Source organism: Amycolatopsis sp. NPDC051371 (assembly GCF_040682155.1).
GTDB lineage: Bacteria > Actinomycetota > Actinomycetes > Mycobacteriales > Pseudonocardiaceae > Amycolatopsis.
The window spans coordinates 53,635-108,403 of sequence record NZ_JBFBAG010000041.1; the positions used below are offsets into that span (position 1 = coordinate 53,635).

Annotated in this window: 51 protein-coding genes and 3 pseudogenes; 24 read left to right on the top strand and 30 right to left on the bottom strand. The window is 71.7% G+C overall.

Features of this window, described 5'->3' with window-relative positions; translation table 11 throughout:
- Positions 1 to 435 precede the first annotated feature (435 nt).
- The gene (locus AB0M59_RS38745; protein ID WP_364625496.1) at positions 436 to 1,377 is read left to right on the top strand and encodes an alpha/beta fold hydrolase; all 942 of its coding nucleotides are present in this window, start codon (positions 436 to 438) and stop codon (positions 1,375 to 1,377) included.
- Positions 1,378 to 1,445: 68 nt separating this feature from the next.
- Complete coding sequence (locus tag AB0M59_RS38750) at positions 1,446 to 1,871, top strand: hypothetical protein (RefSeq protein WP_364625499.1); 426 nt, start codon at positions 1,446 to 1,448, stop codon at positions 1,869 to 1,871.
- Here AB0M59_RS38750 and AB0M59_RS38755 read toward each other — a convergent pair.
- Positions 1,868 to 2,266: a hypothetical protein gene (locus tag AB0M59_RS38755; protein WP_364625502.1), complete on the bottom strand. Its 399-nt coding sequence runs from the start codon at positions 2,264 to 2,266 to the stop codon at positions 1,868 to 1,870. The genes AB0M59_RS38750 and AB0M59_RS38755 overlap by 4 nt on opposite strands.
- A gap of 134 nt (positions 2,267 to 2,400) precedes the next feature.
- On the opposite strand from AB0M59_RS38755, the gene AB0M59_RS38760 reads away from it, so the two are divergent.
- Positions 2,401 to 3,216 carry a DUF1206 domain-containing protein gene (locus tag AB0M59_RS38760; protein ID WP_364625632.1) on the top strand — a complete coding sequence of 272 codons (816 nt, stop codon included), beginning with the start codon at positions 2,401 to 2,403 and terminating at the stop codon, positions 3,214 to 3,216.
- On the opposite strand, the gene AB0M59_RS38765 is transcribed toward AB0M59_RS38760, so the two are convergent.
- On the bottom strand, positions 3,213 to 5,063 hold the full coding sequence (locus AB0M59_RS38765) for a translation factor GTPase family protein (RefSeq protein ID WP_364625505.1): 1,851 nt from the start codon (positions 5,061 to 5,063) through the stop codon (positions 3,213 to 3,215). The two genes, AB0M59_RS38760 and AB0M59_RS38765, sit on opposite strands and share 4 nt — an antisense overlap.
- A gap of 247 nt (positions 5,064 to 5,310) precedes the next feature.
- Here AB0M59_RS38765 and AB0M59_RS38770 point away from each other — a divergent pair, with 247 nt between their 5' ends.
- A complete protein-coding gene (locus AB0M59_RS38770; protein ID WP_364625508.1) occupies positions 5,311 to 5,751 on the top strand; it encodes a DoxX family protein in 441 nt (146 codons plus the stop codon).
- Here AB0M59_RS38770 and AB0M59_RS38775 read toward each other — a convergent pair.
- Positions 5,748 to 6,458, bottom strand: coding sequence for a TIGR03089 family protein (locus AB0M59_RS38775; RefSeq protein ID WP_364625511.1), 711 nt, complete (start codon positions 6,456 to 6,458; stop codon positions 5,748 to 5,750). The two genes, AB0M59_RS38770 and AB0M59_RS38775, sit on opposite strands and share 4 nt — an antisense overlap.
- Before the next feature lie 109 nt (positions 6,459 to 6,567).
- On the opposite strand from AB0M59_RS38775, the gene AB0M59_RS38780 reads away from it, so the two are divergent.
- Positions 6,568 to 7,398, top strand: a complete 831-nt coding sequence (locus tag AB0M59_RS38780) for an NAD(P)H-binding protein (RefSeq protein ID WP_364625514.1) — start codon at positions 6,568 to 6,570, stop codon at positions 7,396 to 7,398.
- 24 nt (positions 7,399 to 7,422) lie between these two features.
- Here AB0M59_RS38780 and AB0M59_RS38785 read toward each other — a convergent pair whose 3' ends face one another.
- Positions 7,423 to 8,724: an LCP family protein gene (locus AB0M59_RS38785; RefSeq protein WP_364625517.1), complete on the bottom strand. Its 1,302-nt coding sequence runs from the start codon at positions 8,722 to 8,724 to the stop codon at positions 7,423 to 7,425.
- A 37-nt stretch (positions 8,725 to 8,761) separates the two neighbouring features.
- A complete protein-coding gene (locus tag AB0M59_RS38790; RefSeq protein WP_364625520.1) occupies positions 8,762 to 10,285 on the bottom strand; it encodes an LCP family protein in 1,524 nt (507 codons plus the stop codon).
- Positions 10,286 to 10,424: 139 nt separating this feature from the next.
- On the opposite strand from AB0M59_RS38790, the gene rfbB reads away from it, so the two are divergent.
- Positions 10,425 to 11,414, top strand: a complete 990-nt coding sequence (gene rfbB / locus AB0M59_RS38795; RefSeq protein ID WP_364625523.1) for a dTDP-glucose 4,6-dehydratase — start codon at positions 10,425 to 10,427, stop codon at positions 11,412 to 11,414.
- A 4-nt stretch (positions 11,415 to 11,418) separates the two neighbouring features.
- A complete protein-coding gene (gene rfbD / locus AB0M59_RS38800; RefSeq protein WP_364625526.1) occupies positions 11,419 to 12,324 on the top strand; it encodes a dTDP-4-dehydrorhamnose reductase in 906 nt (301 codons plus the stop codon).
- Here rfbD and AB0M59_RS38805 read toward each other — a convergent pair.
- The 3 genes from AB0M59_RS38805 to AB0M59_RS38815 are packed head-to-tail and all read right to left on the bottom strand — an operon-like array spanning position 12,310 to position 16,864.
- Positions 12,310 to 13,395: a glycosyltransferase family 1 protein gene (locus AB0M59_RS38805; RefSeq protein WP_364625528.1), complete on the bottom strand. Its 1,086-nt coding sequence runs from the start codon at positions 13,393 to 13,395 to the stop codon at positions 12,310 to 12,312. The genes rfbD and AB0M59_RS38805 overlap by 15 nt on opposite strands.
- Positions 13,388 to 15,898, bottom strand: a complete 2,511-nt coding sequence (locus AB0M59_RS38810) for a glycosyltransferase (protein WP_364625531.1) — start codon at positions 15,896 to 15,898, stop codon at positions 13,388 to 13,390. The genes AB0M59_RS38805 and AB0M59_RS38810 overlap by 8 nt, the downstream gene beginning before the upstream one ends.
- Positions 15,899 to 15,928: 30 nt before the next feature.
- Positions 15,929 to 16,864: a glycosyltransferase family 2 protein gene (locus AB0M59_RS38815; protein ID WP_364625533.1), complete on the bottom strand. Its 936-nt coding sequence runs from the start codon at positions 16,862 to 16,864 to the stop codon at positions 15,929 to 15,931.
- A 9-nt stretch (positions 16,865 to 16,873) separates the two neighbouring features.
- On the opposite strand from AB0M59_RS38815, the gene AB0M59_RS38820 reads away from it, so the two are divergent.
- From AB0M59_RS38820 to AB0M59_RS38830, 3 genes are all read left to right on the top strand, one after another.
- Positions 16,874 to 17,950, top strand: coding sequence for a glycosyltransferase family 1 protein (locus AB0M59_RS38820; RefSeq protein ID WP_364625535.1), 1,077 nt, complete (start codon positions 16,874 to 16,876; stop codon positions 17,948 to 17,950).
- Positions 17,951 to 18,003: 53 nt separating this feature from the next.
- Entirely contained in the window at positions 18,004 to 19,152 is a 1,149-nt protein-coding gene (locus AB0M59_RS38825; protein WP_364625537.1) for a glycosyltransferase family 1 protein, read from the top strand.
- A gap of 67 nt (positions 19,153 to 19,219) precedes the next feature.
- Positions 19,220 to 20,077, top strand: a complete 858-nt coding sequence (locus tag AB0M59_RS38830) for a glycosyltransferase family 2 protein (RefSeq protein ID WP_364625540.1) — start codon at positions 19,220 to 19,222, stop codon at positions 20,075 to 20,077.
- Here the strand turns inward: AB0M59_RS38830 and AB0M59_RS38835 are convergent.
- Positions 20,074 to 20,547 carry a hypothetical protein gene (locus AB0M59_RS38835; protein ID WP_364625543.1) on the bottom strand — a complete coding sequence of 158 codons (474 nt, stop codon included), beginning with the start codon at positions 20,545 to 20,547 and terminating at the stop codon, positions 20,074 to 20,076. The two genes, AB0M59_RS38830 and AB0M59_RS38835, sit on opposite strands and share 4 nt — an antisense overlap.
- 141 nt (positions 20,548 to 20,688) lie before the next feature.
- Here AB0M59_RS38835 and AB0M59_RS38840 point away from each other — a divergent pair, with 141 nt between their 5' ends.
- The gene (locus tag AB0M59_RS38840; protein WP_364625546.1) at positions 20,689 to 21,768 is read left to right on the top strand and encodes an NDP-sugar synthase; all 1,080 of its coding nucleotides are present in this window, start codon (positions 20,689 to 20,691) and stop codon (positions 21,766 to 21,768) included.
- Positions 21,769 to 21,770: 2 nt separating this feature from the next.
- A complete protein-coding gene (locus tag AB0M59_RS38845; RefSeq protein ID WP_364625549.1) occupies positions 21,771 to 22,667 on the top strand; it encodes a DNA-3-methyladenine glycosylase 2 family protein in 897 nt (298 codons plus the stop codon).
- 71 nt (positions 22,668 to 22,738) lie between these two features.
- Here AB0M59_RS38845 and AB0M59_RS38850 read toward each other — a convergent pair whose 3' ends face one another.
- The 7 genes from AB0M59_RS38850 to AB0M59_RS38880 are packed head-to-tail and all read right to left on the bottom strand — an operon-like array spanning position 22,739 to position 27,476.
- Entirely contained in the window at positions 22,739 to 23,044 is a 306-nt protein-coding gene (locus AB0M59_RS38850; protein ID WP_364625552.1) for a hypothetical protein, read from the bottom strand.
- 19 nt (positions 23,045 to 23,063) lie between these two features.
- Entirely contained in the window at positions 23,064 to 23,429 is a 366-nt protein-coding gene (locus AB0M59_RS38855) for a GntR family transcriptional regulator (RefSeq protein WP_364625555.1), read from the bottom strand.
- Entirely contained in the window at positions 23,426 to 23,824 is a 399-nt protein-coding gene (locus AB0M59_RS38860; RefSeq protein ID WP_364625558.1) for a hypothetical protein, read from the bottom strand. Before AB0M59_RS38860 ends, AB0M59_RS38855 begins: the two co-directional genes overlap by 4 nt.
- A 26-nt stretch (positions 23,825 to 23,850) precedes the next feature.
- Complete coding sequence (locus AB0M59_RS38865) at positions 23,851 to 24,396, bottom strand: NUDIX hydrolase (RefSeq protein WP_364625561.1); 546 nt, start codon at positions 24,394 to 24,396, stop codon at positions 23,851 to 23,853.
- Positions 24,393 to 25,730: a coenzyme F420-0:L-glutamate ligase gene (locus AB0M59_RS38870; protein WP_364625564.1), complete on the bottom strand. Its 1,338-nt coding sequence runs from the start codon at positions 25,728 to 25,730 to the stop codon at positions 24,393 to 24,395. Before AB0M59_RS38870 ends, AB0M59_RS38865 begins: the two co-directional genes overlap by 4 nt.
- The gene (gene cofD / locus AB0M59_RS38875) at positions 25,723 to 26,712 is read right to left on the bottom strand and encodes a 2-phospho-L-lactate transferase (protein WP_364625566.1); all 990 of its coding nucleotides are present in this window, start codon (positions 26,710 to 26,712) and stop codon (positions 25,723 to 25,725) included. Before cofD ends, AB0M59_RS38870 begins: the two co-directional genes overlap by 8 nt.
- Positions 26,709 to 27,476: a GNAT family N-acetyltransferase gene (locus AB0M59_RS38880; protein ID WP_364625569.1), complete on the bottom strand. Its 768-nt coding sequence runs from the start codon at positions 27,474 to 27,476 to the stop codon at positions 26,709 to 26,711. Before AB0M59_RS38880 ends, cofD begins: the two co-directional genes overlap by 4 nt.
- Before the next feature lie 58 nt (positions 27,477 to 27,534).
- Between AB0M59_RS38880 and AB0M59_RS38885 the strand changes: the two genes are divergently transcribed.
- The 3 genes from AB0M59_RS38885 to dapC all read left to right on the top strand — a co-directional run bounded on the left by AB0M59_RS38885 (position 27,535) and on the right by dapC (position 29,236).
- Complete coding sequence (locus AB0M59_RS38885; protein ID WP_364625571.1) at positions 27,535 to 27,714, top strand: hypothetical protein; 180 nt, start codon at positions 27,535 to 27,537, stop codon at positions 27,712 to 27,714.
- Between the two features lie 113 nt (positions 27,715 to 27,827).
- Positions 27,828 to 28,148 (top strand): ferredoxin, encoded by a 321-nt coding sequence (fdxA, locus tag AB0M59_RS38890; protein WP_003083029.1) that lies wholly within the window; start codon positions 27,828 to 27,830, stop codon positions 28,146 to 28,148.
- The gene (gene dapC / locus AB0M59_RS38895) at positions 28,145 to 29,236 is read left to right on the top strand and encodes a succinyldiaminopimelate transaminase (RefSeq protein ID WP_364625573.1); all 1,092 of its coding nucleotides are present in this window, start codon (positions 28,145 to 28,147) and stop codon (positions 29,234 to 29,236) included. The genes fdxA and dapC overlap by 4 nt, the downstream gene beginning before the upstream one ends.
- Here dapC and AB0M59_RS38900 read toward each other — a convergent pair.
- Positions 29,230 to 29,877: a TetR/AcrR family transcriptional regulator gene (locus AB0M59_RS38900; protein WP_364625576.1), complete on the bottom strand. Its 648-nt coding sequence runs from the start codon at positions 29,875 to 29,877 to the stop codon at positions 29,230 to 29,232. The genes dapC and AB0M59_RS38900 overlap by 7 nt on opposite strands.
- 44 nt (positions 29,878 to 29,921) lie before the next feature.
- Between AB0M59_RS38900 and AB0M59_RS38905 the strand changes: the two genes are divergently transcribed.
- Entirely contained in the window at positions 29,922 to 31,328 is a 1,407-nt protein-coding gene (locus tag AB0M59_RS38905) for an FAD-dependent monooxygenase (protein WP_364625578.1), read from the top strand.
- Here the strand turns inward: AB0M59_RS38905 and AB0M59_RS38910 are convergent, their stop codons facing one another.
- From AB0M59_RS38910 to AB0M59_RS38925, 4 genes are all read right to left on the bottom strand, one after another.
- Entirely contained in the window at positions 31,329 to 31,505 is a 177-nt protein-coding gene (locus tag AB0M59_RS38910) for a hypothetical protein (RefSeq protein ID WP_364625581.1), read from the bottom strand.
- A gap of 134 nt (positions 31,506 to 31,639) precedes the next feature.
- Positions 31,640 to 32,569, bottom strand: a complete 930-nt coding sequence (locus AB0M59_RS38915; protein WP_364625584.1) for a CHAD domain-containing protein — start codon at positions 32,567 to 32,569, stop codon at positions 31,640 to 31,642.
- A 28-nt stretch (positions 32,570 to 32,597) separates the two neighbouring features.
- Positions 32,598 to 33,590 (bottom strand): 2,3,4,5-tetrahydropyridine-2,6-dicarboxylate N-succinyltransferase, encoded by a 993-nt coding sequence (gene dapD / locus AB0M59_RS38920; protein ID WP_364625587.1) that lies wholly within the window; start codon positions 33,588 to 33,590, stop codon positions 32,598 to 32,600.
- Between the two features lie 28 nt (positions 33,591 to 33,618).
- Complete coding sequence (locus AB0M59_RS38925; protein ID WP_364625635.1) at positions 33,619 to 34,026, bottom strand: hypothetical protein; 408 nt, start codon at positions 34,024 to 34,026, stop codon at positions 33,619 to 33,621.
- 44 nt (positions 34,027 to 34,070) lie between these two features.
- Between AB0M59_RS38925 and dapE the strand changes: the two genes are divergently transcribed.
- Complete coding sequence (gene dapE / locus AB0M59_RS38930; RefSeq protein WP_364625590.1) at positions 34,071 to 35,141, top strand: succinyl-diaminopimelate desuccinylase; 1,071 nt, start codon at positions 34,071 to 34,073, stop codon at positions 35,139 to 35,141.
- Positions 35,142 to 35,368: 227 nt separating this feature from the next.
- Positions 35,369 to 36,169, top strand: a complete 801-nt coding sequence (locus AB0M59_RS38935) for a DUF3152 domain-containing protein (protein ID WP_364625593.1) — start codon at positions 35,369 to 35,371, stop codon at positions 36,167 to 36,169.
- Here the strand turns inward: AB0M59_RS38935 and AB0M59_RS38940 are convergent.
- The 6 genes from AB0M59_RS38940 to AB0M59_RS38965 all read right to left on the bottom strand — a co-directional run bounded on the left by AB0M59_RS38940 (position 36,166) and on the right by AB0M59_RS38965 (position 46,559).
- Positions 36,166 to 37,218, bottom strand: a complete 1,053-nt coding sequence (locus AB0M59_RS38940) for a chitinase (RefSeq protein ID WP_364625596.1) — start codon at positions 37,216 to 37,218, stop codon at positions 36,166 to 36,168. The two genes, AB0M59_RS38935 and AB0M59_RS38940, sit on opposite strands and share 4 nt — an antisense overlap.
- A 170-nt stretch (positions 37,219 to 37,388) precedes the next feature.
- Entirely contained in the window at positions 37,389 to 38,993 is a 1,605-nt protein-coding gene (locus AB0M59_RS38945; protein ID WP_364625599.1) for a M28 family peptidase, read from the bottom strand.
- 85 nt (positions 38,994 to 39,078) lie between these two features.
- On the bottom strand, positions 39,079 to 41,343 hold the full coding sequence (locus AB0M59_RS38950) for a M4 family metallopeptidase (RefSeq protein WP_364625602.1): 2,265 nt from the start codon (positions 41,341 to 41,343) through the stop codon (positions 39,079 to 39,081).
- A 313-nt stretch (positions 41,344 to 41,656) separates the two neighbouring features.
- A complete protein-coding gene (locus AB0M59_RS38955) occupies positions 41,657 to 42,922 on the bottom strand; it encodes a helix-turn-helix domain-containing protein (protein WP_364625605.1) in 1,266 nt (421 codons plus the stop codon).
- Between the two features lie 74 nt (positions 42,923 to 42,996).
- Positions 42,997 to 45,021, bottom strand: coding sequence for a M4 family metallopeptidase (locus AB0M59_RS38960; protein WP_364625608.1), 2,025 nt, complete (start codon positions 45,019 to 45,021; stop codon positions 42,997 to 42,999).
- 263 nt (positions 45,022 to 45,284) lie between these two features.
- Entirely contained in the window at positions 45,285 to 46,559 is a 1,275-nt protein-coding gene (locus tag AB0M59_RS38965) for a tetratricopeptide repeat protein (RefSeq protein ID WP_364625611.1), read from the bottom strand.
- Positions 46,560 to 46,679: 120 nt separating this feature from the next.
- Between AB0M59_RS38965 and AB0M59_RS38970 the strand changes: the two are divergent.
- The 4 genes and pseudogenes from AB0M59_RS38970 to AB0M59_RS38985 form a co-directional block, all read left to right on the top strand.
- Positions 46,680 to 46,937, top strand: a pseudogene (locus tag AB0M59_RS38970) (cellulase N-terminal Ig-like domain-containing protein); the annotation flags it as partial.
- 326 nt (positions 46,938 to 47,263) lie between these two features.
- Positions 47,264 to 48,511: pseudogene (locus AB0M59_RS38975) on the top strand (glycoside hydrolase family 9 protein); the annotation flags it as partial.
- A 9-nt stretch (positions 48,512 to 48,520) separates the two neighbouring features.
- A complete protein-coding gene (locus AB0M59_RS38980; RefSeq protein ID WP_364625614.1) occupies positions 48,521 to 49,306 on the top strand; it encodes a TIGR00730 family Rossman fold protein in 786 nt (261 codons plus the stop codon).
- Positions 49,306 to 49,890 (top strand): TIGR00730 family Rossman fold protein, encoded by a 585-nt coding sequence (locus AB0M59_RS38985; protein WP_364625617.1) that lies wholly within the window; start codon positions 49,306 to 49,308, stop codon positions 49,888 to 49,890. The genes AB0M59_RS38980 and AB0M59_RS38985 overlap by 1 nt, the downstream gene beginning before the upstream one ends.
- A gap of 4 nt (positions 49,891 to 49,894) precedes the next feature.
- Here the strand turns inward: AB0M59_RS38985 and AB0M59_RS38990 are convergent, their stop codons facing one another.
- Positions 49,895 to 50,740, bottom strand: a complete 846-nt coding sequence (locus tag AB0M59_RS38990) for a LysR family transcriptional regulator (RefSeq protein ID WP_364625619.1) — start codon at positions 50,738 to 50,740, stop codon at positions 49,895 to 49,897.
- Between the two features lie 69 nt (positions 50,741 to 50,809).
- On the opposite strand from AB0M59_RS38990, the gene AB0M59_RS38995 reads away from it, so the two are divergent.
- Positions 50,810 to 51,526, top strand: coding sequence for an SDR family oxidoreductase (locus AB0M59_RS38995; protein WP_364625622.1), 717 nt, complete (start codon positions 50,810 to 50,812; stop codon positions 51,524 to 51,526).
- Between the two features lie 4 nt (positions 51,527 to 51,530).
- On the opposite strand, the gene AB0M59_RS39000 is transcribed toward AB0M59_RS38995, so the two are convergent.
- Positions 51,531 to 52,205, bottom strand: a complete 675-nt coding sequence (locus AB0M59_RS39000) for a lysophospholipid acyltransferase family protein (RefSeq protein ID WP_364625625.1) — start codon at positions 52,203 to 52,205, stop codon at positions 51,531 to 51,533.
- A gap of 51 nt (positions 52,206 to 52,256) precedes the next feature.
- Here AB0M59_RS39000 and AB0M59_RS39005 point away from each other — a divergent pair, with 51 nt between their 5' ends.
- Positions 52,257 to 53,159 (top strand): glucosyl-3-phosphoglycerate synthase, encoded by a 903-nt coding sequence (locus tag AB0M59_RS39005; protein ID WP_364625628.1) that lies wholly within the window; start codon positions 52,257 to 52,259, stop codon positions 53,157 to 53,159.
- On the opposite strand, the pseudogene cydC reads toward AB0M59_RS39005, so the two are convergent.
- Positions 53,095 to 54,669 (bottom strand): annotated as a pseudogene (cydC, locus tag AB0M59_RS39010) (thiol reductant ABC exporter subunit CydC); the annotation flags it as partial. The gene AB0M59_RS39005 and the pseudogene cydC overlap by 65 nt on opposite strands.
- Positions 54,670 to 54,769 lie beyond the last annotated feature (100 nt).

A 54,769-nucleotide genomic window follows, 5' to 3' on the forward strand; every position in this document is an offset into this window, starting at 1 on the left:
TGTTCCGTCTCTGTTCCGTGGGAGGGCCAATCAGGGCCAATTTCGACCAACGTGGACAAACGCTGGATTGGCTGGTCAACGGCCCGTCGAGGCGCAGATCGCCAGGTCGGATTGCCGCCCCTCCGAGAGCACCCAGATCTACGAGGGCACGAACCAGATCCAGAAGGTCGTCATGGCCCGCGCCCTGCTCAGGGGCTGACCCGCTCCCGAACCACCGAAGCCCCCGGCGACCACGCGGCGCCGGGGGCTTCGTCGTGTCCGGGGGCGGCGAGCTTTTGTCATCCCCGTAAGTGCCACCCAGACCCTGCTGTGTCACTCGTAGCAGGTCAACCGGCGGAAGAAAATCACTCACCAGGGGGAGTGTCCGAACAAGTTACCCGCGCGTTAACCCATTGGTGACGCGGATCACCATCGGTTCACAGAGAGGTGAAACGGATGGGCGCAACGACGCGCAGGTGGCTCACGGCGGTGGCTGTCACAGCGGCCGCACTCGTGCTGGGGGCCGGGACGGTCCAAGCGGCCGAAAAGGAACCCACCGGGCCCGTGCAGCCCAACATCCTCACGGCGGCCCTCTACTCGCTCGGCGCTCCCACCATCGCGCCGCCCGGGGCGAACGACTGGAACTGCAAGCCCTCCGACAAGCACCCCAATCCCGTCTTGCTCTCCAACGGGACCACCGCCAACGCCTACGAAAACTGGGCCAACCTCTCCCAGAAGCTCGCCAACGCCGGTTACTGCGTCTTCGCCGGCAACTTCGGCGGGGCGCCCGGGAGCTTCCTGCAGACCGTCGGGCCCATCGCCGACACCACGAAAGCGCTTGCCGCCTTCGGGGACAAGGTCCTCCGAGCCACCGGCGCCAAGAAGCTCGACGTCGTCGGGCACTCGCAGGGCGGGATGAACGTCCGGTACTGGATCAAGTACCTCGGCGGCGCCGACAAGATCAGCCGGCTCGTCGGGCTGTCGCCGTCGAATCACGGGACCGACCTCTTCGGCCTGCTCAGCACCCTCGAACTGATCCCCGGCGTGCCGGCCGCGCTCGGGACCGTCTGCCAGTCGTGCAACGAGCAAGCCGTCGGCTCGGCCTTCCTCACCGACCTCAACGCCGGTGGCGAGACCGTCGACGGCATCCAGTACACCGTCATCCAGACCCGCTACGACGACGTCGTCACGCCGTACACCAGCGCGTTCCTCGCTCCAAAACCGAACGTCAAGAACATCCTGCTGCAGAACGTCTGCGGGCTCGACTTCACCGATCACCTCGGCATCACCTACGACCCCGTCGCCCAGGGGCTGGTGCTCAACGCGCTCGATCCGGCCCACGCCAAGACCCCGCCGTGCGTGCCGGTGCCGCCCGTGATCGGCGGGGAGATCGGCTGATTTTCGCCACCTGAGACATAACCCACCGCCGGGGCGCTTTTCCGCTCCGGCGGTGTCACTCTCGAAGGATGTATTGGCCGGTTCCGGCGTCCTGGACGCCCCACGACGAAGCCGAGCTGGTCGCCGGCTGGCGGCTGTGGCTCGAACTGTCCGACCGCGCCTGGCCGACGGCCGCCTGGGACGGCACGCCCGCCGGGGCCGTCGCCCGGTTGCGGGAGCTGCTCGCCGCTTGTGACGACATCGAGACGGCCTACCGCGAGACGGCGAAAGCGCCGTCGCCCGGGATCCAGCGACTGGTGCAGGGCCTCGTCGTCGCGGCGGGGACGGCGATCGGGCTCTGGTGGGACGACTTCGACCAGCTCGACGACGAACGCGCGGCGCTGCTGCACGACGACCTCGCGCGGTTCGCCGAGCAGGCGGACCAGGTGCTGACGCTGCTCGCGGTCAACGGCGGCTGGACCGGGCTCGACGAAGTCCGCCGACGTCCCGCCTAGGCGGCCAGCGTCGGGTCGGTGCCGCCGTCGTCGACGGGCAGGAACTGCGTGCCGCCGAGAGCGTCGACCAGCGGGCGGTCCAGCGTCAGTTTCCGCGCCGGGTCGAGCGTCCACGCGAGCTCGACGAGCGTGTCGACGTGCTCCGAGTCCGCGACCTGATGGGCGACGTCCGGGCCGTCCACGGACCACGTGCCGTCGATCTCCATCCGCAGGCGGACGACGAGCCGGCCGGGTTCCGCGGTGTGCCAGCCGAAGCGGTGGACGACGAACGCCGTGCTCCAGCTGGACCAGTACTGCCAGCCCGAGCCGTCGGCGCGGAAGCCCAGTTCGGTGTACTCGGTCGAACCGGGGTGCACCTCCGACTCCGACCAGTAGCCGACCAGTCGCGCATCCATGCTCCGGACCCTCCCATCGCCGCAAGGGATTACGCCGCATGGCCCAGCGGCGCACGGGCTGCAGTGGGTACCTAGAGGGCATGAACCGGACATCAGACGGCGTGAACCGGACCGAGGACTCCGCCCGAAGAGGCGTGAACCGGACCGAGGCCGAAGCCGACAGAGGCGAGAAGAGCAACACCGCGCAGCTGCTCGGCCGGATCGGCATGGCCTGCTACGGCGTCGTCCACCTCGTCATCGCCTACCTGGCCGCGCAGGTCGCCTTCGGGGACAGCGAGCAGGCCGACCAGAAGGGCGCGCTGCAGCAGGTCGGCTCGACGGCCTTCGGCCAAGTCCTGCTCTGGATCCTCGCCATCGGCTTGGTCCTGTTCGGCCTCTGGCAGTTCCTGATGGCCGCCACCGGCTACGAATGGGTCAGCGGCGGCAAGCGGACGCGCAAGCGGATCGGCGCGGCCGCGCGCGGTGTCGTCGTGATCGTGCTGGGCTTCACCGCGTTCCGGATCGCCACCGGCAGTGGTGGTGGCGGGTCGGGCAACCAGAGTCAGCAGGAGTTCACCGCCAAGCTGCTCAAGCTGCCGGCCGGGCCGGCGCTGGTGATCATCGCCGCGGCGTGCGTCCTCGGGGTCGCGATCGCCGCCGGCGTCAAGGGCGTGAAGAAGACGTTCCTCGAGGACCTCGACACGACCGAGCTGCCGGGGAAGACCAAGCGCTGGATCGGCTGGGTCGGCACCACGGGCTACCTCGCCAAGGGCGTCGTCTTCACCGTGGTCGCGATCCTCCTCGCCATCGCCGGGTTCCAGGCCGACCCGAACAAGGCCGGCGGGCTGGACGCCGCGCTCAAGACGCTCGCCGCCCAGCCCTTCGGCACCGTGCTGCTGATCGTGGTGGCGCTCGGCCTCGCCTCGTTCGGCGCGTACTGCTTCGGCGCCGCCTGGGCGCACAAGCGCTAACGCCGGGCCACCTGCGCGAGGTAGTCCTTGCGGTCCAACGGGTTCTCCCCGGTCCGCGGCCGCGTCGGCGGCGGACCGGGATACGGCCGGTAGTCGTCGAACTCACTGAGGAAGACGCCTTCGCCCTGGCCTAGCGCCAGCAGTGCCTGCTCGAACGCGTGGACGTGCTCGGCCGGGATCGTGCCGTGCAGCGTGTACGACGACGGCCCGGCGACCGGTTCGCCGGGCACCCCGCGCAGGTCCGCGAGCTTGAGCAGTGCCGCGCTGACGGCGTTCGCCGGGATCTCCAGCTCGAAGCGGTGCACCGGCTCGTACACCCGCGTGCCGGCCTGCTTCAGCGCCGCCATCAGCACCAGCGGCGTCATCTTGCGGAAGTCGCCCGCGGCGCTGAGCGGGCTGAAGAACGCCGTGTGCGTCAGCGTGACCGCGACGTCCAGCACCTCCCAGCCGTACAGCCCTTGCTCGAGCGTGGTGTGGACGGTCTCTTCGATGGCCTTGTGGAACGCGAGCGGCAGCGAGCCCAGCTCGACCGAAAGCCCGAACGTGACGCCGGGACCGGGTGCCACCCGCAGCCCGACCGTCGCGAAGAAGTACAGCCGCTGCTCCGGATCCAGCTCCTCGACGGCCTCGCCGCGGCCGACCGGCTTCTCGACGTACAGGGTGCGCGTCCGCTCGAACGTGACGTCGATGCCGGCGCCCTCGGCCAGCATCGAGCGCAGCACTTCCTTCTGCACTTCGCCGTAGAGCCGCACCGAAATGTCGTGGCCGTACCGGCGGACGTCGATCAGCGGGTCCTCTTCGGACAGCCGGGTCAGCGCGGTGAACAACGCCGCCGCCTGCTCGGGCCGGACCGGCCGCACCACGGTCTCCAGGCTCGGTGGCGCGAACACGCCGTCGCGCGTGGTGCCGGGGGAGCCGAGCCGGTCGCCGATGCGGACCTCTCGCAGCCCGCGCACCCGGGCGACGTCCCCGGCGAGCGCCACGTCGTCGCCGGCGACTTCGATCGCGGAGACCCGGCCGGTCAGCTCGGTTTTGCCGCGGTAGAAGGAAATCCGCTGGCGCGCGGCCAGTGAACCGGAATGCAGCCGGGCATAAGCGATCTTTTCGCCGGCGTGGCCGCGGTCGATCTTGAAAACCGTCGCGTGCAGGGGTCCGTCGCCGGTGCGCTCGGTGGCCGGGAGCAGTTCGGCCATCGCCGTGACCAGGTCCGCGACGCCGGTGCCGGTGATCGCCGAGCCGGACAGGACCGGGTGCAGCTCGCCGCGCGCGACCTGCCGGGCCAGCTCGGCGCGGCAGGCCGCGGCGTCGACGTTGTTGTCCACATAGGACTGCAGGAAGGTGTCGTCCCCGTCGGCCAGCAGCTCGGCCAGGTCGTCGAGAGGCGCGTTCAGCGCGATCGCCCGCGGCGCCAGCTTCGCGCGGACGTCGTCGAGGAGGTCACGGGCACCCCGGCGGTCGATCTTGTTGACGAAGATCAGCGTCGGGATGCCGAGCCGGCGCAACGTACGCATCAGGACGCGGGTCTGGGCTTGGACGCCTTCGACGGCGGACACCACCAGGACGGCCCCGTCGAGCACGCGCAGCGCGCGCTCGACCTCGGCGATGAAGTCCGAGTGGCCCGGGGTGTCGATCAGCGTGATCCGGGCGTCGCCGGTCGTGAACGAGACCACGGCGGAGCGGATGGTGATGCCGCGACGGCGTTCGAGCTCGAGGGAGTCGGTCCGGGTGTCGCCGCGGTCGACGCTGCCGAGGTGCTCGATCGCGCCCGCTTCGAAGAGCAGGCGCTCGGTCAGGCTGGTCTTACCGGCGTCGACGTGCGCGAGAATGCCGATGTTCAGGGTTTTCACGATCGTGGGAGATCCTTTGTGATGCGGGTGACAGGCCGGGCGGATCGGTCTGTCGGCGCATCGGGGTCTCCTCGCGGTCGTGGACGCAGGTCAGGGCGAAGATAGCCCCGCGGCGGGCCGCGCGAAACCGATTTTTCGTCCCTGTCGGTTCCCTGTCGATCACCCTCCGGAGCTTCGATCCGGGGTTCCGGCGCCCTAACTTGGGGCGGGTCAGTTGAAAATTCACCCACCGGGGAGCTGAAACCGGATGTTCGGACGATTCAAGGACGTGGCCCTGCTGCTGGGGAGGATCGGCGTCGCGGTCGTCTTCCTCGCGCACGGTCTCCAGAAGTGGAACAACGGCATCGACGGCACGGCGAAGTTCTTCTCGATGACGGGCATCCCGATGCCCACGGTCGCCGCGGTCTTCGCGATGACCGTCGAAATCCTCGGCTCGATCGCGTTCATCATCGGGTTCCTGATGCCGCTGGTCGGCGTCGGGTACGTCGTGATCTCGGTGGGCGCGCTGCTCTCGGTGCACATCGACAACGGCCTGACCGGCCAGGGCGGCTACGAGCTGGTCCTGGTGCTCGCGCTCGCCGGGCTGGCGCTGGGCTTCAACGGCGGGCGGCTTTCCCTGGACCACCTGCTGTGGGGGCGCAAGCGCGCCCGCCGCGAAGCCGAAGCCGGTGAACTGCAGAACGCCTAGGCCGGGAGGTCCGCCGTGGTGCGTTCGGCGTCGCGGCGGGCCGCCAGCTTGGCCTCGTCCGCGTTGCTCACGTGGACCAGGTGAGCGCCCGCGGCCAGCGGGACGAGCAGGCCGTCGAGGATGCCCTCCGGGCCGCTCCAGTCCCGGGTGGACAGGACGCGGTCGTCCGCGCTGAGGCCGAGTTTCGCCGCGCGGGCGCGGGCTTCGGCCAGTACCTCGTCCACAGTGGACTCGAACAGCGCGGCCGTGTCGCCGGGGATCGGGAAGAGCGGGCTGTACTGGTCGCCCGCCAGCCGGGACTCGCTGAGGTAGTCGAACGCGCCGCCGCCCGGCGGCTCGGACAGCCCGCGTCCCATCGGGTCCAGCGTGACGACGGCGGTCGCGGTCGCGCCGGTCGGCTCCGGGTCGTCCGGTCCGACGAACGCCACCCGCGCGCCGGCGCCTTCGGTCACGACGCGCGCCCCGCACCACCACGCCCCGAGCAGCACACCGACGGTCTGCCAGTGCGCCGGCAGCTGCACCGCCACCACGTCGCCCGGTTCGACGTCGAACTCCTCGGTCAGCCAGTTGGCCGTCTTCGCCGCCCAGTTGGCGGTCGTCGCCACGGACAGCTCGACGCGGCTGCCCAGCTGGTCGTCGTAGTGGGTGATCAACGGTTTGGCGGGCGAGGCCAGCAGCGGGCGCAGCAGCTCGTCGGTCAGGCTCATGCGGACAAGGCTAAAGCGCGGACCACGCCCTTCGCCGGTTGACACCGGCACTTCCGGCTCAGTACATTTGCTTTGCAAGCAAATATATCTTCGAAGCTGGGGGACAGTCATGTCCGTTCTCGTCACCGGGGCTCGCGGCCACGTCGGCCGTGCGGTGCTCGACGCGCTCGTCGCCGCAGGTCAGGACGTTCGCGCGGCCAGCCGCGACGCCACCACGCTCGACGTGCCCGTCGCCAAGGTGAGCGCCGACCTGGAGGATCCGTCCACACTGGACGCCGCACTCGACGGCGTCTCGTCGGTGTTCCTGTACACGCGGCCGCAGGGGATCGAGGGCTTCGTGAAGGCGGCGGAGGCGGCGGGCGTCCGGCACGTGGTGCTGCTGTCGTCGGGCGCGACGCTCGAACCCGAGTCGGCGCAGAGCCGCATCGCCGCGTTCCACCACGCCGTGGAGCAGGCACTGATCGCGGCGCCGTTCGGGGAGACGCGGCTCAACCCGGGTGCGTTCGCGACGAACGTCCTGGGCTGGCGCGCGGACATCGCCGAGGGCGTGGTCCGCACCGCCTACCCGGACTCGCGGATCGGCGCCATCCACGAGAAGGACATCGCCGACGTCGCGGCGAAGATCCTCGTCGACGGCTCGCACGTGGGGGAGGCGCTGCGGCTCAGCGGACCCGAGCCGATCAGCTTCCGGGAGCAGGCGGCGGTGCTCGCCGATGTCCTCGGCAAGCCGCTGCCGGTCGAGGAGCTGACGCCGGAGCAGGCGGCCGAGCGGATGGTCGCGCTGGGGTGGCCGCCCGAGGCGCCGCCGGAGGTCCTGCGGGCCTGGGCGCGAACGTCGCGGGAGCCGTCGGTGGTGACGGACGTGGTGCGCGAGGTGACCGGGAACGCGCCGCGGACCTTCCGCCAGTGGGCGAAGGAGCACCGCGCCGACTTCACCTGACCGGGACTTTCACGTGAAGCTCCGTCAGTTGACGCAGGGGACTCCGTCGGAGGCTCGGAGCAGCGGCGCCGCGACGGGGGCGGCGCCGCTGCCCGACCCGCCGCCCGCGGGGGCCCCTCCCGGGGCCTTCGCCGCCGCCGGCGCCGGCCGGCCTGCCAAGGCCGCCACGAACTCGCGGACCGTCTTCGGGTCGATCTCCACGATGCTCTGGCCGTCCTCACTGCGCCCGTTGGCCGTGATCACCGGGATCGTCGCGAACGTCAGGTCGCCCGACGCGATGCCCTTCGCCTGCTGCGCGAACTGCAGCAGGTCGAGCCCCGGGTCCAGGGTCAGCGACCGGTGCACCGCGTCCATCAGGTCGCTCAGCGTGCCCGGGCTGGTCAGCGTGCCCGCCGAAAGCACCTGGTGCAGCGCCGACGACAGGAATGCCTGCTGCCGCACGATCCGGTCGAGGTCGCCGCGCGGGAGGTTCTTGCGCTGGCGGACGAACGACAGCGCCTTGCCCCCCGACACCGTCTGCTCGCCGCGGCGGAAGTCCGCGCCCGAGTCCTTGTCCTCGGTCGAGTGGTTGAGGCACACCTTCACGCCGCCGAGCGCCTCGGTGAGCAGGTAGAAGCCCAGCAGGTTGATCTCGGCGAAGTGGTCGATGCGCACCTGCGTGAGGTCCTGCACCGCCTGCACCAGCACCCGGCGGCCCTCGGTGTCGGAGTCGCGCTCGATCTTCGCCTGGTCGCGCTCGCCCTGCCCGCGCAGCTGCTGCGCGAAGTGCGCCTTCGCGATGCCGTACGCCGAGTTGATCTTCGCCTTGCCGCGGCCCGGGACCTCGGTCCAGGTGTCCCGCGGCACCGACACCGCCGACGGCTTCGAGCCGTTCTTCGGCACCCGCAGCAGGATCACGGTGTCGGTGTTCACCGCGCCGCTGTTGGCCTCGGTCCGCAGCTCCTTCAGCACGCGCAGCGGGAGCTGGTTGCCTTGGGCGTCCGTCCGCGCGTCGCTGCCGACGAGCAGGATGTCGTCCGCGCCGTCGTCCGCGGGCGGCGGCGCGGGCTCGCCGGCGCGTGGGGTGAGCGCGTCGGTCGTCGGGACGTTGCTCTGCAGCTGGTCCTTGGTGACGTAGGCGTAGCCGCTGGCGCCGAGCGCGAGCACCGAGACGAGCCCGAGCGCGACCCGGCGGGTGACCCGCCCGGCCCGCCGCACCCGCGACGGCCGCCCGGCCACCGCAGCCGGGGTCGACTCACGCGGGAACGGCGACGGCTTCCACTCGGGATCGTCGCGCTCCGTCACCGGCTCGGCGGCCGCTTCCGGCTGTTCCTGCTCGTCTTCCATCCTGGCTTACCTCCCCCGACCACCCTGCGTACTCAGTCTAGTTGACGCAGGGAACGCCGCCCGCGGTGATCGGCGGCGCGGCGGGGGTGGAAGACACCGGGGTCGACGGCGCCTTCGGCGTGGAGGTCGGGGGCGCGCCGCCGGAGCCGGCGGCCGAGCTGCGGAAGTCCTTGCCCAGCAGCACGCGCACGTGCCCGGCGGTGACGTCCCGGTCCGGCTCGGCCTGGACGCTGGTGCCCAGTGCCTGCTTGACCAGCTCCAGTGCGGCGCTGTCGGCCGGGTTGTACCGGACGACGGTGGTGTTGCGGGTGCTCAGCTTCTGGTCGGCGGCGAGGGTGAAGCCCTTGCCTTGGAGCGTCGTGTGCGTCTGGGTGGCCAGCGACGGCGAGCCCGAGCCGTCGAACAGCTCGACCGTGACAGCCTTCGCGCCCGGCACCTGGGCCGGCGTCGGGACGGCCGGGGTGTCGCCGTCCGAAGTCAGCCGCGTCACCTCGGCCTGGACGGCGGCCTGGTCGACGCGCAGCACGTCGGCGCCGCCGATCACCGCGTTGCCCAGCGTGGGGATGGTGTGGAACTCGATGTTGCCGCCGGTCAGGCCGCGCATCTGCTCGGCGAACTCGGTCAGGTCCCAGCCCTGCGACAGCACCACGGACTTCTTCACCGCGGCCACCAGGTCGGCGATCTTCCCGGGGCTGGTCAGCACGTCGGACGAGATCACCTTGCGGGCCAGCCCGGAGAGGAACGCCTGCTGGCGCGCGATCCGGTCGAGGTCGTAGTTGGGCAGGCCGTAGCGCTGGCGGACGAACGCCAGCGCCTGCACGCCCTCGATCGTCTGGCGGCCGCCCGGCAGGTCCACGCCGGACTTCACTTCCTTGACCGGCCCGTTGAGACAGACCTCGACGCCGCCGATCGACTTGGTGATCTCGTAGAAGCTCGCCAGGTTGACCTCGGCGTAGCGGTCGATCATGCCCGGCTTGCCGATGAACTTCTCGATCGTGGCGATCAGGTTCTTCCGCCCGGCGACCTTCGCTTCCGCGTCGGCCTGCTTCAGGTCGGTCATGCCCTGGCGCTGCAACGTTTTGTAAGTGTCCGTGTACGCGTAGACGAACGCGCTGTTGAGTTTGTGCTTGCCGTAGCCGCCGGCCAGCTCCACCCAGGAGTCGCGGGGGAACGAGATCGCGATCGCGTGCTTCCCGTTCTGGGGGATGTGCACGAGGATCATCGTGTCGGTGTTCAGCTCGCCGTCGGAGACGCCGGCGTGCAGCATGTCCAGCACCTCGCGGGGCAGCGGGTTGCCCTGCGCGTCGGTGCGGCTGTCCTGGCCGACCAGGAGGATGTCGATCGCGCCGTCGAGCGGCTTGGCGTGCGCCTCGGTGTCGGCGAAGACGTTCGTGGTGGTCAGGCCGGTGTTCGGGTCGCCGATGAAGTGCCAGCCGTACCAGGTCAGGGCCAGGATCGCGACGGACAGCAGCGACACCACGACCTTGCCGCCACGGCGTGCGAAGACAGCGACGCCGTGGTCACGACGTGCCGGGATGGGCGGCGCAGGCCATTCGGTCACGCGCTTCCTCCCCTGTGAAACCCCGTGCTTCCCCCAGGGCACCCCTGTGCCTCCACCATGACTCTACTGAGGGTGTTGTCTGACCTCCGTAGGCTGGGGGCCGATTGCCCCGGTCGGGGGCCGAGGGAAAGGCGGGAAGATGCGGGTCCTGGTCACCGGTGGTGCCGGCTTCATCGGGTCGCACTACGTCCGGCAGGTGCTGAGCGGCGCTTACCCGGCGCTGCGTGACGCCGAGGTGGTGGTGCTGGACAAACTCACCTACGCCGGCAACGAGGCCAACCTGGCCCCGGTCGCCGCCGACCCGCGGCTCGAGTTCGTCCGCGGCGACATCTGCGACGTCACGCGGGTCACCGAGGTCATGCGCGGCGTGGACCTGGTCGTGCACTTCGCCGCGGAGTCGCATGTGGACCGTTCGATCCTCGGTGCCGCCGACTTCGTCCTGACGAACGTGCTCGGCACGCAGAACCTTCTGCAGGCGGCCCTGGAGGCGGGGGTCGGCAAGTTCGTCCACGTGTCCACGGACGAGGTGTACGGCTCGATCGAGACCGGCTCCTGGACCGAAGACCAGGTGCTGGAGCCGAACTCGCCCTATTCGGCGTCGAAGGCGTCCTCCGACCTGGTGGCGCGGTCGTTCTTCCGCACCCACGGGCTGCCGGTGTGCGTCACGCGGTGTTCCAACAACTACGGTCCGTACCAGTTCCCCGAGAAGGTCATCCCGCTGTTCGTCACGAACCTCCTCGACGGCCGGAAGGTGCCGCTCTACGGCGACGGCCTCAACGTCCGTGACTGGCTGCACGTGGACGACCACTGCCACGGCATCCAGCTGGTCGCCGACGGCGGCCGCCCCGGCGAGATCTACAACATCGGCGGCGGCACCGAGCTGACGAACCGCTCGCTCACGGAGAAGCTCCTGGCCGCGGTCGGCGCGGGCTGGGACAGCGTCGAACCGGTCGAGGACCGCAAGGGTCACGACCGCCGGTACTCGGTGGACATCACCAAGATCGGTTCGGAGCTGGGGTACGCTCCGCGCGTGTCCTTCGAGGACGGTCTGGCCGCGACAGTGGCCTGGTACACGGACAATCGCGCGTGGTGGGAGCCCCTGGCGGAGCGGGCCGCGCTCAAGAAATGAGGATGTGCCTGTGCGGCTGACGGTGCTCGTGCCCGGCGGTTCCGGACAGCTCGGCCGCGACCTGGCCGCGCTGGCTTCTCCCGACGTCGACGTCGTCGCCCCGGGGTCGGCCGAGCTGGACGTGACGGCGACCGGTCAGGTGCTGGCGGCGGTCGGCGCGCTGGCCGACCGGGCGCGCGAAACGGGCTCGGCACCGGTCGTGATCAACGCGGCGGCGTACACGGCGGTCGACGCGGCGGAGAAGGACGAGGACCGCGCGTTCGCGGTCAACGCCGACGGGCCCCGGGTCCTGGCGGCGGCTTGCGCATCCCGGCGGGTACCGCTGATCCACGTGTCGACGGACTACGTCTTTTCGGGCGATGCCTCCGCGCCGTACGAGCCTTCGGACGAGCTGGGGCCGCGTTCGGCGTACGGCCGCACCAAGGCGGCCGGCGAGGACGCGGTGCTCGGGTCGGGGGCGTCGTCCTGGGTGGTGCGGACCGGGTGGCTGTACGGGCTCACCGGGTCGAACTTCGTGAAGACCATGGCGCGCTTGGAGTCTTCGCGGCCTGAACTGTCCGTTGTAGACGACCAGGTGGGTGGTCCTACTTGGACGTCCGACCTGGCTTCGGGGCTTCTCGAGCTGGCGTCGCGGGTCGCGGCCGGTGACGGGCCGGAGCGGCGGATCCTGCACTGCACGAACGCGGGTTCGGTGAGCTGGTGCGGGTTCGCCCAAGCGATCTTCGCGCGCTTGGGCGCGGACCCGGCGCGAGTCCGTCCGTGCACGACGGCGGAGTACCCGCAGGCGGCGACGCGGCCGGCGTACTCGGTGCTGTCGCCGGCCTCGTGGAAGGAAGCGTGGCTGACGCCGATGCGGCCGTGGGAAGAGGCGCTGGACGCCTACTTCGCGGCCAGGTCAGTGCCGGCCTGAGGCCAGCCGGTACGCGCCGACCGTCAGCTCGGCGCACGTCCGCCACGTGAAGTTCGCCGCGTGGGCTCGCCGGGAGGCCGACGTCGCCACCGCGTGCGGGTCGGTCACCGCCGTCCGCAGCGCCTCCGCCAAGCCGTCCACGTCGCCGAACGGGACCAGGCTCGCGCAGTCGCCCGCCACCTCGCGCAGGGCCGGGATGTCCGTGCACACCACCGGGACGTCCGACGCCATCGCCTCCAGCACCGGCAGGCCGAAACCCTCGTCCCGCGACGGCAGCACCAGCGCCGACGCCCCGGCCACCACCGTGCGCAGGTCCACATCGGACAGATAGCCGGTCTGCGAGGTCCGGGGACCGCGGGGGAACGGGCCCGGGCCGGCGAACACCAGGTCCGGCAGGTCCGGCGCCGCGTCGTGGGCCCGGGTCAGCCAGTCCAGGCCCTTGCGCGGGCCCGCGGCTCCGGCGAACAGTAGGTACCGCGCGGGCAATCCGAGCCGCGCGCGCCGCTCGTCGTCGGGCGGCCGCGCGGTGAACCACGCCGGGTTGACGCCCAGCGGCGTCACCACGATCTTGTCGCGGGAGACGTCCAGGCGCTCCGCCACCGCGTCGGCCACCGCCGCCGTCGGCGTGCAGATCACGTTCGCCCGGCGGGCGCCGCGGCGGACCAGCTCCGGCAGGCCGCGGTCGCTGGGGGCCAGCTCCGCGGGGTTGTCGAAGAAGGCCAGGTCGTGGATCGTCACCACGCCCGCCGCGCGCAACCGGCCCGGCAGCACGAAGTTCGTGCCGTGCACGACGTCCGTCGGTCCGGCGAACGCCTCCACCGGCGGGAAGTCCGACCGCGTCCACGCCGCTCGCAGCAGCCGCGCCGCCACCGGTATCCCGCGGGCCCGCGCGCCGTACGGGAGCACGTGCCGCAGCCGCCGCCAGCCGCGCAGCGTGAACGCCACCGCGCGCGTGTCCACTTCGGGGATCGACACCAGCTCTTCGATCAGCGCGGAGGTGTACCGGCCGATCCCGGTGCGCTTGCCGAGCAGCGGGGTGCCGTCGAGGAGGACGCTGAGGGACCTAGCCACGACGGAGCCGTTGCTTCGCGACCTTCAGCGCCCGGCCGCCGACGCGCCGCGCCAGCTCGGCCGCGCCCCCGGCGGCGAGGTACTCCCGGACCAGGTCGACGTCGCGGCGCACCATCGCCCGGCCGCGCACCGCCGGCGTCGTCACCAGGTCCGCGGACCCGGGCAGCCGGTCGGCCGCCGGGCGCGGGTCGCGGCAGAACTCCACCAGCGGCTTCAGCGCCTCCGGCCAGGTGTAGCGCTGCGCGACGACGGCGATCCGCTCGACGCAGCCCGCGGCGAACTCCTCGTCGTACAAACACTTTTCGAGCGCCGCGGCCAGCGCGTCGGCGTCCTCGGCCGGGACGACGACGCCCAGCCGTTCCGCCCGCACCAGGTCGGCGAACGAGTCGCCGTCGGTGGTGACGATCGGCAGGCCGGCCCACAGGTAGTCGAGCACCCGGGTGCGGAATGCGAACGTCGTCTCGACGTGCTCATAGTGGGTCGTGACGCCGCAGTTCGCGTCGAGCAGCCAGTTCTGGCGCTCGTGGTAGGGCACCCACTGCTCGTTGAAGTAGACGTGCTTGTCCGTCAGCCCGAGCGAGTCGGCCAGCCGGATCGTCCGCGTGCCGATGTCCATCTCGGCGACCTCGGGGTTCGGGTGCTTCATGCCGAGGAACACCAGCCGGACATCGCCGCGGCGACGCCGGAGCGTGTCGATCGCGCGGACCAGCGTCAGCGGGTCGAACCAGCTGTAGACCCCACCAGCCCAGAGCACGACGTGGTCGGTGCCGCCGAGGCCGAGCGTCGAGCGCAGTCCCGGCCCGGTGCGGACCGGCGCCTGCGGCGACAGTCCGAAGGGGACGACCGCGAGCAGCGACTGCGTCGTCGGGTCGGCGTCGTAGAGCCGCGGCGAAAGCCGGCCCAGCGCGGCCAGGTGGCCGAGCCACAGGTGCCGCTGGCGCTCGGACGCGCAGAGGAAGAAGTCGCCGCGTTCGATCTGGGCGTCCAGGACCCGGGTGACGCCGGCGAGGTCGGCCGCGCGCTGGTCGTCGGCGATGCCCTTGCCCTGCTCCAGCAGTTCGAGGTGCATCGGGTCGTAGAGGTCGGCGACGACGATCTTGCCGCTGTGCTCCTTCTTCAGCGACGGCGCGAGTTCGAGCACGTGCCCCTGCAGGACGACGACGTCGGCCCAGGCGATCGGCGCCTCGAGCTCGCGGTGCTTGCCGGCGCTGACGCGGAACGGCGCGGGCGGCGGCGTGGCGAGCGGGTTGGTGGTGATCAGGTGGACGTCGTGCTCGGCCGCGAGGGCCAGCGCGATGTTCCAGGCGCGGATCGCCGGGCCGGCCATCCGCTCGGTGAGGGCGTCACCGGTGAGCACGAGGATCTTGCGGCGCTGCCCGAAGGCCTTCTCGATGCCGAACGCCTCGACGAGGATGTCGTGCGCGGCGAGGTAGCGCGGCAGCGGGTACGCGGGCTCCAACGCCTTGCGCAGCAACGGAAGCAGGTCGGTGTCGGTGCGGACGCGGGCGGCCTGCTCGACCGCGCGGGACTCCGCCAGCGACGGCAGCTGCTCGACGAACTGGTCGATCGCCAGGATCCCGGCGAGCGTGGTGCGGGGGATCGCGACGTCGCCGGACTCGATCGGGCCGACACCCCGCTCGAGGTCGAGCTGGGTCGCGTCCAGCGCGCCGCGGGCGGTGGCCCGGCGCACGGCGAGCGCGAGTGCCGCGGGCAGCGCCTTGACCAGGGTCTCGTCGGAGAGGTTCTTGTAGAGCGCGGCGAGGGCGTTGCGCTCCAGGAGGAAGGTCTCGCGGCCGGTCTCCGGCGCGTCGACCGCCGACATGGTGCCGTGGTGGCGGTGGAAGGTCAGCGACTCCGGGACGTACCGGACGCGCCAGCCGCGCAGGTTGAGCCGCCAGCCGAGGTCGACGTCCTCGTAGAACATGAAGAACCGCTCGTCGAAGCCGCCGAGCTCGGCGAACACGCCGGCCCGGACGAACATCGCGGAGCCGGTGCCGAACAGGACGTCCTTCGCGACCTCGTGCTCGGCGGCCGGGACGTCGGCCAGCGGCGAGCCGGCGTGACGCTTGTAGCCCATGCCGAACCAGGTCAGGCCGCCGTCGACGAAGTCGGTGCCGGTGCCGTCCCAGTCGAGGACCTTGCTGGCGACGGCGGCGACGCGGGGTTGCGCGCGCAGCTCGGCGACCGCGGCGGAGACCCAGCCGGGCGCCGGGCGGGCGTCGTTGTTGAGGAAACCGAGGACAGTGCCCTTCGCGTGCTTCGCGCCGAGGTTGCAGCCGCCCGCGAACCCGGTGTTGCGGCCGGCTTCGACGACGTGGGCTCGAGGGACGGCCTCGCGGATGCGCGCGGCTTCGTCACCGCCGGCGGAGTTGTCGACGCAGATCAGCTCGAGCTCGGGGTAGTCGTGCTCGGCGAGCGCGCGCAGGCAGGTGATCGTGTCGTCGGCGCCGTGGTAGTTGACCACGATCACCGAGACGAGCGGTTGCGGTTCCCCCTGCGCCAAAGCCTGCTCCTTCGTCGATTGAGCGCCAGCTTAAAGGCCTGCCCAAGCCTCCCAGACCGCGCCTCGGCCGAGCGCCGCGCGACGGCCGATCCCGCGGCGGGCCGCCAGCGTCGCGGGCAGCCTGGCCGCGACCTCGGCCAAGACCCGGCAGCGCAGGCCGAACCGGAAGTTCGGGGCGGCCGGACGGCCCGGCCGCAGCGGCAGCACCGCTGTCAACACGGCGAACCTGGCCAGCTGGTTCACCGCGACCCCGCGGGGGGCGCAGCGCAGCAGCATGAGCAGCCGGTTGCGCTCGTTCCAGCGGTGGAACAGCGCCGAACCCAGCTCGGTGCTGACGCCGTGGGCGTGCCGCACGCGGGCGTCCGGCGCCGCGACGACGTCCCACCCGGCCAGCCGCAGCCGCCACGCCGTGTCGGTGTCTTCGTAGTAGCAGAAGAACCCGGCCGGGACGCCGTGCACGCTCGTCAGCGCCTCGGTGCGCAGCAGCGCCGCGCCGCCGCAGAAGGCGAACACCTCGCCGGTGGGCTCGGTGAGGTCGGCGCCGTGGCCGTCGGCGGTCAGCCGGACCCCGGCGGACTGCGTGGTGCCGTCGGGCCGCACGAGCCGCGACGTCGCCGCGCCGGCCAGCGGCGCTTTTTCGAGCGTGTCCTCCAGCGTCGCCAGCCAGTCCGGCTCGGGTTCGGCGTCGTCGTTCAGCCAGGCCATCAGCGGGGTGTCGATGCGCTTCGCGGCGACGTCGAGCGCGCCCGCGTAGCCCGCGTTGCGGGGAAGGCGAACTACTTGCGGACGCGAAGGATGGGCCGCGAGCAGGGCGGCGGTGCCGTCGTCGGAGGCGTTGTCCACCACGAGCGTCCGATGTGGACGCGTCTGCGCGGCGAGCGCGTCGAGGCACGCGGTCACGTGCCCGGCACCCCGCCAGGTCACGACGACCACCGTGGTGGCGGGATTCGCGGTCACGTCCCGCACAATAGCCGCGTGCCCGAACTGGTCGTGCTCGCCGAGCAGCTCCTCGCGCCCGTGCCTGGTGGCACCGGGCGCTACACGGCCGAGCTGTTGCCCGCGCTCGCGAAGACCGCGCCGGCGGGGTGGACGGTGTCCAGCGTGGTCGCGCGGCACGCCGATGTCGGCGCGGCCCGGCTGGACGGCGTCGACGGCCCGCGGGTGCTGCGGATCCCGCCGCGGGCGCTGGTGGGCGCCTGGCAGCTGGGGATTCCCTGGTGGCCGGGCGGGAACGCGGTGCACGCGCCGACGCCGTTCGCGCCGCCGCGCGCGCCGGCCGGGCGGACGTTGAGCGTGACCGTGCACGACACCGTGCCGTGGACCCACCCCGAGACGCTCACCGCGCGCGGGGTCAGCTGGCACCGGTCGATGATCGCGCGGGCCGCGCGGCGGGCGTCCGGGCTGGTCGTGCCGACGCGGGCGGTCGCCGACGAGCTCGCGGTGCTGATCGACGTCGACGTCCCGGTGCGCGTGGTCCCGCATGGCGTGCGGGTCCCTACCGGGGACGCGCCGCTCGACCTGCCGCCGGAGTACGTGCTGGCCGTCGGCACGATCGAGCCGCGCAAGGGCATCGACGTGCTGGTCGACGCGGTCGCGGCCCTGGACGGCACGGTGCTGGTGCTCGCCGGGCAGACGGGCTGGGGCGGCATCGACCCGGTCGCGCTGGCCCGGGACCGGGGCCTCCCCGCGGACCGGTTGCGGGTGCTGGGGAAGGTGTCGGACGCCGAGCTGGCGACGGCGTTGCGGCGGGCGAGCGTGCTGGCCGTGCCGAGCCTCGCCGAGGGGTTCGGGCTGGGCCTCCTGGAGGCGATGGCGGCCGGGATCCCGGTGGTCCACACGGACGCTCCGGCGTTGGCCGAGGTGGCGGGCGGCGCGGGGATCATGGTGCCGCGCGGCGACTCGGCGGCGTTGGCGTCCGCGTTGCGGGAAGTGCTGAGGTCACCCTCCGTGGCGGCTGAGCTCACTCGATCGGGGAGGGAGCGGGCTCGCGGGTTCACCTGGCGTCGCGCGGCGGAAGCCGTCTGGGCTCTTCATCTGCGCGCGCACGGCTGACCGGTTTGCCAGTTCCCCACCATGACGCAGGGTTGCCGCCGTACCCTGCAGGGGTGAGCGATGATCCCCGGGTCCTGATCGACGCGACCGCGGTTCCCGCGGACCGCGGCGGGGTCGGCCGGTACGTGGATTCCCTCGTCGCCGCCCTCGACGCGGACGGTGCGCGGATCACCGTCGTCTGCCAGCCCCGGGACCTGCAGCTTTACGATCGGCTGGCGCCGCGCTCGCGGATCGTGCCCGCTTCACCGTCGACGACCACCCGCACCGCGCGGCTGACCTGGGAACAAGCGACCTTGCCCCGGTTGGTGCGCCGCCTCGGCGCGGACGTCGTCCACTCGCCGCACTACACGATGCCGCTGGCCACGTCGGCGGCATCGGTCGTCACGCTCCACGACGCGACGTTCTTCACCGACGCCGTGCTGCACTCGTCGGTGAAGGCCCGTTTCTTCCGCGCGTGGACGGCGACGGCGCTCCGGCGCGCGACGCTGTGCGTGGTCCCCTCGGCGGCGACGGCCGCGGAGCTGGCCCGCGTCGGCCCCGTGCGGCACGCTTCGTTGGAAGTCATTCACCACGGCGTCGACACCGAACGCTTTCACCCGCCGTCACCGTCGGAGGTCGCGGCCGCCCGTTCGGCGGTAGGGCTCGGGCGAACGCCGTATGTCGCTTTTCTGGGGGCGTTGGAGCCGCGCAAGAACGTGCCGGCGCTGATCCGCGGGTTCGCCCGCGCGGTGGCCGGGCAGCGTGACGCGCCGGCGTTGGTGCTGGCGGGCCAGCCCGGGTGGGACACCCAGGTGGAGCGGGCGTTGGACGCCGTCCCCCATCGGCTTCGGGTGATCCGGGCAGGATATCTGCCCTTCGGCACCCTGGCCGGCTTCCTCGGCGGGGCTTCGCTGGTGGCGTATCCGTCGCTGGGCGAGGGTTTCGGGCTCCCGGTGCTGGAGGCGATGGCGTGCGGAGCCTGCGTCTTGACGACCCGGCGGCTGTCGCTGCCCGAGGTGGGTGGCGACGCGGTGGCGTACTGCGGCGTCGGCGCGGGCGACGTGGCCGCGGCGATCACGGAGCTGCTCGCGGACCCGGGACGTCGCGCGGAGCTGGCGACGGCGGCTCAGCAGCGCGCGAAGGAGTTCTCGTGGGCTACGACGGCTGAGCGGCATCGCGAGGCGTACGCGCGGGCCTGGTCCCGCCACCTCCGCACCCGCTGACTTCTTCGAGTGTGCTCCTGAGCCGGGGCGCCGGGAGAGCGCTGCGTGACGAAGGGACAATGAGCCGATGACTGAGCACTCCCGCTACGGCGACGAACTCGGCGTCGTGACCGTCACCTACTTCTCCGGCGACACCCTCGAGCGGTTCCTCGACACCCTCGAGAAGGCCACCGACCGCACCGTGCAGGTCGTCGTCGCCGACACCGTCTCCACCGACGGTGCTCCCGAGAAGGCCGCGAAGCGCGAGAACGTGCACCTGCTCAGCATCGGCGAGAACGTCGGGTACGGGACCGGTTGCAACCGCGGGGTCGCCGAGCTCGACGATCGGTACGGGTGGATCGTCATCGCCAACCCGGACCTCGAATGGGAGCCCGGGTCCATCGACACGCTGCTCGAAGCCGCGAAGCGGTGGCCGCGTGGCGGGGCGTTCGGGCCGCTGATCCACGAACTCGACGGCACCGTCTACCCCTCGGCGAGGCTGCTGCCGTCGTTCGGTCGCGGGATCGGGCACGCCGCGTTCGGCAAGGTCTGGCCCGGCAACCCGTGGACCAGGCAGTACCGGCAGGAGACCGGGACGCCGGTCGAGCGCGGGGCGGAGTGGCTGTCCGGCTCTTGCCTGCTGCTGCGCCGCGAAGCCTTCGAGTCGGTCGGAGGGTTCGATTCGCGGTACTTCATGTACTTCGAAGACGTCGACCTCGGGGACCGGCTCGGCACGGCCGGCTGGCTCAACGTCTACGTGCCGTCCGCCGGGGTCATGCACCTCGGAGGGCACTCGACGTCGCAGGCGTCGAAGAAGATGCTCAAGGCTCACCACGACAGCGCCTACCGGTACCTCGCCGACCGCCACCCCGGCCTCGTCTGGAAGCCCGTGCTGGCCGCGACCAAGCTCGGCCTGGCGCTCCGGCTGAAGCTCGAGACCCGCTAGATCCCGTCGAGCCGGCGCGAAAGGTCGGACCTGCCGTTGTTCTGCGTCACCGTCGGCACCAGGCCGGTGTCCTCCGGGTCGGGCTCCTTCAGCGGGCTCGTGATCGGCTCGGCCTGGGGCCGGCGGGCCAGCGGCGTCGTCACCGGGGTCTTCATCGGTGTCGTCGGCGACGGCGTGCTCAGCGGCGTGGTCGCCTGCGGACGACGCGCACTCGAGCCACCGGAAGCCTCCAGCCGCCGCGTGGGCGACGCACCCGCGAGCGGGTGGTCGTTCTCCTCGATCAACGACGCCGGCAGCTGCGTCGTCGTGTCCGGGTCCTGGCTCCGGTCGAGGCCGTCGATGGCGGCACGCGGTATCTGCTGCGTGTTCGAGGCGTCCATCGGCGAAATGGCACTGTCCGGCGTCACCACGAACACACCGCGCGCCTGGGCTCGTGCGAGCAGGGCGTCCGCCCGATCGCGGGGGTCCATCCCCTCGGCCTCCCGACTGACCCGGGGCCCTCTGGGGAAAGGCCCGCCTGTTTCGTGTCTAGGGTAGGCCCTCGGGGCGACCTCCGTCAGGGTTTCCCGCGGCTTGTCGCTCAGCGGTGCGTGATACAAGAGGAGATTTCCGTGACGTCCGAGGTCGAGATCGACGCCGTCGTGCTGGTCGGGGGCAAGGGCACGCGGCTGCGGCCACTGACCCTTTCGGCGCCGAAGCCGATGCTCCCGACAGCCGGGACGCCGTACCTGAGCCACCTGTTCTCGCGCATCCGCGAAGCCGGGATCCGGCACGTCGTGCTGGGCACGAGCTACCGGGCGGAGGTGTTCGAGGAGTACTTCGGCGACGGCAAGTCGATCGGTCTGGACCTCGAGTACGTCGTCGAGGAGGAGCCGCTCGACACCGCGGGCGCCATCCGGAACGTCTACGACAAGCTGCGCGCCGACCACGTGATCGTCTTCAACGGCGACATCATCTCCGGCTCGGACCTCGGCGAGCAGCTGCGCGTGCACCGCGAGTCCGAGGCCGACGTCACGCTGCACCTGCAGCGCGTGCCCGACCCGAGCCGGTTCGGCTCGGTGCCGACCGACGAGACCGGCCGCGTCCAGGCCTTCCTCGAGAAGACGCCGAACCCGCCGACCGACCAGATCAACGCCGGCTGCTACGTCTTCCGCCGCCCGGTGATCGAGTCGATCCCGACCGGGCGCCGGGTCTCGGTCGAGCGCGAGACGTTCCCGCAGCTGCTGGAGCAGGGCGCGCACATCCAGGGCTTCGTCGACGCGTCCTACTGGCTGGACGTCGGCACGCCGGAGGCGTTCGTGCGCGGGTCGGCCGACCTGGTGCGGGGCGTGGCGCCGACGTCGGCGCTGCCCGGCCGGCCCGGCGACTTCCTGGTGCTCGACGGCGCTTCCGTCGCCGAAGACGCCCAGCTGTCCGGTGGTTCGACGATCGGCGTCGCCGCCGTGGTCGGCTCGGGCGCGAAGATCGACGGCTCGGTGCTCTTCGACGGTGCCGCGGTGTCCGAAGGCGCGATCGTCGAGCGCTCGGTGCTCGGACACGGCGCGCGTGTCGGCGCCGGCGCGGTGCTGCGCGGAGTCGTGCTGGGCGACGGCGTGTCCGTCGGCGCCGGGTGTGAGCTGCTCGACGGCGCCCGGATCTGGCCGGACGTCGTGCTGCCCGACGGTTCCGTCCGTTTCTCGAGCGACGCGTAGCGATGTTCTGGCGTCCCGCGTTCGAAGTCGACCTGGGTGGCGTCCTGGGTCCGCTGAAGCGCGGGCGCGGGTCGCTCAACATCCTCACCGACGAGCGCGGCATCACCTGGCTCGCGTCGAACACGCCGGACGGCCCGGGCACGCTCGCCCTGCGCAAGCTGACCGACGGCCGCATCGAGGCAGCGGCCTGGGGCGACGGCGCGGACCGGCTGCTCACCGGCGTCCCGGCGCTGCTGGGCGCGAACGACGACGACTTCGAGTTCGTCGCGCACCACGACGTCGTCGCGCGCGCCCGGCGCGAAAACCCGGGGCTGCGGCTCGGCGCGACCGGCGTGGTGTGGGACTGGCTGGTGCTCGCGGTGCTGGAGCAGAAGGTGACCGGCAAGGAGGCGATCCGGTCGTGGGCCGAGCTGTGCCGCCGCTTCGGCGCGCCGGCGCCCGGGCCGGGGCCGGAACGGCTGCGCGTGCCGCCGACGCCGGTGGCGCTGCGGTCGCTGCCGGACTGGCACTGGCACCGCGCGGGCGTCGACATCAAGCGCCGCACGGCATTGCTCAACGCCGCGCGCGTCGCCGGTCACCTGGAGCGGGCGGTCGAGCTGCGCGGGATCGAGGGCCGGCACCTGCTGCGGCACGTCCCGGGCATCGGGGTGTGGACTGCGGCGGAGATCGCGCAGCGCGCGTGGGGCGACCCGGACGCGGTCAGCTTCGGCGACTACAACATCCCGTCGATGGTCGGGAACGCGGTGCTGGGCTTGAAACTCGACGACGCGGGGATGGCGGAGGTCCTGGCGCCGTACGCCCCGCAGCGGCAGCGGGCGGTGCGGTACCTGGAGGCGGCGGGGCACCGGCGCCCGCGCTTCGGCCCGCGGATCGAGCTGCGCGACTACCGCGCGATGTGAGGACCTGGAAATGCCGTGAAGGCCACCTTGAGGAACTTCAAGTTCCTCGAGGTGGCCTTCACGAACTTCGGCTACTGCTGGGGCGGGTAGGGCGGCTGCTGGCCCGGATAGCCCTGCTGGGGCGGGTAGCCGGGTTGCGCCGACGGATAGCCCTGCTGGGGCGGGTAGCCCGGCTGCGCCGGCGGATAACCCTGCTGGGGCGGGTAGCCCGGCTGCGCCGGCGGGTAACCGGGCTGCTGGGGCGGGTAGCCCTGCTGCGGGTAGCCGGGGAACTGCTGCGGCGGGTACGGCGGCAGCTTCGGCTTGTTGTTCACCTTGACCAGGACGACCACCACCGCCACGAGCAGCGCGACCGGCACCAGGATGATCAGGAGCATCAACACGCTCATCCCACGATCAGCCTTTCCCTTCGTCGAGCGCGGCACGGACGATCGCCAGCGCTTCGGCGTCGTCCAGGCCGAGCTTACGGGTGAGGTCCGCGTAGCCGGCCGCGGCCTGCTGGGCCCGGCGGCGGCTCTGGTCGCCCGAAGCCGCGACGAAGCTGCCCGCCCGGCCGCGCGTCTCGATCAGCCCGGCCTCTTCCAGCTCGCGGTACGCGCGGGCCACCGTGTTCGGAGCGATCCCCAGGTCGGCGGCGAACTGGCGGACCGTGGGCAGCTTCGTGCCCACCGGCAGGCTCCGGTCGTTGATCCGCGTCGCGAGCCCGGACCGGACCTGCTCGAACGGCGGGACCGGCGAACTGCTGTCGAAGGGGATGATCACCAGCTCTGCGGACCCGCTCCCGGGCCCGGCGGCCGCTGCCCGTACGGCCCCTGCGGCGCGTACTGCTGCTGCTGCGGCATCGGCTGCGAAGGCGGGAACCCCTGCTGCTGCGGCGCGAAACCCTGCTGTGGCGGGTACGGCTGCTGCGGATACGGCTGCGTGAACCCCGGCGGCGGCGAAAAACCTTGCTGTGGCGGGAAGTTCGCAGCGGGCGGGAACTGCCCGCTGTTCTTCATCGCCTCTTCGCGGCGCATCTTCGACACCCGCACCGCCACCACGATCACGAACACGATGATCGCCAGGATCAGCAGGCCGACGACGATGTAGCCGAACACACCGTCGCCGCCGCCACCGCCGGAGTGGTAGTGCACCCGCTCGGGGAACTGCGTAGCCATGTGGTCCTCCCTCTCCGCGCCCCAGGCTAGTGCCCGGCACCGACAGGAACGGCCGCTTTCACCAGATCGGCGAGATCTTCCGACCCCTCCGGGAGCGCGTCCACGGGCCACCACCGCAGGTCGTCGGACTCGTCGCTGCGCACGGGTTCCGCGCCCGGCGGGGCGTGCACGGCGTACCGGACGTCGAAGTGCCGCGTCGGCACGCCGAGGGAGCAGGTGACCGGGTGGACGTCCAGGTGCACCGGCGCGGAGCCGATCCGCAGCCCGTCGATGCCGGACTCCTCGGTGGCCTCCCGCAACGCGGCCTCGAGCAGCGAGCCGTCGGAAGGTTCGCAGTGCCCGCCGAGCTGCAGCCACCGGCCGACCCGCGGGTGCAGGGTGAGCAGCACCCGCGTCCCGGTGTGGTCCAAGACCATCGCCGACGCCGTGAGGTGCCCCGCCGCGCACGACCGTTGGCAGCTGTCCTCCCGAGCCGCGAGGTACCCGAGGAACGAATGGCGAAGGGCGTCCTGGCCCCGGTCGGGCGCGGTCCAGGAAGTCAGGGTCGCGACGGCGTCTTCGTGCAGGCTCATAGTTCCAGCAGTCCTTCCCCGGGGGTGATCGGCCCGCGCGGGCCGGGATCGTCGAGCGGGACGCCGATCGCGACCGAGCCGAGCGGCTGCCAGCGCTCGCCGAGCCCGAGGACGTCCCGGACGACGTCCGCGGCGAAGATCGTCGACCCGATCCAGCACGAACCGAGCCCTTCGGCCGCCAGCGAGACCAGCAGGCCCTGCACCGCGGCGCCGCCGGCGACGGTGAACATCGTCTTCTCGCAGTCGTTGCGGCGGTCGTCGCGGTAGGTGTGCGCGCCGTCCGGCACCAGGAACGGGATGACGACTTCCGGGGCCCGGTAAAGGATGTCGCCGCGGCTGAGCCGTTTCGCGATCTGCTCCTGGGCGAACTCGTCCTCGGACAGGTCGGCCCGCCACGACTCGCGCATCGCGTCGAGCAGCTTGTGCCGCAGGCCCGGGTCGCGCAGCCACACGAACCGCACGGGGTGCGTGTGGTGCGGCGCGGGCGCGGTCAGCGCGGACGCCACCGCGCGGCGCATCGCGGCGGGGTCGACCGGCTCGTCCGAGAACTGCCGCACCGACCGCCGGGCCGGGACGGCGGCCCGCCGCCCCTGTTCGATGGCCTCGTTGGTGCCCAGCCGGAAGAGGTCCTCCTCGAGCGGGCGGACCAGGTTCCGCGCCGTCGAGCCGTCGTCGAAGATGTCCAGACCGCGGACGACGGCGACCGGCGTCCCGCCGAGCTTGCCCTTGACCAGGTCGGCGGCCGCGGCGAGCTCGTCGGCGATCGCGACCTCGGTGACGGCCAGCTCGTTGCCCTGCCCGTCGACCTCGCCGCGGTAGGCGTGCAGCACGCGCAGCCCGGACGAGCCGATCGCGGCGTCGGTCTGGCCGACCCGCCACGCGCGGCCCATCGTGTCCGTGACGACCACCGCGACCTCGACGCCGAGCCGCTCGCGCAGACCGTTGCGCAGGGCCAGGGCCGACGCGTCCGGGTCGGCCGGCAGCAGCGCGACCTCGTCGCCCTCGACGTTCGACGCGTCGATGCCGGACGCCGCCTGCACGATCCCCAGGTGGTTCTGGGTGATCACCGTGCGCGCGATCCGCGCGACCACCCGGATGGCCTCGCGCTCGACGAGCTTCCGGCGCTCGGCGTCGCGGACCTCGGGGTCGGCGGGCACCTTGACGAGCCTGCCTTCGGCCTTCGAGACGATCTTGCTGGTCACGACCAGCACGTCACCCGAGCGCAGCCACGGCACGGCCTTGACGATCGCGCCGGTCAGGTCGTCGCCGGGGCGGAATTCCGGCAGCCCGGTGACGGGCAGGATCTCCAGCTTGGCGGAAGCGTGGTCATTCAACAGGGGCTCCGGCGAGTTCCAGGGCGGCGTGGGCCATCGCCGCGGTCGCGTCCACATCGGACATCAGCAGCGGGACGTCGCGCACGGTCACGCCCGGCACGTCCGCCGTCTCGCCTTCCGCGATCAGCCAGCCGTCGAGGACGCCGTCGGCCTTGCGCGAGCCGTAGTGCCGGCCCACCGCCTCCGCCGACGTCTCGACGCCGATCGCGGTCAGGCACGCGTCGGCCATGCCGCGCAGCGCCTTGCCGCCGATGATCGGTGAGACCCCGACGACGCCGGCGGACGTCTTGCGCAGCGCGTCCCGGACCCCCGGCACGCCCAGCACGGTGCCCACCGAGACCACCGGGTTCGACGGCGCGAACAGCACGGCGTCGGCGTCCTTGATCGCCTCCAGGACCCCCGGCGCGGGCTTTGCCTCGTCGTTGCCGACCGCGACGATCGAGTGCGCCTTCGGCTCGGCGCGGTAGCGCACCCACCACTCCTGGAAGTGGACGGCCTTCTGCTGCCCGTCCTGCTCCGGGTCGTCGATGACGACGTGCGTCTCGACGCGGTCGTCCGACATCGGCAGCAGCCGGACGCCAGGCTGCCAGCGGTCGCACAGCGCCTCGGTCACGGCCGAGAGCGGGTAGCCCGCGCGCAGCATCCGCGACCGGATCAGGTGGGTGGCGATGTCCTTGTCGCCGAGGCCGAACCAGCTCGGCTCGGCGCCGTAGGCGGCCAGTTCCTCCTTGACGACCCAGGTCTCGCCCGAGTGCCCCCAGCCGCGGTCCTGGTCGATCCCGCCACCCAGCGTGTACATGCAGGTGTCCAGGTCGGGACAGATCCGCAGCCCGTGCATCCAGACGTCGTCGCCGGTGTTGACCAGCGCCGTCACCTCGTGCTCGGACTCGCTCGCGCCTTCGGGCGTCATGCCCAGCGCCGACTTCAAACCCAGCAGGAAGCGGGCCCCGCCCACTCCGCCGACCACTACCACGATCTTCACGACGTCGAATCCTCGCACGAGCCGGGTGCGGGCACCCAGTACCGGTATCTGTGGTGCGGGGCGTAGCCGAGCCCCGCGTAGAGCGCGAGCGCGCCCGAGTTTCCCTCCGCCACCTGCAACACCGCCTGGTCCGCTCCGTGTTCCGCGCCCCACGCGTGCAGGGCGCCCATCAGCGCCGACGCGAGCCCGCGGCGGCGGAAAGCCGGGGCGACCTCGAGGCGCCCGACGTGCAGCCAGCGGTCGACGAGGGCCCCGCGGACGACGGCGGCGGTGACGCCGTCGAGCGTCGTGACGCCGTAACCGACCTTCCCGCCGGTCAGGACGGTCCGCGCGGCGGGGGTGTCCTCGCCGGGCCCGAGCGTGAGCTCCCACCACCCGGGCGTCGGCTCGTCGTGCACTTTCACGTGAAAGCTCCCACCTGGGGGCCGAGCTTTCACGTGAAAGCTCGGCTTGGTGAGCACGACGACCTCGTGGCCGCGGTGGTGCCGCGTCGCCGGGAACCAACCCTCGGCGACGACGGCCAGCTCGTTCGGGCTGTCGCGGATCACCTGCACCATCGGCTGGATCCCCCGATCGTGGGCGAAGTCACACACCGCGCGAAGGGCGTCCGGGACGGGCCGGCCGGGGTCGCCGACGGCGAGCGCGCTGTTCGCGCGGCCGGTGAACCCGTCCGCCCAGCGCAGCCGCCAGTTTCCCAAGGGTTCTTCGACCAGCGGCGGCCATGCTCTGCTGCAGGCGATTTCGAGCGTCTCGGGTGTGTTCACGGCTAGATTGTCCCCAAGGCCGTGAAAGGCGCGGAGCGGATTTTCCGAGGAGGTGGCCGTGGGCATCCAGCGCAAGGACGAGCGGCACAACGAGAAGCTCGTCGACGAGATCTCCGAGGGGTTCAACCGCGCCGTGGGGGAGAGGAAGGCCGAAAGCGAGGCGGACGAGGCGCCCAAGCCGCGCTTCGTCATCACCGGCGACGCGCGGGCCACCCCACCGCGGCGCCGGGAGAGGTGAGCACGCCCCATACCCGGGGTATGGCTAAGGCTTGCCTCACCAACCGAACGGGTGGCCGAACCGCGTAGTGTCGGCCACGACTGGCTGTTTGCAGAGAAAAGCAGGAGTGCGCAGTGACCTACGTGATCGCCGAGCCCTGCGTCGACGTGCTCGACAAGGCGTGTATCGACGAGTGCCCCGTGGACTGCATCTACGAGGGCGAACGGATGCTGTACATCCACCCGGACGAGTGCGTCGACTGCGGCGCCTGCGAGCCGGTCTGCCCGGTCGAGGCGATCTACTACGAGGACGACGTCCCGGACAACTGGTCGGACTACACCAAGGCCAACGTCGACTTCTTCGACGAGCTGGGCTCGCCCGGCGGCGCCTCCAAGGTGGGCAAGACCGCGCACGACCCGGCGTTCATCAAGGCGCTGCCCCCGCAGGGCGAATGAGCCGGGTCGCGCTGCCCGACTTCCCCTGGGATTCGCTGGCCGAGGTCAAGGCCAAGGCGCAGGCGCATCCCGGCGGGGTGGTCGACCTCTCCATCGGCACGCCGGTCGACCCGGTCCCGGCCGGCATCCGCGACGCGCTCGCGTCGGTGTCGGAGATCCCGGGCTACCCGACGACCCACGGCATCCCGGCCCTGCGCGCGGCGGCCATCGCCGCCCTCGGCCGCCGGCACGGCGTCACCGGCATCGAGCCGGACGCGGTGCTCCCGACGATCGGGTCGAAGGAGGCCGTGGCCTGGCTGCCGCGGCTGCTCGGCTTCGGTCCCGGCGATGTCGTGGTCATCCCGGAGCTGGCCTACCCGACGTACGAGGTCGGGGCGCTGCTGGCGGGCGCGTCGATCCTGCGTGCCGACAGCACCTTCGCGCTCGGCCCGCAGCGCCCGGCGATGATCTGGATCAACTCGCCGTCCAACCCGACCGGCAAGGTGCTCCCCGTCGAGCACCTGCGCAAGGTCGTCGAGTGGGCCCGCGAGCGCGACGTCGTGGTGGTCTCCGACGAGTGCTACCTGGCGCTGGGCTGGGAGTCCGACCCGCTGTCGGTACTGCACCCGGACGTCTGCGACGGCCGGATGGACGGCTTGATCGCGGTGCACTCGCTGTCCAAGTCGGCGAACCTGGCCAGCTACCGCGCCGGGTTCCTGACCGGTGACCCCAAGCTGATCGCCCAGCTGCTGGAGATCCGCAAGCACGCGGGCATGATCGTGCCGCGCCCGGTCCAGGAGGCGATGGTCGCCGCCCTGACCGACGACGAGGCCCTCTCCGCCCAGCGTGAGCGCTACGCGCGGCGTCGGTTGTCGCTGCGGAAGGCGTTACAGGACAACGGTTTCCGGGTCGACCACTCCGAGGCCGGGCTGTACCTGTGGGCCACCCGCGACGAGCCCGCTTCGGCGACCGTCGAGTGGCTGGCCGACCGCGGGATCCTGGTCGCCCCGGGCACGTTCTACGGCCCCACGGGTGGCAACCACGTCCGCGTCGCCCTGACCGCGACGGACGAGCGCGTCGACGCCGCCGTCGAGCGCCTGACTCAGTAGTCCCGGCCCGTGAACCCGCGGTAGACGAACCGGGTGAGCGCTTCGATCGCCTCTTCGTCGGTCGGTGGCGTCCACCCGGCCGGGGCCGGGTCGAGCAGCCACATCTGCGCGAAGCTGTCGACCAGCTGGTACATCATCGCGATCGTCAGCTCCGTGCTCGCCGGCAGCCGCATCCCGGCGGCCGTCACCTGGGCCAGGTGGCCGTTGAGGTCCGCCGCCTGGGTCGCGCCGAAGCTCGCCATCGTCCGGGCGAACGCGTCGTTCACCATCGCCGCCTGGCGCAGCGCCTGCATCGTCGACGCGTGCTCCTTGTAGAAGTCCCAGTACTGGGCCACGTGCCAGCGCACCGCCGCCGGGTCGCTGAAGTCCGACAGGTGCCCCTCGCTCAGCGCGCTTTCGTCGCCTGACGTCGCGATGTCGGCCAAGAGCGCTTCGAGCAGCTCCTCCTTGCCCGGGAAGTGGTTGTAGAACGACCCCGCGGCCCGGCCGGCCTCGGCGGTGATGTCCGTGATCTTCGTGTTCAGGTAGCCCTTGCGCGCGAACACGCGCCCGGCCGCCGCCTTCAGCGCGGCCTCGGTCTCCGCGGCCTTCTCCTTGCGGTTCACCGCCACCTCCTTGACGCCGGACGCTAGCAGTGTCATTCTGAATCCAGATTCACTGAATTTTAATTCACTGGGAGGACGAGATGAACACTCGGGTGCTGATCGCGGGGGCGGGGCCGACCGGGCTGACGCTGGCCATCGAGCTGGCCCGGCGCGACGTCGCCGTGCGGATCATCGACAAGGCCGAGACGTACTTCGTCGGCTCGCGCGGCGACGGTCTCCAGCCGCGCACGCTGGAGGTCTTCGAGGACCTCGGGGTGCTCGACGCGGTGCTGGCCGCGGGGGCCGCGCCGGTGCCGATGAAGATCCACCTCGGCGGCGAGGTCGTCGGCGAGCGGATGATGTTCGACCCGGTCGAGCCGACGCCGGACAAGCCGTACACGACCGGCTGCTTCCTCGGCCAGTCGCAGACCGAAGGCATCCTGCGCGACCGGCTGGCCGAGTTCGGCGTGCGCGTCGAGCTGAACACCGCGCTGACCGGCTTCGAGCAGGACGCCGACGGCGTCACGGCCACGCTGAGCACGGGCGAGACGGTCCGCGCCGAGTACCTGGTCGGCGCCGACGGCGGCAAGAGCGTCGTCCGCAAGACGCTGGGGATCGCGTTCGAGGGCACCACCGACGAGTCGATCCGGATGCTGCTCGGCGACGTCCACGCCGAGGGGCTGGACCGCGCGTACGGCCACTGGTTCGCGGCGCCGGAAGACCCGATGAACGGCATGATGTTCAGCCCGCTGCCGGGCACCCCGTGGTTCCAGTTCGGCGCGCCGCTCGGCGACGGCGAGCTGGACGTCGAGACGGCCCTGCCCGCGGTCCAGGCCCGGCTCGACGTGCTCAGCGGCGGCACCGTCAAGCTGTCCGACCTGGCGTGGTCGACGGTGTGGCGGCCGAACGTCCGCCTGGCGGCGCGCTTCCGCGACGGCCGGGTGTTCCTGGCCGGCGACGCGGCGCACGTCCACCCGCCGACCGGTGGCCAGGGCCTGAACACCGGCGTCCAGGACGGCTACAACCTGGGCTGGAAGCTCGCGGACGGCTCACCCGAGCTGCTCGACAGCTACGAGCCCGAGCGCCGGACGAACGCGGCGCGCGTGCTCGGCATCTCGACGGAGCTGCTGCAGAAGTACGTCGACGGTGACGAGGACGCGCACAAGCGCGGCGAGGACTTCCACCAGCTGGACATCAGCTACCGCGGCGGCCCGCTGTCCCCGGCCGGCACGGGCGCGCTGCAGCCGGGCGACCGGGCGCCGGACGCGCCGCTGCTCGACGCGAACGGCAAGCGGGTGCGGCTGTTCGAGCTGTTCGCCGGCCCGCACGCGACATCGCTGACCTTCGGCGACGGCACGTCGGACGGCTACCGCATCCTGCCGGCGGGGAGTGCCTTGACGCCGGGCGCCCTGGTCGACGACGGCGGCCACGCGTACGCGGCGTACGACGCCGAGGGTGGCCGGCAGGTGCTCATCCGGCCGGACGGGTACGTGTGGTCGGTGGCCTGATCACGACATCCCGCTGTGCGTGGAGTTGTCGTAGGTGCCGTTCGGCTTGGCGCGGTAGGGGTAGCGGCCGAGCTTCCGCCCACGCCGCACCCGGCGGCCGGCCAGGACGCCGACCGTGAGGATGATCAGGACGAGCAGGACCACTCCGCCGATGGCCAGGGTCAGCGCCGTCTCCATCAGCCGAGCTTACGGTCCGGCCGGTCCGGCGGCGGCCGAAATGCCCGGCGCCGGCTCGCAAACGTCTTGAATGACTCATTCAGGTCTTCGGAGGTCCTGAATGACTCATTCAAGACCTTTCGGCGGACGCCCGGTCAGGCGTGCAGGGCCCGGGCAGCGTGGTCGACCGCGGCCCAGGAGTCACGCCAGACCGCCCGGGCCTCGGCGCGGCGGCCCAGCTCGCGCTCGGCGATCCGGCCGGCGACGAAGCCGACCTCGCCGTCCGCGGTCTCCAGCACCGTGCGCATCCGCTCGGCCGCGATCACCGCGTCCTGGTGGTCGCCCAGCACCGTCTGGAAGTCCCGGGTCGCCTTGATCAGCTTCTTGATCCGCTTGGCCCGCTTCTTCTTCGCCGACGTCTGCGCCAGCTCGGCGGCGTACCGCAGCTTCTTGCCGTGGATGCGCAGGGCGTGCAGGTCGTCGTCGGGCGGGTCGGCGGGCAGCGCGCGGACGGCCTTGGCGAGCTTGCGGTGCGGCTTCGCCAGCCCGGTCACCAAGTCGTGCGGCTCGTCGGGCACCTCGGCCGACGACCGGGTCAGCAGGCTGACCTCGCGCAGCAGCGTCGAGTAGCGCGCGCTGGACAGCGCCCGGGTCAGGCGCCGCTTCGCCGCCGCGCGCTCGGTGACGAAGCGGGACACCAGCCGGTGCCCGGCGGCCTGGTCGCGGACCTCGAAGTCGGCGATGACCTCGCGCAGGTGCCCGATCAGGACGTCGTAGTCCCGCACCTCGCCGAGCGACTGGCCGAGCCAGCCCAGCTCCGCGCGCACCGGCTCGGCGCCGTCCCCGACCAGCGCGCCGGACAGCTTCAGCACGCTGCGCATCCGCCGCAGGGCGACGCGCATCTGGTGCAGGTCCTCGGGGTCGGCGCCCGAGCGCGTGCCGGGTTCGTACGCGAGCAGCGCGCGGATCTCCCGGTCGAGCTTGGCCCGCACGTGGTGGACCGCCGGATCCGCCGGGCCGACCTCGACCGGGAGCTCGGGCAGGCCCAGTTCCGCCGGGGTGCGAGGCAACGATTCGGTGGTCACCTCATGAATAATAAGTGAATTCCGAAGCTCAGTCGTTCGCGTGCAGGATCGAGTTCAGCTCGACGCCGGAGCCGGTCCGCGGCACGACCTCGACCGCGCCGGTCGCCGAGTTGCGGCGGAAGACCGCGCCCGAGACGCCGTTGAGCTCGCGGGCCTTGACGACCTTGCCGTCGACGACGACCTTCGTCCCCGCCGTCACGTACAGCCCGGCCTCGACGACCGTGTCGTCGCCCAGCGAGATCCCGACGCCGCCGTTCGCGCCGATCAGGCAACGCTCGCCCAGCGAGATCGTCTCCTTGCCGCCGCCCGAGAGCGTGCCCATGATCGACGCGCCGCCGCCGACGTCCGAGCCGTCGCCGACCACGACGCCGGCCGAGATGCGGCCCTCGACCATCGACGCGCCGAGCGTGCCGGCGTTGAAGTTCACGAAGCCCTCGTGCATCACGGTCGTGCCCGTCGCCAGGTGCGCGCCGAGCCGGACGCGGTCCGCGTCGCCGATCCGGACGCCGGCGGGCAGGACGTAGTCGACCATCCGCGGGAACTTGTCGACGCTGTAGACGGTCACCGCGCCGCGCGAGCGCAGCCGCAGCCGCGTCGTCTCGAAGCCCTCGACCGGGCACGGGCCGTGGTTGGTCCACACGACGTTCGCGAGCAGGCCGAAGATGCCGTCGATGTTCTGGCCGTGCGGACGGACCAGCCGGTGCGAGAGCAGGTGCAGCCGCAGGTACATGTCGTGCGTGTCGGCCGGGGCGTCGGCGAGCTTGCCGATGGTGGTGCGGACGGCGACGACCTCGACCCCGCGGTCGGTGTCCGGGCCGAGCAGCGCCGCGGCGGCCTCGCCGAGCAGCTCGGCGGCCTCTTCCGCGCTCAGGCGCTCGGTGCCTTTGGTGCCGGCGGTGTCGTTCTCGATCAGCTTGGGGTGCGGGTACCAGGTGTCGAGGACCGTCCCGTCGGTCGCGACGGTGGCCAGCCCGACGCCGCTGGCGCCGGTCGTTTCGGGGTTCGGGCTCTGCTCGCTCACGCCCGACACGGTAGTCGAGTGACGCGCGTCAACCACTCGTGGGCCGGGCGGCTACCTGCTTCTTCAGGCCGTCGAGAGCGGCGGCGACGTCGACCAGTGCCTGGGTGCACGGACCGCCCGGATCGGGCACGGTCGTGCAGCCTGCGCTGCGGAAGGACTTCACGGCAGTGTCGAGCTTGTCCGCTTCGGCGACCAGCTGCGGGTCGCGGTCGTCCGCGCGCTTGCGGGCCGTGCCCGGGACGTTGGCGACCTCGGTGACGTACTTCTCACAGCCCTTCGGCAGCTGGGTGCGCGGGCTGGCGTAGCACTGGTCGGCGGTCAGCGCGTCCAGCTTCGTCGGGAGCGCGTCCGGCCCGGGCTCGCCGCCCTGCTTGGGGGTCGGGCCGGCTTCGTTTCCGCAGCCGGACAGGACCAGGACCAGCAACGTGCCGCCCACGGCGACCGGGAACCTACGCACACCCCCACGGTAGCGTGCCGGGCATGAGCCTCGACCTGCACGCCGACCCCGTCGACCTGACCGCCGCGCTCGTGGACGTCTTCAGCGTGTCCGGGTCGGAGGCCGAGCTCGCGACGGCGGTGCAGGAGGCGCTGGAGAAGCAGGCGCCGCACCTCGAGGTGATCCGCGACGGCGACGCCGTCCTCGCGCGCACGAACCTCGGCCGCGCGTCGCGGGTCGTGCTCGCCGGGCACCTGGACACCGTGCCGGAGAACGGCAATCTGCCGTCGCGGCGCGAAGGCATCGGCGCCGACGAGGTCCTGCACGGCCTCGGCACGGTCGACATGAAGAGCGGCGACGCGGTGTTCCTGCACCTCGCCGCGACGCTGCCGGAGCCGAAGCACGACATCACGTTCGTCTTCTACGACAACGAAGAGGTCGAAGCGGTCAAGAACGGCCTCGGCCGGATCGAGCGCGAGCTGCCGGAGTGGCTGGCGGGCGACCTGGCGATCGTCGGCGAGCCGTCGAACGGCGTGATCGAGGCGGGTTGCCAGGGCACGATGCGCGTCGAGCTGCGGCTGTCCGGCAAGCGCGCGCACACCGCGCGCGCGTGGATGGGGGAGAACGCGATCCACGCGCTGGCCGAGCCCCTGCGGCGGCTGGCGGAGTACGCGCCGCGCGTCGTGGACATCGACGGGCTCACCTACCGCGAAGGCCTGCAGGCGACGTCGATCAGCGGCGGCGTGGCGGGCAACGTGGTCCCGGACGCGGCGGTCCTGACAATGAACCACCGCTTCGCCCCGGACCGCTCGCCGGAGGCAGCGGAACGCCACCTGCGCGAGGTGTTCGACGGCTACGAACTGTCCGTTGTGGACCTTTCGCCGGGAGCCCTGCCGGGCTTGTCGGCCCCCGCGGCGGCGGAGCTGGTGGCGGCGGCCGGCGGGCGTGCGGCGGCGAAGCTGGGGTGGACGGACGTGGCGCGCTTCGCGGCGCTGGGGATGCCGGCGGTGAACTTCGGCCCGGGCAACCCGACGCTGGCGCACACGAAGCAGGAGAACGTCCACACGGCGGAGATCCGCCAGGTGACCGAGGTGCTGCGCAAGTTCCTCAGCTGAGCGGGCCCCCAGCGCCCCAATGTGGCCTTCGGTGCGTTGAACGCACCGAAGGCCGCCTTGGGTGCGTTCAACGCAACCAAGGCCACATTGGGGCGCAGTGGCGACCGTCACACTCGTGTGTGCTGAGCTGCGGTGACACCCTGGTGCGCGAACCGCCGGCCGGACGGTGCAACTTTTCCCCGGCGGGAGCCGTATTCCCTGGTGAAGCCGCATGTTCGGGAGGACCCATGCCGAAAACCGCGAGACGGGCCGCGGCCGTCGCCGCGCTCGCCCTGGCGGTCGTCGGTGCTCTGACCGCCTGTGAACAGCAGCCCGTCGCCGCGCCGGCGGCCGGGCCGATCGTCACCGCCATCGGCGACGCCACCTCGCTGCCGCCGCCGCCCGCCGAACAGCAGCAACAGCCCGTGCAGCAGAACGTCGAAGTCGCCATCACCTTCCCGCGGACCGGCTCCGGCCAGTGGATGTTCACCCCCGGCAGCGACGAAGTGGCCGGCAAGTCCGGCCGCCTCATGCGCTACCGCATCGCGCTCGAGACCGACATCGACGGCGTCGGGCCGGCCGCGTTCGCCAAGAGCATCCGCGGCATCCTCGGCGACCCGCGCGGCTGGACCGGCGGCGGTGAGTGGCGGCTGCAGCAGGTCGGGACCGACGACGAGGCCGATTTCACGATCTACCTGGCCACCCCCGCCAGCCGCGACAAGCTGTGCGGCGGCTCGCCGGACGGCTACACGTCCTGCCGCAACGGCAGCAACGTCGTGCTCAACGTCGCCCGCTGGGCCAACGCCGTCCCGGACTACGGCGCCCCGCTCGACGTCTACCGGCAGTACATGGTCACCCACGAGACCGGGCACCGGCTCGGCCACGGCCACGAGCTGTGCCCGGGCGCGGGCCGGCCGGCGCCGGTGATGGAGCAGCAGACGCTCGGGCTGCACGGCTGCGTCCCGAACCCGTGGCCGTTCCCGAACGGCCGTGAGTACGCCGGCCCGGCGGGGGAGTACAACGACCCCATCCCGGCCGGCGACTCCTAGCGGCCCTGCAGGGACTTGACGTTGTTGCCGAACGTCCAGCCCTTCGAGCCGTCCCAGTTGATCGACCAGTCCATCAGGCCCTTCAGGCCCGGAACCGACCGCCACGCCTGGGAAACCAGGCTCGTCGACATGTACCCGCCGCCCGCGCCGGGCTGCGCCGGCAGACCCGGGACCTGCTTGTCGTACGGGACGCGAATCGTCGTGCCCTGCACCACCAGGCCCTGGTTCAGGCACTGCGTCTGCACGGTGAAGCCCTGCACGGTCCCGGCCTGGTACGAGTCGCCGGAGCAGCCGTACATGGACCCGTTGTAGTACTGCATGTTCAGCCACCACAGCCGGCCGTTGTCCGCGTACTTCTTGATGATCGGCAGGTAGGCGCCCCAGATCGAGCCGTACGTGATGCTGCCGCCGGTCACGTACGCGGTTTCCGGCGCCATCGTCAGCCCGAAGTTCGACGGCATCTTCGCGAGCACGCCGTCGATGATCCGGATCAGGTTGGACTGCGACGCCGACAGCGTCTTGATGTTCCCGCTGTTGGTGAGCCCGGTCTCGATGTCGATGTCGATCCCGTCGAAGTTGTACTGCTTCAACAGAGGCACCACGGTCGCGACGAACTTGTCGGCCACCGCCGACGACGACAGATCGATACCGGCCGCCGCGCCGCCGATCGACATCAGGAGCGTCGCGCCCGCGGCCTTCGCCGCGCACATCTCGGCGGGCGTCGACACCTTGACGCCGGCGTCCATCCCGTTCTCCCACAACACGGTCCCGTCGGACCGGATCACCGGGAAGGCCGCGTTGATGACGTTGTAGCCGTGCTGCGCCATGCGGCTGTCGGTGATCGGCACCCAGCCCATGCCGGGGTGGACGCCGTTCGCGGCGCCGTCCCAGTTCTCCCAGTACCCCTGGAGGACCTTGCCGGTGGGCCTCGATTTCACCGCGCACGTGTCGGCCGACACCGCCCCCTGCGCGGGGGCCGACACGAGCAGCGGGACGGCCAGCACCGCCGCCAGAAGGGTTCCGAACAGGCGGGTTCTACGACCGGACATACCGGCTCCCATCGTCGTTGAAGGGCGTACGCGGCGTGTCCGATCAAGATAGGCGCCGCCGGGAACCCCTGACTACCGACGATCGGGTGGTCTAGACAACCCGGGCTTTCACGTGAAAGCTCGGGACCCAGGTGGGAGCTTTCACGTGAAAGCGCCCACCTGGGCCGGGTTCAGACGGTCAGCGTCCAGGAGGACAGGTAACCGGTGTCGGCCGGGCCGACGTCCCGCAGCCGCACCTGCCAGGCGCCGTTCGCGGCTTCCGAAGAGGCGTTGACGGTGTAGGTGGTGTCGAGGTTCGGCGTCGAGTCGCTGCTGGAGTTCTTCAGCCGGTACGCCGTGCCGTCCGGGGCGACGAGGTCGAGGACCAGGTCACCGCGGTAGGTGTGGGTGATGTGCACCTCGACCTTGGTGGCGGTGGACGCGTTGCGCGCGCAGCCGCCGACGGTCGCCGTGCTGTTCACCGCGGCACCCGGGTAGTCCGGGATGTTCAGCCGGGTCCCGTTCGTCACCGGCGCGCACGACGACGTCCCGACGCCGAGCGAGAACGACGCCGTGTGGTCGACGCTCGCACCGTCCGCTGTCACGGTGATCGGGAAGGTGCCGGTCGGGGTGCTCGACGACGTCGTGACGGTCAGCGTCGAGGAACCGCCCGACTGGACGGTCGCCGGGCTGAACGACGCCGTCGCGCCGGCGGGCAGGCCCGAGGCCGACAGCGAGATGGACTGCGCGCTGCCGGACGTCGTCGCGGTGCTCACCGCGACCTGCAGCGACTGTCCCGGTTGGACGGTCCCGGCGGTCGGGTTCAGGTTCACCGAGAAGTCGTTGCCCGTCGTCGTCGCGACGGCCAGCTTCCACAGCGCGTACCCGATGGCGTCGGAGTTCTTCTCCAGCGGGGCGTCCGGGATGTTCGACGTCGTGTCGCAGGCGCGGTGGTAGCAGTTGTCGAACGCCGCACCGGCGGTGCCGCCCCACTTCTGGGCTTGCGCCGAGCTCTTGATGTCGCCGGCGCCGGTGGCGAGGCCGCCGACCGGAATGCCCGCGCTCTTGAAGGACGCGTGGTCGGAGCGGCCGTCGCCTTCGCTGTCGCCCTCGGTCTGGATGCCGATGGACGAGAAGTACTCGTCGAAGATCGCCTTGACCGAAGCGACGTCGTCGTAGACGAAGTAGCCCCAGTTCTTCGAGCCGATCATGTCGAAGTTGAGGTAGGTCTTGATCTTCGTGCGTTCGCTGCTCGGCAGGTTGTTGACGTAGTACCTGGAGCCGACCAGGCCGGACTCCTCGTCGGCCCACCAGCCGAAGCGGACGCGCTTGGCCATCGCCGGGTTGGTGCGGGCCAGCGTCAGCGCGGTCTCGAGGATCGACGCGCTGCCGGAGCCGTTGTCGTTGATGCCGGGGCCGGCGCTCACGCTGTCGAGGTGCGCGCCGAGCATGATGACCTGGCTCGCGTCACCCTGCGGCCACTCGGCGATCAGGTTCTGCGACTGGCCGATGCAGCTGGTGCAGGTCTGGCGCGTCGTGGTGTAACCCGCGTTCTTCAGCAGGTTCTCCACATAGGACACCGACGCCGCGTAACCGGCCCCACGCGGCGAGCGCGTGCCGCCGTTGTTGTTGGCGATGGTCTGCAGCTGGTTGAGGTGGGTCTTGATGTTGGCCAGCGAGATGTCCGGCGCGGCGAGGGCGGTGGCCGGCGCGGCGGTGGCCGCAGGCGCGGTCACCACACCCAAAACGGCCGCCAGGGCGGTAACCCCGGCGCCGATCTTGCTCTTCCACTTCATGGCGGTGAGTTCCTTCGATGGGGGTTGGGGAGAACGGCCGTGAAGGCCGCACCGGGCTGGTGCGGCCTTCACAGGTGGGGAGGTGCTACACGGTCAACGTCCAGGTGGACAGGTAACCGGTGTCGGCGGGGCCGACGTCTCGGATGCGGAGCTGCCACGCGCCGTTCGCGGCCTCGGACGAGGCGTTCACGGTGTAGGTGGTGTTGATGTTCGGCGTCGACGACGAGCTGGAGTTCTTCAGCCGGTAGGCGGTGCCGTCCGGCGCGACCAGGTCGAGGACCAGGTCACCGCTGTAGGTGTGGGTGATGTGCACCTCGACCTTGGTGGTCGACGACGCGTTGCGCGCGCAGCCCGCCACGGTGGTGGTGCTGCTGACCGCGGCACCCGGGTAGTCCGGGATGTTCAGCCGGGTCCCGTTGGTCACCGCGGCGCAGGAGCCCGTGGTCCCGACGGACAGCGCGTACTGGGCCGTGTGGTCGGTGCTGGCCCCGTCGGCGGTGATGGTGATCGGGAAGCTGCCGGTCGGCGTCGACGCGGAGGTCGCGATGGTCAGCGTCGAGGTGCCGCCGGACTGGATCGTCGCCGGGTTGAACGTCGCGGTCGCGCCGGCCGGGAGACCCGAGGCGGACAGTGTGATCGACTGCGCCGCGCCGGAGGTGATCGCGGTGCTGATGGTGGTGGTCGCCGAGGCGCCCGGCTGCACGGAACCCGAAGCCGGGTTCAGCGCGACGGAGAAGTCCGGCCCGCCACCGCTGCACGAGGTGGGCTCACCGGTCGCGGTGGTGACGGAGACGGCGTCCCACGCGGCCTTGGTGGCGTTGTACTCGGTGCAGCTGCCCGGGTAGAGCGCGATCGCGGCTTCGAGGGTCGCCTTGCGGGCGGCCTTGTGGTTCCACGACGAGGTCTTCTTCAGCAGGCCGTTGTAGAAGATCTTGCCGGCCTTCTGGATGCCGATGCCGGTGACCGACGAGCTGTTGCAGGTCGGGCTGGCCGGCTTGCCGCCACCCGGGTTCGAGCCCTCGGCGAGCAGGTAGAACCAGTGGTTCTGCGGGCCGGCCGCGGCGTGCACCTCGGTGCTCGGGATCGACGACGAGTAGCAGTTCGGGTCGCCGACCTTCGACGGCTGGTACATGTAGCGGATCGGGCCCTGGCCGACCAGGTTGACGCCCTCGCCGACCTCGTAGTCGGGCGTGTCCTTGGCGTTGTTCGCGTACGCCTCGGTCAGCGCGCCGAAGATGTCGCCGGTCGACTCGTTCATCCCGCCGTTCTCGTTGCCGGAACCGGCACCGCCCGGGGTGAACTGGAAGACGCCGTGCCCGAACTCGTGCCCGACGACGTCCATCGACGTGGCCTGGCGCTGGTTGTCCTGCGCGTGCCCGAAGTGGGTGGACGAGCCGTTCCAGTAGGCGTTGACGTCGTTGAGGCCGACGCTCGCGGGATAGCCGGTGCCGCTGCCGTTGATACCGTTGCGGCCCAGCCACTCCGAGAGCATCTTCCACTCGGTCTGGACGCTGTAGAGGACGTCGACGCAGCCGGTTTCGAGGTCCGTGCCGGAGCCGTGGCCCCAGGCGTTGTCCGGTCCACTGTAGACGGAGCCGCCTTCGCGGCCGCAGCTGATGCCGGTCCGGCCCGGGTCGCGCATCGTGTAGGTGGTGCCGGACTGCGTCGTGTCGATGGAGACGTTGCCGACGTAGTAGCTGTTGCCGGTGCCGGCGACGTTGACCGTGCTCGGCTGGGCCTGGGTGCGAGCGCCCGAAGAGAACGTCTTGACGTCGTCCCGCTGGTCGAGCACCGCGCCGGTGGCGGCGTCGACGAAGACGTGCAGGTTGCTCGGCGCGGTGGCGGTGCGCCCGGCGACGACGACCTCGTAGGCGAGCTTGGGGCTCGCCCCGGCCAGCACGACCTTCTCCGGCGTGCTGACACTGTCCACAGTGGGCAGTTGAGTGCGCGCGGTGGCCGCGGCCTTCGCGGCGTCGAGCGCGGCCTGCGTCCCGACGGTGATGGCCGCGGTCTCGGCCGCGCTGGTGCCGCGGACGCGCCCGGCCCCGTCGGCGACGACGACCGCGTCCCCGCCCACGACCCGCAGGCCCTGGTAGGTCCGCTGGTAGGCGCCGTAGAACAGGCCGCCGCCACCGGCGGTGAGCCCGATGCGCTGGAACGATTCCGCTGGGCCGCGCTTGAGCGCGTCCAGTCCCGAAGCGGCGGCCTGGTCGGCGGCGCGCGCGGCGGCCACGTCCGGAGCGGCGGGTTGTGCCTGGGGAGACGCGCTGGCCGGGGCCACCGGCAGCGCGAGCGTCATGGCGAGCCCGGCGGCGGCCGCCAAGCCCGTTCTGAACCCACGATGGGTCATCGAGGTCTTCCTTCCACGAAGGCAGGACGATGGGGTGCGGTGCGGGGGAAAGGAGACGTGTCCGGCGTGCTAACAGGAGGTATGCGTCCGGACGCATCCGAGTAAAGGATCAGCGGATCGGGGCGTCAATGCGCCGAACGGACCAACGCCGCGTTCCGGATTCGGCGGTCAATTCGTACAAACCCCGCCGGTGCTGGGGATTCTCCCCGCATTCCGGACCGGAACGACTTTCGTAGGGACTGTCCCGGACACCATCCGAACGCCGGAAGATCTCGATCATCAGGAATCGTTAGTACTGCTCAGGAAAACGATGTCAGTCGGCTTCGGCGCCCAACGCGAGCAGCCCGTTCCGCAGCACGTTCGCGGCTTCTTCCTGCCGCCCGGTCTCACCCAGAAGCTCGCTCAGCGGGCGCAAAGCGCGCACCAAAACCCCGCGCGCCCCGAGCCCGGTGGCGAGTTCGACCGCCGCGCGCAGGTACTCCGCCGCGCCTCGCGCGTCACCACGCGCGCGAGCCAGCGACCCCAGCTGCAACCGGAGTTCCGCCGCCAGGGCCGTGCCCGCCACGACGGCCGGGCGGACCTGGTCGAGCAGCGCGGCCGCCGTCTCCAGCCGGCCCGCTGCCAGGTATTCGGACGCGAGCTCGACCGTGATCGCCGGGACGTCGTCCGGCCACGCCGTTTCCCGCGCCGCGCCGAGGTCGGCCAGCGCGCCCTCGACGTCACCCGCGCGGCCGCGGACCCGGGCCCTGGCCAGCAGGCAGTGCGCCATCGCCGGGTGCAGGGCGCGTTCCTGCATCAGGTCGTAGGCCGCGGCGACGGACGCGGCCGCGTCGGCGAACCGGTCGGCCGCCAGGTGGCTGCGGCACACCTCGACGTGGCTGCGGGTCAGCTCGGCCAGGACCGCCGGGCCGCCCCGGGTGAGCCGCAGCGCCGACTCGGCGTACTCCGCGGCTCGCTCCAGATCTCCTTGACGCAGGTGCCGCTCGGCGAGACACGCCCGCAGCGTCAGCAGCATCGACGGCTGCGGGTACCCGTCGCGCAGCAGCTCCGCGTGCGCGGTTTCCAGCAGGTGCAAGGAATACTGCGCCTCGCCCCAGTCGCTCAGCACCGCCGCGCGCAACGGGACGACCATCGCCCGCACCGGCGGCGGCTCGCCCGACAACGTCGTCTCGGCCTCCGCGACGTACTTCGTGCGGGCGTCGCCGGTCGAGTACCCGGCCAGCCACAGCAGCGCGATGCCCGCCTGCCGCGGCCGGTCGAGACGTTCGGCTTGGCGCCGGATCCGCTGCATCCGCGGGGTCGCGCGGCGGGCGTCGCCGGTCAGGAACCGGTCCGCCGTCTCGATCAGCTCGAGGTCGAGTTCGAGCAGCTCCCGGGGTGAGCTGCCGCCGAGCAGCTCGTCGGGGTCGATGCCGAGTTGCTGGGCGAAGAACCGCAGCGCGTCGCCCGACGGCGTCCGCGCGCCGGTCTCGACCGACGACACGTACGCCGCGGAGTACTGCGGTCCGGCCAGTTCGCGCTGCGTGAGCCCGCGCTCGGCGCGCAGCTCGCGCAGGCGTTCACCGACGCTCTCGCTCACCCAGGCCGCCTTTCCACCGGTTCAGAGTAGGCCGCGCGGCGGCGGGGGAGTCGCCCGCCGCCGCGCGGGGAGGATCAGCAGGCGCCGCCGTCGCTCCACACGGCCCACGAGGTGGGCGCGCCGGGCTCGGCACCGGTCGAGTACCACAGCGACGTCCACTTGTGACCGTTGTGGCCGACGACGTCATTCGGCACGTAGGCCTTCGCGGAGTCCCACTCGGCGAGGCCGTCGCAGCCGGTCGGCGGGGTGCCGGTGCCGACGGTGAGCGAGAACTGCGCGGTGTGGTCGGCGTCGGTGCCGTCGCCGGTCACCGTCACCTGGCTGGTGCCCTCCGGCGTGGTCGCCGAGGTGGTGATGGTCAGCGTCGCGGTGCCGCCGGACTGGACGCTCGCCGGGCTGAAGGTCGCTTTGGCGCCTTCGGGCAGGCCGGTCGCCTGCAGCGCCACGGTCTGAGCGGTGCCCGAGGTGATCCGGGTGGCCACCGTGGTGGTCGCGGTCTGTCCCGGTTGGACGGACGCGGACGTCGGCGACAGCGTCAGCGAGTAGTCGTTGCCCGCGGGCGGCTGGCCGCTGCAGGTCGGCTCACCGCTGACGGCCGGGACGCTCACCGCGTCCCAAGCGGCCTTTGTCGCGGTGAATTCGGTGCAGCTGCCCGGGAAGAGCGCGATCGCGGCTTCCAGCGTGGCCTTGCGGGCCGCCTTGTGGTTCCAGGAGGACGTCTTCTTCAGCAGTCCGTTGTAGAAGATCTTGCCGGCCTTCTGGATGCCGATGCCGGTGACGGTCGAGCCGTTGCACGTCGGGCTGGCCGGGGAAGCGTTGCTGCCCTGGGAAAGCAGGTAGAACCAGTGGTTCTGCGGGCCAGCGGCGGCGTGCACCTCGGTGCTCGGGATCGACGCCGAGTAGCAGTTCGGGTCGCCGACCTGGCTCGGGTTGTACATGTAGCGGATCGGTCCCTGGCCGACGAGGTTGACGCCCTCGCCGACGGTGAAGTCGGGGGTGTCCTTCGGGTTGTTGGCGTAATACTCGGTCAGGGCGCCGAAGATGTCACCGGTGGACTCGTTGAGCCCGCCGTTCTCGTTGCCCGACCCGGCGCCGCCCGGGGTCGTCTGGAAGACGGCGTGCCCGAACTCGTGCCCGACGACGTCCATCGGCGTCGCCTGGCGGCGGTTGTCCTGCGAGTGCCCGAAGTGGGTCGAGGAGCCGTCCCAGTAGGCGTTGACGTCGTTGAGGCCGACGCTCGCGCGGAAGCCGCCGCCGGCGCCGTCGATGCCGTTGCGGCCCAGCCACTCCGACAGCATCTTCCACTCGGTCTGGACGCTGTAGAGCGTGTCGACGCAGCCGGTTTCCAGGTCGGTGCCGCTGCTGTTGCCCCAGGTGTTGGTGCTCTTCGTGAAGATCGCGCCGCCTTCGCGGCCGCAGGCGATGCCGCGGCGGCCCGGGTCCGTCATCGAGTAGGAGCTGCCCGAGCCGGACGTGTCGATCGAGACCGTGCCGGCGTAGTAGGAGTTGCCGGTGCCTGCTTCGCGCACGTCGTCGCGGGTGTCGAGGACCTTGCCGGTGGCGCTGTCGACGAAGACGTGCAGCTTGGTCGGCTTGGTGTGGTCGCGACCGCTGACGACGACCTCATAGGCGAGCTTCGGAGCGTCCCCGGCCAGCACGACGAGCTTCGGCGTGGTGGTCGTGTCTACTGTGGACACCTTGGCCGTGGCGATCTTGGTGGCCTGCTCGGCTTTGAGCGTGGCATGGGTGCCGACGGTGATCGGCGAGGTGTGCGCGGCTTCGGTGCCGCGGACGCCCCCGGCCCCGTCGGCGACGACGACCGCGTCCCCGCCGACGACCGGTAGACCGTGGTAAGTGCGCTGGTAGGAGGCGTAGTAGAGCCCGCCGCCACCCGGGGTGACCCCGGTGCGGACGAAGGCCTCCCCGGCGCCCTTGGCGAGCCGGTCGGCGCCGGTGAGGGCGGCCTGGTCGGCGGCTCGGGCGGCGAGCGCCTCGGGCGGGGTGGCGGCGGGAGGAGTGGTGGCGGCGGCCGGGATCGCCGGCACCGCGAAGCTCAGGGCGAGGCCGGCGATCGCCGCCAGCCCTCGGGGGGATCTCATGGGGAACCTTTCCGGGGACGCGTGGAGTGTGCCCAGCGGAATAACTGGTGTTATTGCGCTGGACGCGTCCGAGTAAAGGTTCCGGTCGCCGGCCGGTCAATGGGCCGAACGGCCTAGCGGACGCAGGTCAAGATCACCCCGATTTCCGGCAAACCGCAGGAAAACCGGGTCGCGCGGACTGGTCTGAACCAATTCACCAGACTTTGGTAGGAAACTTCCCTCACCCGGACCACGGAGGTGGCTGGTCCGCTGTACCTGGAGGGTCAGGTGTCGGTGCCTGCTGCCGAGTCGAGACCGCGTTGGTAGGCCTCGATCGCTTCGTCGAGATGACCACGTTGTCGGAGGACGTCGCCGAGGCGCAGGGACGTCGAAACCGCCGCTCCGTGCAGTGACGCCCGGGTCTGGATTTCCGCCGCCTCGCGCAGCAGCCGGGTCGCCGACTCGAGGTCGCCGCGAGACTGCGCGACCTGGCCCAGCAGGCCCGTCGCCTCGCCCAGGGACTCGACGTCCCGGGCCAGCAGTGGCCAGACCTCCGAAACCAGCGAAGCCGCCTCCGCGGGCGCCCCTTGGCGCAGCCGGACCTCGGCCAGCTCCAGGGTCGCTCCCGCGACACCTTCCTCCGCGCCGATCGCCGCGAGCTGGTCACGGGCCGACGTCAGCTCCGCGCGGGCCTCGTCCAGGCGGCCCAGCCGGCGCAGCAGGTACCCGCGGGCCCAGCGGCAGCGGGCCGCGTCGCGGTCGAAACCCGCCGACGCGAACAGGCGGCACGCCTCGATCAGGTCCTGCTCCGCCCGGTCGGGCTGCCCGGTCGCCTGCCACACCTGCGACGCCTGCCGGTGGAACCGCGCGACGAAGTCCGGCCGGGTGGCCGCCTTCGCCAGCTGACGGCCGGCGAGGGCAGCGCGCTGGGCCCGGTGCAGTCCGCCCATCTCCATCAGCGGGTGGATCAACGCGCTGAGCAGGCACAACTCGGCGTCCGGGTCGAGTTCCGGAGAGGCCAGTGCCTCCTCGACGCGCGCGATCGCGGTGCCCGCGTCGCCGCTCAGGTACCGGCAGCCCGACCAGCGGTGCACGATCATCGCCCGCAGCCAGGGCGGTGCCGCTTCGGCCAGTTCCGAAGCGTGCTCCAGTTCCTTCTGTGCGCCTTCTACGTCGAACAGTTGCCATTTCACCTCGGCGAGGCAGAACCGCGCGTAGCACTCGACGTCGTCGAGGCGGTAGCCCGCGGCCCGCTTCCCGGCGGCCGCGAACCGTTCTTCAGCGAGAGCGACCCGGCCCTGTTCGAGGTCGCGGTAGCCCTCGTCGAGGGACGCGCGCAGCTCGTCGGCGACGCCCGGGGGACGGCCGAACCGCAGGTCGTCGACGGTCAGACCGAGCCGTCCGGCCAGGTAGGCGAGCATCTCCTCCGACGGCGGCCGGCTGCCGGTCTCGACCTTCGCCAGGAACCCCCGGTCGTACCCCGGCTCGGCCAGCTCGCGCTGGGTCCAGCCGCGGTCGGCGCGCAGCCGGCGGATCCGCGCGCCGAGCGGTTCGGTCATCTCCCCACGGTAGGTCATCGACGCCGGCGCCGCGGAAACGGACATATTGACGCCCCGGCCGTACCGGGATAGCGTTCTCGCGCTAAATAGGAAACTTTCCTAACAAAGTGGAGGGCGACCATGCGCCTGCTTCCCCTCGCGACGGCGGCCGCGCTCGCCGTCCCACTCGCCGCGACCCCGGCCGAAGCGGCCACTCCGGCGGAGGTGCGCGTCGACCAAGTCGGCTACGCGCTGGGCGAGGCGAAGCACGCGTACCTGCTCGGCGGCGCCGCGGGGAAGTTCACCGTCGTCGACGACCGGGGTCGTACGGTCCGGGAAGGCCGCACGGGCGGGAGCCTCGGCGCCTGGAACGCGCGGTACGCCAATGTATTCGACCTTGATTTGTCCACTGTGGATCGGCCTGGCACCTACCGCGTCAAGGCCGCCGGCGCGACGTCGCCGCCGTTCCGGATCGACACCGCGAGCCGCTTGTTCCGCCCGCTCGTGCGCGCCACCACCGAGTTCTTCCAGGCCCAGCGCGACGGCCGCGACGTCGTCCCCGGCCGGCTCGACCGCAAGCCGTCGCACCTGGCGGACAAGAAGGCGACCGTCTACGCCGAGCCGAAGTTCGCCGGCGAGGGCGGCGACGAAATCGTCGAACCGCTGCGGCCCAGGGCGGCCCGGTCGACGTCGAAGGCGGCTGGGTCGACGCGGGTGACTTCGTCAAGTTCACGTCCAACACCGCGTATTCGCTGGCCGAACTGGGTTTCGTGCTGCGCGAGGACCCCGATCCGGTGCTGGCGAAGGAGGTCCGCTTCGGCCTCGACTGGCTCGACAAGATGTGGGACGGCAAGACCAAGACGCTCTACGCCCAGGTCGGCATCGGCACCGGCAGCGAGGAGTTCGGCTTCCTCGGCGACCACGACGTCTGGCGCGAGCCGCAGGACGACGACGCCCTGACCGTCAAACCCGGCGATCCCGCCTACTTCGTCAAGTACCGGCCGGTGTTCGCGGCCGCCCCCGCGGGCGCGCCGCTGTCCCCGAACCTCGCCGGCCGCGTCGCCGCCGCCTTCGCGCTCGGCGCGCAGATCCAGGCCCACCGCGACCCGCGTCTGGGCCGGCACTACCTCGCCGAGGCGGCCGCCGTGTTCGCCCAGGCCAAGACGACCGGCGTCGGCGAGCTCGTCAGCGCGTTCCCGCACGCCTACTACCCGGAGTCGTCCTGGGAGGACGACTTGGAGCTCGGCGCGACGCAGCTCGCGCTGGCCGGGCGCAAGCTCGGAGACCCGCGTGCGAACGGCTGGGCCCGAGACGCGGCGAAGTGGGCGAAGGCGTACATCGGCAGTGACGACACGAGCACGTTGAACCTCTACGACACCAGCGCGCTCGCCCACGCCGACCTCGCCGGTCTGCTGCGCACCGGCGTCCCCGGCGCCGCGCTCGGCGTCCGCGAGCTGGCCGCGGATCTCCGTCGCCAGCTGGACGCGGGTGTCGAGTCCGCGAAGAAGAGTCCATTCCGGACCGCGGTCGACGTCACCGACTTCGACGCCACCAGCAAGAGCTTCGGCTTCGCGGCCACCGCGCGGCTCTACCAGCGCGTCACCGGCGACACCCGCTACGCGGCCTTCGGCGCGCAACAGCGGGACTTCACGCTCGGTGCGAACGCCTGGGGCGTGTCGCTCGTGGTCGGCGTCGGCACGACGTTCCCGCAGTGCCCGCACCACCAGGCCGCGAACCTCGCCGGACCTTCGAAAGTGCTGTACGGCGCGGTCGTCAACGGCCCGAACGGCGCGGACAACTTCGCCGACCTGCCGTTCCCGGCGGGCGCCAAGGAATGCACCCGTCCGTATGAATCGTTCGCCGGCCAGGGAAGTCGCTACGCGGACGACCTGAGTTCATGGCCCAGCAACGAGCCGGCCATCGACTTCACCTCCACGGCCCTCTTGGCATTTTCGCTGGCGGGCAGGTCGTAGCATGGCTGAGTGAGCGAACAGTCTGAATGGCCGGACGGCCAGTACCCCGAACGCCCGGTCGAGCGCCAGAAGGGCCCGGTCGTGCTGCGCGGCGACCGCCGTGACCAGGGCAGCACGACCGACCAGCGGCTGCTCGACTCGCGGGGGCCGACCGACTGGGTGCACACCGACCCCTGGCGCGTCCTGCGGATCCAAGCCGAGTTCGTCGAGGGCTTCGGCGCGCTCGCGGAGGTCCCGCGCGCGGTCACGGTGTTCGGCTCGGCGCGCACCAAGCGCGACCACCCGGAGTACGAGCTCGGCCGCAAGATCGGCGCCGCGCTGGCCAACGCCGGGTTCGCGGTGATGACCGGCGGCGGTCCGGGCGCGATGGAGGCGGTCAACCGCGGCGCGGCCGAGGCCGGCGGCTTCTCCGTCGGGCTGGGCATCGAGCTGCCGTTCGAGCAGGGCCTGAACCCGTGGGTCGACCTGGGCGTCAACTTCCGGTACTTCTTCGCCCGGAAGACGATGTTCATCAAGTATTCGCAGGCCTTCATCTGCCTGCCCGGCGGCTTCGGCACGCTCGACGAGCTGTTCGAGGCGCTGACGCTGGTGCAGACCAAGAAGGTCACGAAGTTCCCAGTGGTGCTGTTCGGCAGCGACTACTGGGGCGGGCTCTACGACTGGATCGCCAAGACCGTGCAGGCCGAGGGCAAGGTCAGCCCGCACGACCTGGACCTGCTGCACGTCACCGACGACATCGACGACGCCGTCAGCGTCGTGCAGAACTCCTACCAGGCATGGGAGGACACCCACTGATGAGCCGGATCTGCGTGTTCTGCGGTTCGTCGATGGGATTTTCGCCCCGCTACGCCGAGCAGGCGGCGGCGCTGGGCAAGCTGCTGGCCCAGCGCGGCATCGGCCTGGTCTACGGCGGCGCGAGCGTCGGCACGATGGGCGTGGTCGCCGACGCGGCGCTGGCCGCGGGCGGCGAGGTGATCGGCGTGATCCCCGAGGCGCTGTCGTCGGTCGAGATCTCGCACGCCGGGCTGTCGGAGCTGCACGTCGTGGCGGACATGCACGAGCGCAAGGCCAAGATGGCGGCCCTGTCCGACGGCTTTCTCGCGTTGCCGGGCGGCGCGGGCACGCTGGAGGAGCTGTTCGAGGTCTGGACGTGGGCCCAGCTCGGCCTGCACGGCAAGCCGATCGGCCTGGTCGACGTCGACGGCTACTACGGGCCGCTGGTGGCGTTCGCCGACCACATGGTGACCGAGGGGTTCGTCAAGCCGGAGTACCGGCAGCTGCTGATGACCGACGCCGACCCGGCGGTGCTGTTGGACCGGTTCGAGACGTACGAACCGCCGGCGCCGCCGAAGTGGGCGAAGGAGCCGCCGGGCATCTGATGCTCTACCGGTCCGCCACCACGCGCCCGACCTCGGCGATCGCGGTGCTCGCCCGGACGAACGCCGCCACCGCGCGCGACCGCGTCCGGTCGGGCCAAGCCAGCACCACCGATGTCCGGGACGCGTCGAGCACCGGGACGCACACCGTGTCCGGGCGCGCGTGGCGGCGGGCCGACTCCGGGACCACCGCTACGACCTGGCCCAGCGCCACCAGCTGCAGCAGCTGCCCCGGGTCGCGCACCTCCGGGCCGCTCACGTCGCTGCCCGGCCAGCGCGGGAACGGCTCGCCGTCCAGGTCGGCGAGCACCAGTGCCGACCGGTCGGCCAGGCGGTGCCCGCGGGCGAGCATCGCCACCTGGTCCTGCTCCAGCAGCAGCTCGGTGTCGAACCCGACGGAGTCGTCGTGCGGGCCGTGCAGGAACGCCAGGTCGACGCGGCCGTCGCGCAGCATGCGGGACTGCTCGCCGATCCCGCACACGACGACCTCGACCTCGATCGCGTCCGGGTCGGCCCGGTAACCGGGGAGGATCCGCTCGAGCAGGCCGGCGTCGCCGTCGGGCTTCATCGCCACGAGCAGCTTCGGCACCTCCTGCCCGGCGCGCTGCGCCCGGCGCACCGCGGCGTCCACCGCGTCGAGCGCCTTGCGGCTCTCCGCAAGGAAAACCGCACCTGCCGGCGTCAGGGTCACGCCGCGGCTCGTGCGCTCCAGCAGCGGCACGCCCATGCGGCGTTCGAGCTGCTGGATCGCGCGCGAGAGCGGAGGCTGTGCCATGCCGAGGCGCTGCGCCGCCCGGCCGAAGTGCAGTTCCTCCGCGACGGCGACGAAATACGCGAGCTCCCGCGTCTCCATACCACCAGAGTATCGGCCGATGCGGCATCGGTGTTGGCCCGCGCGGGCACCCGCTGGTGTGCTGGAGCCATGAACGAAATCACTTTGGTCACCGGCGCGAACAAGGGCATCGGCCGCGAGATCGCCGCGCAGCTCGCCGCCCTCGGGCACACCGTCGTCGTCGGCGCCCGCAGCGCCGAACTCGGCGAGAAGACCGCCGCGGAGCTGGGCACCGACTCGGTGGTGCTCGACGTGACCGACCCCGCGTCGGTCGCCGCGGCCGCTTCCCACATCGAAGAGCGCTACGGCCGTCTCGACGTGCTGGTCAACAACGCCGCCGTCGCCCGCCCGCCGGGCACAGACCTGGAACACCAAAGCCCCAGTACAGCCGACCTCGGGGTGCTCCGCGCGATCTTCGAGACGAACTTCTTCGGCGTCCTCACGGTCACGAACGCGCTGCTGCCCCTGCTGCGCCGGTCGGCCGCGCCGCGCATCGTCAACGTCTCCAGCGGCGGCGCGTCACTGGCCCGGAACGCCGATCCCGCCGCGCAGCTGCCGATTTCCGCGGGCTACACCCCGTCGAAGACCGCTCTGACTTCGTTGACCTTGCAGTACGCGCGGGAGCTGCGTCCCGACGGGATCCTGGTCAACGCGGTCTGCCCGGGCTTCTGCGCCACCGACCTCAACGGCCACGCCGGCCACCGCACGCCGGCTCAGGGCGCGGTGGCGGCGGTCCGGATGGCGACGATCCCCGCGGACGGTCCGACGGGCACCTTCGTCGACGACGAAGGCCCGGTGCCCTGGTGATGCCTCAGGCGACGCCTTCGCTCGGCCGCTTGTGGTACGTGTCCACGTACTCCTGGCCCGAGATCTCCAGGATCTGGTACATGACCTCGTCGGTGACCGACCGGCGGATCGCCGGCGAGTAGTCCTGACCCTCGTAGCGCGAGAAGTCGAGGGGCTTGCCGAACGTGATGGCGATCTTGGCCGGGCGCGGGATGCGCTTCCCCGCGGGCTGGAGCTGCTCGGTGCCGGTCAGCGCGACCGGCACCACCTTCGCGCCGGTCGCCAGGGCCAGCGCCGCGACGCCGGTGTGGCCGCGGTGCAGCCGGCCGTCCAGGGAGCGCGTGCCCTCGGGGTAGATCGCGAAGACGCCACCCGCGTCGAGCACCTTGCGCGCCGCTTCGAGGGCGGCGAGGCCGGCCTGGGCGTTGCCGCGCTCGACCGGGATGTAGCCGAGCCCGCCGACGAACCCGGCCATCAGCTTGCCCTTGAGGCCCTTGCCGGTGAAGTACTCCGCCTTGCCGAGGAACTTGACCTGCCGCGGCGTCGCGAACGTGATCACGCCGGTGTCGAGCGCCGCGCGGTGGTTGGCCGCCAGGATCACCGGGCCCGTCGTGGGCACGTTCTCGACGCCGATCACCTCCGGCCGGTACACCGCCCTGGCCAGCGGCCCCAGCACGAACCGGACAAGCAGCGCGATCAAGTGGTCCTCCTCCTCGGGTGCGGTGACCCCAGCATGGCACGATCGTTACTCGTGAGTTGGTTCGAGCGGCGTACGTGGCAGGAGCCCGGGTGGACGCCCGAGGACATCGTGACCGCGAAGGGTGACCGGACGGTTTCGGTCGTGCTACCGGCGCTGGACGAAGAGCGGACCGTCGGTGACGTCGTCGCGTCGATACGGCCGCTGGTCGGCAGCGTCGTCGACGAGCTGATCGTCATGGACTCGGGCTCCACGGACGCCACCGTCAAAACCGCCGAGGCCGCCGGCGCGCGGGTGGTCCGCCGCGAGGACGTCCTGCCCGACCTGCCGCCGGTCCCCGGCAAGGGCGAGGTGCTGTGGCGCTCGCTGGCCGCGACCAGCGGCGACTTCGTCGTGTTCCTCGACTCCGACCTCGTCGACCCGGACCCGGCGTTCGTGCCGTCGCTGCTCGGGCCGTTGGTCTCCGAAAGCGGCGTCCACCTGGTCAAGGGCTTCTACCGCCGTCCGCTGCGGCTGGAGAGCAGCGGCGGCGGCCGCGTCACCGAGCTGCTGGCGCGGCCGGTGCTCTCGGCGCTGCGCCCGTCGCTCGGCGGGCTGGTCCAGCCCCTCGGCGGCGAGTACGCGGGCACGCGCGAGTTCTTGGAATCGGTGCCGTTCGCGGCCGGGTACGGCGTCGAGATCGGGCTGCTGCTCGACGCCGAGGCGCGCTACGGCCTCGACGGGCTCGCGCAGGTCAACCTCGGCGTCCGCAAGCACCGGAACCGGTCGCTGCTACAGCTGGGCACGATGTCCCGGCAGATCCTGGGCACGGCGCTTTCGCGCTGCGGGATCCCGGCCGCGGACGCGCCGTTCACGCAGTTCGTGCAGGTGGACGAGGAGTGGCTGCCGGACGTCACCGAGGTCCGGGTCGCGGACCGGCCGCCGATGCGGGAAGTGCTCGCCCGTCCTCGAGGGTGAGGACCTCGTCGAAGCTCTCGAGCTGCTCGGGGCGGTGCGTCACCAGGACGACGGTGCCCTCGGCCTTGGCGAGGACTTTCGCCAGGACGGCGTCGCCGTGGGAGGGGTCGAGGCCTTCGACCGGCTCGTCGAGCACGAGGACCTTCGGCGCGGCCAGGACCGCGCGGGCGAGGATCAGCCGCTGACGCTGCCCGCCGGAGAGCGCGTCGCCGTCTGGGCCGGTGTCGCGGTCCAGGCCGAGGTCGAAGTCGGCGGTCGCGCAGGCTTCTCGCAGCTCTTCGTCGGTGGCGTCCGGCTTCGCGATTCGGAGGTTTTCCCGGACGGTCGCGTGGAAGACGTGGGCGTCGGCCAGGGCTCCGGAAACGAGGTCCGGCAGGTCGGCGTACTCGGCGAGCGGGTGGCCGTCGAGGAGGACCTGGCCGTCCGTGGGGGTCTCGAGGCCGAGGAGGAGCCGGAGCAGGGTCGTTTTACCGGCGCCGCTGGGGCCGAGGATCCCGACGCGCTTGCCGGGCGGGAGGTCGAGGTCGATGTCCCTGAGCGCGGGTGCTCGGCCGGGGTACCTGACGCCGGCTTTCCGGATCCTGAAGTGTCCATTGTGGACTAGTCGGGTGCCTTGTAGTCTGGCGGGTTCGGTGAGCACGGCCTTCACCCGGGCGGCCGACGCGCGGATCTCGGGGACGCGGCGGGCGGCGCCGACCAGCGGAAGGACGACCTCGAAGGTGGTGATGGCGGCCAGGGTGAGCGCGGCGGTCCAGGGCACGGAGGCGTGTGCGAGCAACGCGACGGCGGCGGTGGTGAGCAGCTGGACGAGCGTCCCGGCGGCGGTGAGCAGGGCGGTCTTGCCCGACGCGTACCGTTCGCTCCTCGCGAGATGATCGACGACGCCGGTGGCTCGCGCGCGGGTTGTCTCCAGTGCTCCGGCGGCGACGAGTTCGCGGTGCCCGGTGACGAGTTCGACGGCCCGTTCGGCGAGTTCGGCCCGCCTCGGCGCGTCGTCCTGAGCCGCTCGCCGGGTGAGCCGGACGACCAGCCAGGGCAGCAGCACCCCGGCGACGAGCAGTCCGCCGGCGAGCGCGACGGCGGCTTGGGCGGACGCGGTTGCGGTGACGCCCACGGCGGCGCCCCCGACGAGCGCGGCCACCCCGGCGGGCAGCAGCCACCGCAGGACGGCGTCCTGCAGAGCGTCCACATCGGACACGAGCCGGGTGACGAGGTCGCCGCCGGAGTAGCGCGCGCCGGGGATGAGGGCTTGGTAGACGCGGGTACGAAGGGCGCCCAGCCACCGCAGGACGACTTCGTGCCCGGCGAGCCGTTCGGCGTACCGGAGCCCGCCGCGCAGGAGGGCGAGGGTCCGGACGGCGACGATGGCGACGGTGAGGGCCTCGAGCGGAGGCCGTTCGGCGGCGCGGAGCAGGAGCCAGGCGGCGGTGGCCATGAGGGCGAGGGCGGCGAGTTCGGCCCCGGCGCCGAGGAGAGCGGCACGAAGAAGCCGAAGAACGTCCTTGGTCGAGCGGTCTGCCGCGGCTGGTCGTGAGTGAGAAACAGGGTTAGAACACTGTCACCGAGCCGGACATGGGCCCGTTCGAGATCGCCCCCGGCACCCACTGGGA

Bases quoted from the DNA above. Each gene is read 5' to 3' on its own strand.
- AB0M59_RS38745 (WP_364625496.1), top strand. From the start codon at position 436: ATGGGCGCAACGACGCGCAGGTGGCTCACGGCGGTGGCTGTCACAGCG.
- AB0M59_RS38750 (WP_364625499.1), top strand. From the start codon at position 1,446: ATGTATTGGCCGGTTCCGGCGTCCTGGACGCCCCACGACGAAGCCGAG.
- AB0M59_RS38755 (WP_364625502.1), bottom strand. From the start codon at position 2,266: ATGGATGCGCGACTGGTCGGCTACTGGTCGGAGTCGGAGGTGCACCCC.
- AB0M59_RS38770 (WP_364625508.1), top strand. From the start codon at position 5,311: ATGTTCGGACGATTCAAGGACGTGGCCCTGCTGCTGGGGAGGATCGGC.
- AB0M59_RS38775 (WP_364625511.1), bottom strand. From the start codon at position 6,458: ATGAGCCTGACCGACGAGCTGCTGCGCCCGCTGCTGGCCTCGCCCGCC.
- AB0M59_RS38780 (WP_364625514.1), top strand. From the start codon at position 6,568: ATGTCCGTTCTCGTCACCGGGGCTCGCGGCCACGTCGGCCGTGCGGTG.
- AB0M59_RS38785 (WP_364625517.1), bottom strand. From the start codon at position 8,724: ATGGAAGACGAGCAGGAACAGCCGGAAGCGGCCGCCGAGCCGGTGACG.
- rfbB (WP_364625523.1), top strand. From the start codon at position 10,425: ATGCGGGTCCTGGTCACCGGTGGTGCCGGCTTCATCGGGTCGCACTAC.
- AB0M59_RS38830 (WP_364625540.1), top strand. From the start codon at position 19,220: ATGACTGAGCACTCCCGCTACGGCGACGAACTCGGCGTCGTGACCGTC.
- AB0M59_RS38835 (WP_364625543.1), bottom strand. From the start codon at position 20,547: ATGGACCCCCGCGATCGGGCGGACGCCCTGCTCGCACGAGCCCAGGCG.
- AB0M59_RS38845 (WP_364625549.1), top strand. From the start codon at position 21,771: ATGTTCTGGCGTCCCGCGTTCGAAGTCGACCTGGGTGGCGTCCTGGGT.
- AB0M59_RS38850 (WP_364625552.1), bottom strand. From the start codon at position 23,044: ATGCTCCTGATCATCCTGGTGCCGGTCGCGCTGCTCGTGGCGGTGGTG.
- AB0M59_RS38860 (WP_364625558.1), bottom strand. From the start codon at position 23,824: ATGGCTACGCAGTTCCCCGAGCGGGTGCACTACCACTCCGGCGGTGGC.
- AB0M59_RS38865 (WP_364625561.1), bottom strand. From the start codon at position 24,396: ATGAGCCTGCACGAAGACGCCGTCGCGACCCTGACTTCCTGGACCGCG.
- dapC (WP_364625573.1), top strand. From the start codon at position 28,145: ATGAGCCGGGTCGCGCTGCCCGACTTCCCCTGGGATTCGCTGGCCGAG.
- AB0M59_RS38900 (WP_364625576.1), bottom strand. From the start codon at position 29,877: ATGACACTGCTAGCGTCCGGCGTCAAGGAGGTGGCGGTGAACCGCAAG.
- AB0M59_RS38905 (WP_364625578.1), top strand. From the start codon at position 29,922: ATGAACACTCGGGTGCTGATCGCGGGGGCGGGGCCGACCGGGCTGACG.
- AB0M59_RS38910 (WP_364625581.1), bottom strand. From the start codon at position 31,505: ATGGAGACGGCGCTGACCCTGGCCATCGGCGGAGTGGTCCTGCTCGTC.
- dapE (WP_364625590.1), top strand. From the start codon at position 34,071: ATGAGCCTCGACCTGCACGCCGACCCCGTCGACCTGACCGCCGCGCTC.
- AB0M59_RS38935 (WP_364625593.1), top strand. From the start codon at position 35,369: ATGCCGAAAACCGCGAGACGGGCCGCGGCCGTCGCCGCGCTCGCCCTG.
- AB0M59_RS38940 (WP_364625596.1), bottom strand. From the start codon at position 37,218: ATGTCCGGTCGTAGAACCCGCCTGTTCGGAACCCTTCTGGCGGCGGTG.
- AB0M59_RS38945 (WP_364625599.1), bottom strand. From the start codon at position 38,993: ATGAAGTGGAAGAGCAAGATCGGCGCCGGGGTTACCGCCCTGGCGGCC.
- AB0M59_RS38950 (WP_364625602.1), bottom strand. From the start codon at position 41,343: ATGACCCATCGTGGGTTCAGAACGGGCTTGGCGGCCGCCGCCGGGCTC.
- AB0M59_RS38960 (WP_364625608.1), bottom strand. From the start codon at position 45,021: ATGAGATCCCCCCGAGGGCTGGCGGCGATCGCCGGCCTCGCCCTGAGC.
- AB0M59_RS38965 (WP_364625611.1), bottom strand. From the start codon at position 46,559: ATGACCGAACCGCTCGGCGCGCGGATCCGCCGGCTGCGCGCCGACCGC.
- AB0M59_RS38985 (WP_364625617.1), top strand. From the start codon at position 49,306: ATGAGCCGGATCTGCGTGTTCTGCGGTTCGTCGATGGGATTTTCGCCC.
- AB0M59_RS38990 (WP_364625619.1), bottom strand. From the start codon at position 50,740: ATGGAGACGCGGGAGCTCGCGTATTTCGTCGCCGTCGCGGAGGAACTG.
- AB0M59_RS38995 (WP_364625622.1), top strand. From the start codon at position 50,810: ATGAACGAAATCACTTTGGTCACCGGCGCGAACAAGGGCATCGGCCGC.